This window comes from Empedobacter sp. UBA6305 (assembly GCF_002440405.1).
Classification (GTDB): Bacteria; Bacteroidota; Bacteroidia; order Flavobacteriales; family Weeksellaceae; genus Empedobacter; species Empedobacter falsenii_B.
Map to the genome: position 1 here is coordinate 1 of NZ_DJTP01000050.1, position 57,176 is coordinate 57,176.

Consider the following 57,176-nt stretch of genomic DNA (forward strand, 5'->3'; position numbering starts at 1 on the left):
TTTTAGGGAAGATTACACATTTAATTTTATATTTGGTAGATTATTAGAATCAGAATAATAAGAAATATATCCTAATCCATTATTTTTCATTTCAATAGCATTTATTCCATTTGATAAAGGGTAGGAGATATCAGTTACATTTGCTTCGTTAGCAGAATCTCTAACACGTAAATATACACTTTCACCAGAAGGAATACCACTTACAAACATAACGCTAGTTGTTTTTTCCGAAAAAACTATTCCTGTTGGATTTTCGTAAGCATTGTAATTTCCAATTTTGTATTCTTTATTGATAGAAGCTATTGTTTTATATGCTTTATGTTCGTTAACACGATCTATTTTTTTGTATTTATTATCTAATAAACATTGTGCTAAAGATTTAACAAAAGGAGATGTAGTAATTCCATCAATTGTTTGTTGATTTACGCCTGAATTTAATTCTGAGAATAAATCATCTTTAAAAATTGTTGAATACTTTTTCTGATCAAACTTGTTTGAATTTTTTTGATAAAATTCCATCTTGGCAACACTTGCAAAATTTCCTTTGCCATCTAAAATTTCTAATTTGATAGAAGAAGGTTTTATTTGTGATGGAAAAGATATATTTCTTACATCATTTGTTTGCGTAAAATCTTGTGTAGAAATTTCAATATAAGTAGGGTCAGCTATAGTATTGTAACTAACTTTTACTTTTCCTAATAAACCATTTACTCCACCATCATTTCTTGGATAATAGATCATATAATCTAATGGTGTGTTTCCATCAAAAGCATAAATTAATGAAATAGGGAAAATTTTTTCAGTAGAATTGTAGTTAGAATGATAAAGCGTATTGTAATCTCCATCAAATGATTGCTCTATGTTTTCCCCTGTTTGAAAACTTGATGCTGACGAACCTGTAACTAATGGAGAAACTTTCATATCCTTATAGTTTGAGAACTCATTTGTTTGTATTACACACTCCGAAGCTATTGGAGTAATTTGATCAGACGAGTAAAACTCAACTTCCGCAGCACTCGAGAAATTTCCTAGAGCAGCATTCACTTTTATTCTAATGACTGCTGGATTGATAATTTCTTTATCAAAATCAAATTTTTTAGATGTAGAATCTCCAGCCCATGTTATAGCACTCGTAGTCGCTGTTTTGAAATTTGTTGGATCACCTTTAGTTGAATATAAAATTTCAACATTTGTCCAAATTCCATTAGTACCTGTTTGCCTTGGAAAATAGGCAAGGGATTTTATAGATTTAACTTGACTGTTGAAACTAAAATCTAATTGATCTGGGATTCCATTTTGATTCCATTTAGAATGGTACATTGTCGTTAATATACCATCTGCGCTAAAAGTAGCTTCATTACCACTTTGTGCCTCTTGTTTAGAAGTAACACTAGAAACGGGCATTTTGTATTCCTGCGCAAAAGAATCTATACCAAGTAAAATCATACTTAGTAGGAAGTAATTTTTTTTCATAAATAATTTGTGTTAATTGATATTTTGTTGTTTAGACAAGTTAATTAATACATTTTATTTATAATCAGCTAGGAACCAATTTGAAAAAAAAATAAGGAAATGTTAAGAAATAAAGAATCCCTTTCTTTAATAATACAATTAAGAAAGAGATTCTAACTATTAAAGACATAATAAATGAAAAGATTTTTACTGCTTTTTGATAATTGTATTATTATTTCCCTCAATTATTTGAGGTAATTTACCATTTTTAGATAATGCTTTACGATAATATAATGTATTTCCTTCGCCAGCTAATTCAGCAGAAGTTAATCCATTAACAGATATTGTATTATTTGTTCCCATGATTTCAACTTTGGTACAATCTCCTTTCAAATTGATCACATGTCCACTTCCGCCAACTTCTACTTTTTGTCCCTTACAATCTAACGTTAGTTTTTTATTATTTCCATCAATTTCTATCTGCGCAAAAGAAAGGTGACTAATAAATAACATCGTAACAGCACATAATAATTTATTCATTTTCATTGTGATTTCTTTTTTGGTTACTTTTTAGAAATCAAGAATCGTGCACTTTCAATTAATAAAATCTAACTTTACAAAAATTTAACAAAATGACTTTAGTTGAGCTAAAACAATTGTTTTTAGATAAATTGCAATTACTATATGATAAAGAAGAAGCTTCTCATATTTTCATGATTTATGTAGAAGATAAGTTGAATCTTGATTTATCTAGCCGAGATGAAATTGAATTAACGACTGAAATTTTATCAGATTTAGAACAATTAAAAAAAGGTCAACCTATACAACATATTACTGGAAAAGCTTTTTTCTATAACGATTTCTTTTTTGTGAATGAACATACATTAATTCCTCGTCCAGAAACGGAAGAATTGGTTGAATTAATTAGAAATGATTATGCTCAAAATCAAGATATTTCTATGATTGATTTAGGAACAGGAACAGGATGTATTCCTATTTCGTTGGCAAAATTATTTCCAAATGCAAATGTTTCAGCATTAGATATTTCTGAAAATGCATTGAAAATAGCACAATCAAATGCTGAAAATTTAAAAGTTAATATAAATTTTTATCACAATAATTTACTGGAAGACATTCAATTAAACCATAAATTTGATGTAATTATTTCAAATCCACCTTATATCCGAAATCTTGAAAAAAAAGAAATGCATCAAAATGTTTTGAATTTTGAACCTCATTTGGCGCTTTTTGTTGAAAATGATGATGCTTTAATTTTTTATGAACGAGTAATAGATTTTGCTAAAAATCATTTGAAAGAGAATGGTAAAATTTATTGTGAAATCAATCAATATTTAGGAAAAGAGACAAAACAATTATTTCAAAAATTTTATCAAAATGTAATCATTCATAAAGATATTTCTGGAAATGATCGTATGCTAAGTGCTTCTAATCAATAATTATCTATAAGAATCTTGTTTTATTTTCTGAAAAGATTTAATTTTAATTCAATAATCGTTCGCAATTTGGTATTAAAATTGTTAGAACTGATTCTATTATTAAAACAATAAAAAAAAACAACTATGAAAAAATTATTTGTATTAGTGGCAGTTGCTTCATTATCATTTGCTACTTCTTGTAAACAAGAAACTTCAAAAACAACTGAAACTAATGTAACTGTAGATTCATTAGCGAATGATTCTACGACTGTTATCAAAGAAACGACAACTACAACAACTACATTATCAGAAACTGATGCAAAAGCGAAAGTAGACGAAGCAAAAAAAGCTTTAGATGAAGCAAAAGCGAAAGGTGATAAAGCTGCAACAGAAGCTGCACAAAAAGCTTATGACGATGCTAATAAAGCGTGGATTGATGCAAAAGCTGCTGTAAATAATGCTGCGCAAGATGTAAAAGATGGAGTGAATAATACTGTAGATAAAGTAGATGCAAAAGCTAATCAAGCAAAAGAAGATATTAAAACTGTTGCAAAAGATGCAAAAGCTGATATCAATGCAGCTGCAAAAGATGTGAAAGCAGAAGCGAAAGAAGCTGGAGAAAAAGCAAAAGAAGGATATAACAATACGTTAGATAAATTAAAAGCGAAATAATTTCAAAATAATTATTGCTAACTTAGCCTTGAGAAATCTCAAGGCTATTTTTTTATGTTAAATTTTAGAGAAGCAACAAAGACGGATGCGTTATCTATTGCAAAATTGATGATGTTAGCAATGAATAAAATCGTTTATGATTTTATCGGAAAAACAGATTATGAAGAAGGAGTTAACTTCTTGAAAAAATTAATTGAACAAGAAGAAAATCAATATAGTTATCAAAATACAGTTGTTGTAGAATATGATAAGCAATTTGCTGGAACAACAACTTTTTATGATGGAGGAAAATTAGAAGAACTTCGAAAACCTGTTTTAGAATTATTGAAAAATGATTATAACCAAATTATTCATCCACAAGATGAAACACAAGCAGGTGAAATATATATTGACACAATTGCAGTTTCTGAAGATTTTAGAGGAAAAGGAATAGGTTCTAAAATATTGGATTATTTGATTGATGAAATAGGAAATAAGCAAGGCAAAACATTAGGTTTATTGGTCGATTTTACAAACCCAAATGCAAAGAAATTGTACGAAAGAAAAGGTTTTGAAGTGGTTGGGGAAAAAATGTTGATGAGCGAAAATCATGAATATATGCAGTATAAACCAAAACAATAGATAATAAAAAAGAGCTTTCAGAAAAGCTCTTTTTTTATTTCATCACTCCTAATTGAGTTAAGATTTTTTCTTCGTAAGGATCGATTGTAAATTGTTCAAATTTCACAAAATTTTTTCCATCTTTTAAGTAACCTAATTGATAATTTTGACGAATAATAGCTTGATTTTCGAAACTTTCTAAAATTGGTAATTCAGAAATTGGACCTAAAATTTGTTCGTTTTTTGTTGAAATTAAACCAAAATGCATCAAATAATTCTCTTTTGATAAGAAATATGGAAAATAAGCTAATATATCTGGACGCTCAATTTTTAGTGAAGTAGCTTCTCCAAAAGTGGCAAAATTTTGATCAACTGGCGTTAAATATTCGTATTGATAATCTATAATTAACTGATTATTTTTATCAATCATTCCCCATTTTCTATCTTTTTCAACTCCAGCTAAACCAGCTCTAAAATCTGTACAACCATCATATTCGAACGGAATCACAACTTGATTTAATAAATCAATAAACCCCCATTTTCCATCTTTTTTTACAGCACAAATATTTTCAATAAAATCACTTGTTAAATCATATTCGAACGGAATCAAAATCTGGTTAGATTTTGTGATAATTCCCCACTTATTCTCCTTTTGCGCGCTATAGGCATTAACAGTTGTGAGCACAAGTTTTTGATATTGAAACGGAATAATTACATTTCCTTCTTTATCTATTAAACCAAATTGATTATCAATAGATATTGGTGCCAAATTATTGCGATCGAAAACAGTTAAATCTTCAAATGTTGTTGTTTCTTTGTGAACAAAATTGTCAAACTGGTCTGTATCTTTTGGTGATATTTTAGTCATAATTCTATAATTCGACGTAAAATTAATTAATCAAAAATTAATAGTTTGTATATAAATTTTAAAATATCCAATTTTAAACACTTTTTGTAAATTAAATTCTTTATTTTGTAGGAAAGGTTAAATATGACCTATGAATGTTTATATTAAATTATTTTTACTGAACTATTTTAAAGAGTAGTTTTCTTAAAGCTCAACAAGATGGTATAAACATTATTAATTTACCGACTACGATAAATAAAGACTATTCTTTTGAAGGAGTATGGAAAATTTCGAATGATGGAAATACATCTAACTATAAAATATCTGGAGGAAAATTGACAAATTATTTAAACAAAACAAGTCAGACTTTATTTCTTGATTTATATTTTGCTCCATCAAAAACATCTGTAGATTTATATAATTTACCGAATAAAATCAATACAAACGCACAATTAGGGCAGTTAGAAGGAAATGGAACAAGCTTCAATAACGTTACTATTACTTTTAAAGCTTCAGATCTTGAAACATTAGCACAAGGAGATTATACACCAGTTTTGTTATTGAAAGAAAAAGAATCAGGTTCTATTTTGAATTATAAAGTTTTGAGTAGTAAAATTTCTTTAGAATCTAATAATATTTTAATTGATAAAGTTGTAAAGAATGTAGAATTACCTCAGGTTACAGATGCTAATACTTTAGCTTCTACAAAGAATATAGACGCTACTTTATCTGATATATATACACCTGTAGAAAGTTCTTTGAACATAGCGAATGTAAATAAAAAACTAAAATTAGTTGGAGGTTGGAAATTAGAAATTGATTTCAATTCGTTGATGGTTACAATTGGTGGAGTTGATAATTCTATACAGAATTTAGATTATAAACCTACAAATGACTTAAAATTAATGGTATATTTTTCAAATCAAAATATAACAGGAATTAAAGAAATAGATGGATTTGAACTTCTAAATCTAGATGTTTCACCAATTTCTGCTTTTACTAAAATTGAAAAGCTAAATTTTACTACAAATATCACAAAATTGGTTCCCGCAGGTGAATATTATCCTATTTTAGTATTAACTGAAAAAAATGAGGAAGGAAAATATGTGATGAAATCAACGTTAAGTTTAGGTGAGAAATATATTTGGCAGTAAAATCTAAATAATATAAAAATAAAAAAGCAACGATTATTTCGTTGCTTTTTTTGTTAAATACTGTTCAAATTTCAATCCTTTTATGTTATAAGGATCAAATCCTTTGTATAAATCTTCTAATAATTGCATTACTTGAAAATAAGTAAATAATACTGAATATGAAGCTTGTTCTTGGTAAACAGGGATTTCTACTAAAAATAAAAATCGATCATATTTCGAAATCTGAACAGTATTCCCATCTTGATTCATCAAACCAATATAACTTCCGTCATAATCAGGTAGGTTATGAAAAATCTCAATAGCTTGTGATAAACTACCTTCTAAAGGTAATTCAGTTTCGACCTGTAAGTCGTCAGCGTAATTTTCAAAGAATATTTTCACAGTGCAAAAGTAAGAAATTTTAATCTATTTTAAGGAATTCCTTTTTTTTCGGGTTATAATTATTAAATTAGCATTCAAATTATGGAAAAAATGAGTTACGACATTATAGTTATTGGAAGTGGTCCTGGAGGATACGTTGCAGCAATTAGAGCAGCACAATTAGGTAAAAAAGTAGCAATCGTAGAAAAAGCTGAATTAGGTGGAATCTGCCTTAACTGGGGATGTATTCCTACAAAAGCTTTATTAAAATCTGCTCAAGTATTCAAATACTTAAATCATGCAGAAGATTTTGGAATTAACTTACCTTCAGATATTTCATTCGAATTTGGAAATGTTGTTTCTCGTAGTAGAGGAGTGGCGGATCGTATGAGTAAAGGTGTTCAATTCTTAATGAAGAAGAACAAAATTGAAGTAATTCAAGGTGAAGCAAAAGTTTTACCAGGAAAAAAAGTAAAAGTTACTGCAGCAGATGGTTCTGTTAGTGAATTATCTTCAGAAAATATAATTATTGCAACTGGTGCACGCTCTCGTGAATTACCTGCATTACCACAAGATGGTAAAAAAGTAATTGGTTACCGTGGTGCATTAGCAATGGAAAAGCAACCAAAATCAATGATTGTTGTAGGTTCTGGAGCGATTGGAGTTGAGTTTGCTCACTTCTACAATACATTAGGAACAAAAGTGACAATTGTAGAGTTTTTACCACGCATTGTAAATGTTGAAGATGAAGATATTTCGAAACAATTACAATTATCTCTTAAAAAATCTGGAATCAATATCTTAACAAATGCAGAAGTTACAGGAGTTGATACAACTGGAGATTTAGTAAAAGCAACAATTAAAACTGCAAAAGGAGAAGAAATTCTTGAAGCAGAAGTTGTTTTATCAGCAGCAGGAGTTGTTCCAAATACAGAAAATATTGGTCTTGAAGAAGTTGGTATTGCAACTGAAAGAGGTAAAATAGTTATCAATGATTTTTGTGAAACATCTGTAAAAGGATATTATGCAATTGGTGATGTTGTAAAAGGAGCAGATTTAGCTCACTTAGCATCTGCACAAGGTATTTTATGTGTTGAGCATATTGCTGGTGAAAAAGTAGAACCAATCGACTACGGAAACATCCCAGGTTGTACTTATTGTTCTCCAGAAATTGCATCTGTAGGATTAACAGAAGCAAAAGCTAAAGAAGCTGGATACGAAGTAAAAGTAGGAAAATTCCCATTCTCTGCAAACGGTAAAGCTGTTGCAAACGGAGCTGCTGATGGTTTTGTAAAAGTAGTTTTTGATGCGAAATATGGTGAATGGTTAGGATGTCACATGATTGGTGATGGAGTTACTGAAATGATTGCAGAAGCAGTTGTAGCCCGTAAATTAGAAACTACTGCACATGAAATTATGAAATCTGTTCACGCGCACCCTACAATGGCAGAAGCTATTATGGAAGCGGTAGAAGATGCATATGGACATGCAATTCATATCTAAGAAATAAATTTAAAATTTATAGTTGAAGCAGCCTTTTGGCTGCTTTTTTATTTTACCAAATCGTTAATTTTTTGCGTTATGTATATTGAATTTGTTTTTTAACTATCTTTATAATAATAATTTAAAAACAGATATAATATGAAAAAATTTTATTCTTTAGTAGTAATTACTGCATTATCTTCTTTATCATTTGGACAAGTTGTGATTAGTCAAGTTTATGGTGGAGGAGGAAATTCGGGCGCAAAATATACGCATGATTTTATTGAGTTGTTTAATAGAGGCTCTTAAGCTGTTACATTAAAAGGTCATTCACTTCAATATGCTTCTGCTACAGGTAATGTTAGTGCAGCTAATACACAAGTATTAGCAGATATTACAATTCAGCCAGGTAAATATTATTTAATTCAACAAGCTAAAGGTAATAGTGGAACAGATGCATTGCCAACTCCAGACCAAATTCCTGCTACAGCTCTTGCATTAGGAGCCATGAACGGTAAAGTAGCACTTGTATCTAATGTTGATCCAATAACTGATGTAACAGATAAAGATATCGTTGATTTTGTAGGTTTTGGAACGTCTAATGAATATGAAGGATCTGGTCCTACTGCGGCTTTATCTAATACTGATTCTGCTCAAAGAAAGTTAAAAGGATGTCAAGATACAAATGATAATAAGAATGATTTTGACGTAGCTGCTGCTGCTCCTAGAAATGGACAAACGGCTGCAAATGTTTGTACAAATTTGAGTACAGATAATTTAACATTAACTAAAGCAGTTTCTAATACATTATGGACAAATACAGCTTCTTTCAATGTAAAAGATAAAACAATTGTAGAAGTTTACAATATTAACGGACAATTGGTAAAATCTTTCGAAGTTAAAGGTGTTCAAAATGTAGATGTTTCTTCATTAGTTAAAGGGACGTATGTAGTTAAAACTACTTCTAACGGAAAATCTTCTACTCAAAAAGTAGTAAAAAAATAAGAAAGAATATATTGTTAATCTAACAAAAAAGCGATTCAGTTTACTGAATCGCTTTTATTTATTCTTCTAATTTCTGAATCTTAAAACCTGCATCTGTCACAGCTTCTACAACTTCTTCTTCATCTTCGGTTGTTGTCACAGTCAGTACTTTTCGTTCATCAGAAGTATCAACTTTCCAATTGTCTTTACCTACAGCTTCGTCCAAAAAAGGTTTTACAGATTTGATACAGCTGTCACAATTTATATTTGTTTTGAATTTCAATTCGCTCATAACTTTACAATTTAGACTCAAATTTATAAAGATTTCATAAGATTAAAAAAACGTTTAAGTAATATTTGATTTCGAAATTTAAATAAAAATCAATGAAGCGTAATCTTGATGTTGTTGTTATTTCGGATGTGCATTTAGGAACTTTTGGTTGCAAAGCACAAGAGCTGTTAGCTTATCTACAGTCAATCAATCCAAAAAAAATTATTCTCAATGGTGATATTGTGGATATTTGGAATTTTAAGAAAAGTTATTTCCCAGAAACGCATCTTCAAATTATTAGTTATTTGTTAAATCTTTCAGAACAAGGAATTCCAATCGTTTATATAACAGGAAATCATGACGAATTGTTACGTAAATTTACCACAATGCGTTTTGGAAATATTCTTTTAACGGATAAATATATGTTGAAACAAAATGATAAAGTCGCTTGGATTTTTCATGGAGATGTGTTTGATGCATCGATTCAACATTCGAAATGGATTGCGAAATTAGGTGGTTGGGGTTATGATAAATTAATTCAGTTGAATTATTTTATCAATAAATGTTTAGAGTTTTTTGGAAGAGAACGTTATTCGTTATCTCAAAAGATTAAAAATTCAGTGAAAAAAGCGGTGAAGCATATCAATGATTTTGAACAAACTGCTGCCGAATTAGCGATCGAAAATGAATATGATTATGTAGTTTGTGGACATATTCATCAACCACAATTGCGAAAAGTAAAAACGGATAAAGGAATTTGTGTTTATATGAATTCGGGGGATTGGATTGAGAATTTATCTGCTTTAGAATGTGTAGACGGAAATTGGTCAGTGTTTTATTTTGAAGAACATAAACATACTTTGATGCAAAATTTAGAAGAAATCGAGTTCAATTATTCGTTAGATGAACTGATTGTTTCAATTCTCAATAAAAAATAAATGAAAATTTTATACGCTTTGCAAGGAACAGGAAATGGACATTTGGCTCGTGCGCAAAAAATGTTACCAATCCTTGAAGAATATGGAGATTTGAATGTTTTTGTGAGTGGTTCTAATTCACAATTACAACTCGAAAATTATCAATTTAAACATCACAATGGCTTGTCGTTGTTTTATAATCAGCTTGGGAAAGTTTCGTATAAACGAATTTTTAAGGAGAATAGTTTTAAATCTTTTTGGAATGAAGTGAATCATTTTCCAATTGAAAAATATGATTTAATTATTAATGATTTTGAGCCAATTACGGCACATGCAGCTCGAAAGAAAAAGATAAATATTGTTGGTTTGAGTCATCAAGCTTCATTTTTATTTGATGAAACACCAACAGTGAAAAATAAAACGGGCGAAACGATTTTAAAATATTACGCACCAACTTCTAAGTATTACGGTTTTCATTTCGAAGAATATAATGATGCTATTTTTTTACCAATCATTCGAGATAAAATTAGAGCATTGCGTCCAAAACGAAAAGATTACTATTTGGTGTATTTACCAAGTTTTCATCCAACAGAAATTATGGAGAAATTATCACTGATTAAAGATTCAAAATGGAAAGTTTTTTCACCTTTTGTGAAAGATGTTACGCGTCAATTTAATGTTCAAATTTATCCAATTGATGAACGTCTTTTTACTAGAACTTTAGAAAATTGTAAAGGAGTTTTGTGCGGTGCTGGTTTCGAATTGCCTGCCGAAAGTATTTATCTTAAAAAGAAGCTTTTTGTGATTCCGATTAAAGGTCAATACGAACAATTATGTAATTGCGAAGCTTTAAAAATGATTGGCGTTGATTATTCATATGATTTGAATGTAGCACAATTGCAACGTTGGGTGGATTCGAATAAAATTATTGAGAAAGATTTCCCAGATCAAACCGAAGAAATCATTCAGAAAGTAATTTTAGAAGCATCCCATTAATTATTTTTCCAGAAAGCAGGCGTAAATAAAATTAAGATTGTATAAAGCTCTAATCGTCCCAAAACCATTAAAAAACAACATAATAATTTTGCACTATCCGTTAAAGAATTCATTGAAGTACCCGGACCAAATTCGCCAATTCCCGGACCTACGTTTCCTAAAGTGGAAGCAGTTAATGTTAAAGAGGCCAAAATATCTTGGAAACTCATTGTTATACCATAATTCAAAAGCGCAAACAAAATAGAACTCACAATCCATGTAAACATAAACATGACAAAGAATGCCATGACGTGGAAAACAATAGATTGGTTAAGCGAACGATTGTTATAACGAACAGGAATAATTGCGTTTGGGTGTAAAATACGCTTAAATTCGATCCAACTATTTTTTAATAAAATGACGTGTCTAATAACTGTAATTCCTCCAGATGTAGAACCTGCCGAACCTCCGATGAAGAACAAAGAGAAGAAAATAAGTGTGGTTACGGTTAACCAACTTGTGTAATCTTCCATTGCCAAAGCTGTTGTAGATGCGATAGATACAACGTGGAATAATGAACTTCTGAATGAATGTTCGAAATTAAACCACGAATAGGTTTCGACGGAATAACTAGGGTAAATATTGAAAAATAATACAACAAAAACGATAAATGTAACGACAGCAAGTAAACCAACCCACCAACGGAATTCTTCATTTTTCCATACTTTTTTGAATTGTCCTTTAATCAATAAATAAATCAATGCGAAGTTTGTTCCGCCCAAAAACATCATCACGATTAATACATATTGAATAAAAATATTGTTATTCCAATACATCAAACCTTCATTCTTAGTAGAAAAACCTGCCGTTGCAATCACACTCATCGAATGATTTGCAGCATCAAATAAATTCATTCCACCAAAATAAAGCAACATCGCAAAAAAAGCAGTTAAGCCTAAATAAACTAACCAAAGGTTTTTTGCTGTTTCTGTAATTCGAGGGTGAATTTTATCCGTATAAATTCCAGGCGCTTCTGCCATAAAAAGCTGTCGACCACCAATTCCAAGAAACGGTAAAATCGCAATCGTCAAAACGATAATCCCCATACCACCAATCCAATTGGTTGTACTTCGCCAAAATAATATACTTTTTGGGAGACTTTCTACATCATCATAAATTGATGTCCCAGTCGCTGTATAACCAGAAACGGTTTCGTAAATAATGTTGACAAAACTAAAATTTTCATTGATGATATGATCGTTTGGTAGAAATATTAACGAGGTAACATAGGGTAAACACCCCGAAAGAATCAAGAAAAGCCATCCGACACAAACCACGATATAACCTTCGCGTTTGTTGATGTGTTTTCTTCTGTCACGCGTAAAATACATCATTGCAGCTCCCGACAATCCCACTAAACTCCCCGAAACTAAAAAAGGGTAGAGTAGATGATCATTAAAATAAATGCTGACACATGTTGCAATAAACATAAAGAGCGCATTTAATAGTAATAAAACACCCGAAAGATTCAGGATTACTTTGATGTTAAGTGATTTCATTATTTAAAATATTTGGTCACTTTTGGAATTAAATTCGCTTGACTAAAAACAACGACGTGATCTTTTGGTTCGATAATGAAATCTTTTGTTGGAATAAATCCATCATTTCTGCGAACAATTCCAGCAATAATAGCACCTTCTTTAAACGGAAAATCGCTTACTTTTTTGAATGCGATTTCAGAATTTTCGTGAATACGGAATTCTAAAACTTCAGCATCTAAATCAGAAATTCCTGTTACATCCATCACAGAACCTTGTCGAATATAACGGAAAATACTATCTGCGGTTAAGAGTTTTTTATTGATAAAAGCGTTAATTCCAACTTCTTGACTAAGATGTATATAGTCGATATTTTCGACCAAAGCAATTGTTTTTTTAACGCCTTTTGATTTTGCCAAAAGACATGACATAATATTCGTTTCCGAACTTCCTGTCACAGCGATAAAAGCATCCGAATCAGAAATACCTTCTTCCAATAACAATTCTCCATCTCGACCATCACCATTGATAATCAAAATGTTATTTAAATCGTCAGCTAAATCAAAAGCTTTGTTTCGATTGATTTCTAATAACTTAACATTGTGCTTGTTATCTTTTAAAAGTTTGGCAACTTTGACACCAATACTTCCTCCTCCTAAAACAATTACATTTTTGAAATATTCTTGTTTCTTTCCAAGGATTTTATAAACTTCTAAAATTCCAGCTTTTTTGACAATAAAATAAACGTGATCATCTATTCTAAATTCAGTTTCGGCTTCGGGAATAATGGTTTGATATTCGCCACGTTCGTTGCTACGAATTATTGCAATTGGCATCAAAAGATTGTCTTCGCCACCTTTCGTCGTCAAATACATGTCTTTGTACTGCTTGTCCAAAATTTTACAATCCGCATCCAAAACAGTTCCAACCATAAAAAGTTGACCATTTGCAAAGGGATGCATCGCATTGAAAGCAGATTGTTGAACAAGAGAATAAATCTCATCAGCCGCTAATTTCTCAGGACTAATTAATGCATCAATTCCCATTCCTTGAACCCAAAATTGATTTTCTTTGTAAAGAAATTCAGGATTCGAAATTCGAGCTAATGTGCGTTTTGCCCCTAAATCTTTCGCAATCGAAGCACTTGTAAGGTTTGTGTTTTGAAGATGAGTGACCGATATAAAAATATCTGTATCATCAATTCCAACTTCTCGCAAAGCCTTGAAAGAAGTGATATCACCACGATAAGCCATTACATCTAACGAGTTTTCGATCATCAACAACTTGTCCTTGTCCATGTCCATGATGACGATGTCGTTCATTTCATTAGAAAGTAATTTAGCCAAATGAAAACCAACTTCTCCAGCACCTCCGATTAATATTTTCATGAAAGAAATTTAGGATAAAACTATTTTGACGTTTCTTTTTGTCCCATTAACATTAGGAACGATTTCAAGAATTCGTCTATATCACCGTTCATTACAGCATCCACATTACCTGTTTCAGTTCCTGTTCTGACGTCTTTTACCAATTTGTATGGATGCATCACATAATTACGAATTTGAGAACCCCATTCGATTTTCATCTTATTTGCCTCGATCTCATTACGTGCAGCCATTTTTTTCTCTAACTCAATCTTATACAATTCAGATTTTAACATCTCCATTGCACGTTCGCGATTGGCTAACTGAGAACGTTCAACCTGACAAACAACTACAATCCCAGTTGGTTTGTGCGTTAACTGAACTTTAGTTTCTACCTTATTTACATTTTGCCCTCCAGCTCCTCCAGAACGAGACGTTTGTAATTCGATATCAGCAGGATTGATTTCAATCTCGATTGTATCATCCACAATTGGGGAAACATAAACCGAAACGAAACTTGTGTGACGCTTTGCATTACTATCAAAAGGCGAAATACGCACCAAACGATGCACACCATTTTCTCCTTTTAGATAACCAAAAGCAAATTCGCCATCAACTTCTAATGTTACCGTTTTTACACCTGTAACATCACCCGCTTGATAGTTTAATTCTTTTACTTTATATCCATGTTTTTCGGCCCACATCAAATACATACGCAACAACATAGAAGCCCAATCACAAGATTCTGTACCTCCAGCTCCCGCAGTAATTTGAAGAATTGCACCAAGATTATCTCCTTCTTCTGAAAGCATATTCTTGAATTCTATATCTTCTAAAAGCTTAGCAACAACAGTATATTGTTCCATAACTTCTTCGTCACTTACCTCGCCTTCGCGGTTAAATTCTACTAAAACTTCGACATCATTTACTGCATTTGCAATCGTTTGGTATTCATCAATCCATTTCTTTTTACCACGTAAAACTTTCATAAAAGCTTCGGCTTCTTTCGGGTTGTTCCAAAATTCAGGTGAAGCAGCGTGTTCTTCTTCATTTTGAACTTCGATTTCTTTTTGTTCGATTTCCAAATATTCGTGCAAATCTTGTGTACGTTTTTGGATGTCTTTTAGTAATTCGTTGTTAAACATAATTGCAAATGTATAAAAATAGGGGATTTTATGAACACGAGGTTAAGCATTAATCACTTTATCATCTTTTCCGTTCCAAGAAAGAATTTTATAAGTAAAACCGTCTTCCGTTTTAATTTCTTGGTCTTTCAGCATCAAAAAAGTATCGTCCCAATCACCATCATCATAACTAATTACCCAGAATAATTGGTTGAACAACAAACCTTCCAAAATATACAAAAGTTCCTCAACAGAATCTACTTCGTAAGTTGTAAAAGGAAAAGAAGATTTGATCCAAATCTTATCATCATCCGAAGTCTGAATATAAAGATCACCAAAAGTCGATTTGTATTCATTCTCGATATGGAATTCTAATAATTCGGTATCTTTTTTGTGAAGCCCTGTAAAATCTGGAATTGCTTCAATGATTTGATTGTATATTTTGATTGAAAAATCGTTCATCTTTCTAAAATTAGCTTGCAAAAATAAACGATATTATCTAATTCTGACACGATATTTATGTTCAATAAATCGAAAAAAGTTAAATAATTTGTATTCAAAATCATAACCATAGTCAACAGAAGGATCTAAATCTATACTTACTGCATACAAATCTGGATTATATGTCATTGGTAGCATATGTCGTTGATTCCAAATCATCACATATTGGCGATTTTTTTGTTCGTAATATTCTTTTGAATAATATTCTTTGGGTAATGCAGTTGTTTTTAAATAAATATCATATTGAGGATCAAATACAACAATATCATAATCGCCATCTTCATTCGGCTCGAATTTTAATGAATTCTCATCTTTATTCGGCACTGAATTTTGTGTGGATTGATTGGTTGTACAAGCAAAAAATAGGAGAGAAACGCTGAAGAATAAAAATAGCTTTTTCATAATTTTTTAATTTGATTAAATATATTGAAAAATAACGATATTAAGTGTTTATATCTACATTTACACTTATATTCTAATAATTTAGAATTACATGAATAGTAGTTCTGAAATATAAATGTTTATTTCATATTATTTATATATATATCTAAGAGACATTGAAAAATTATCATCATGAAATTTATTAATTTAATATTTTATAAGATATAATTTTGGTATAAATATAAAGTTTAAGTTAAAAATGTAACTTTATAGCAATAGTTCTTAAAGTTATCCCGAGATTGTATCCGATAGCAGATTCTAACTCTGTTATCTAAAATATATATGACAAATCACTTTATAGGAATAGGAAAATATATTCCAACTGAAAAAATATCAAATCATTTTTTTGAAGAACATCAATTTTTTAATGAACAAGGAGAAATTTTAGATCAAAATAATGCTACAATTTCGCATAAATTAAAACAAATAACAGGAATAGAAGAACGTCGATATGCCAGAAAAGATCAAGTAACATCAGACTTAGGCTATATGGCAGCTGCTTCAGCCATCACAAATGCAAATATCGACGCAGAAACTATTGATTATATTATATTCGCTCATAATTTTGGAGATGTAAAACACGATACGATTCAGTCTGATATGGTGCCAAGTCTTGCTGCAAGAGTAAAAAATTTATTGAAAATTCAAAATCCTTATTGTGTTGCTTACGATGTTATTTTTGGTTGTCCAGGTTGGGTAGAAGGTGTTATACAAGCCAATGCATTTATAAAAGCTGGATTAGCAAAAAGATGTTTGGTAATTGGTGCTGAAACTCTTTCGAGAGTAGTAGATGAACACGACCGAGATACAATGATATATGCAGATGGCGCTGGTGCAGCAATATTAGAAGCTTCTACAAACAATAAAGGAATACAAGCCCATTTATCTGCCTCTTATGCAAACGAAGAAAAAGATTATCTGTTTTTTGGAAAATCGTATAATTCAGAAAAATGTCCGAATACCAAATACATCAAAATGTATGGTAGAAAAATCTATGAGTTTGCTTTATCCAAAGTACCTTTAGCAATGAAAAAATGTGTTGATGATAGCTCATATAATATTGACGATATCAGTAAAATAGTGATTCATCAAGCCAACGAAAAAATGGACGAAGCAATCGTAAAACGCTTTTATAGTTTATATGATCAAGATGTGCCAAAAAATATTATGCCAATGAATATTCATAAACTTGGCAATAGTAGTGTGGCAACAATTCCAATTCTTTTGAAAATGATTATGGATAATGATTTAGAAAATCACCAGATAAATGAAGGCGATGTGGTATTATTTGCATCTGTTGGCGCAGGCATGAATATAAACACGTTTATTTACCAATTTTAACGATATCAATCATGATAAGTTCTAATCACAATTAGATTAGAACTTTTTATCATATAGAATTCTCTAGAAATTAATACCATTTAATTCATTAAAACTTATTACCTTTGCAACGTACTTAAGAAGATATTTTGTCTTAATAGTTTACAATTGTATTCTTTATTTTACTTTTTTTAATTCACTAATTGACCTAGTCAATATAATTTTAACTTCTGTTTTCTAAAACGTATACTTGTAAGTTTTACTACATTATAATATAAATGTTGTCGGATAATTAATTTATGTTTTCTTAGGTTTTATCAGTATTAAAAACAAAAAATCTATACAAACATTTATGGCAGATTCTACATCTAAAAAAGAAAATAGCAAAAAGAAAGCTTTAAAAAAATTAGAAAAATTAAACAAAAGAGAGAATAGAAAAGAGAATAACAACAAAGGAAAATCATTAGAAGATATGATTGTCTATGTTGATGTACTTGGTAATTTTACAGATGTACCACCTCATTTACAAGACAAAGAAGCCGATTTGCTGAATAATAAAAGATTTGAATCTGATAACAGAGATGTTTTTATAGAAGGTATGGTTGATATCTACAACGATTCAAAAGGTTTTGGTTTTATTAAAGTACCAGCTTCTAACGATAAAATCTTCTTCCACTTCAAAGAATCAAAAGAATTACTTAAAGTAGGAGATCAAGTACAGTTCAAAAAAGAAATGTCTGAAAAAGGATTCAGAGCAATTCAAATATCAAAAAAATAAATTAATTAAATATACAACTATGCAAGAAGGAACAGTAAAATTCTTCAACGAATCAAAAGGGTTTGGTTTTATCTCAAACGCAAACGGAGGTGAAGATGTTTTTGTACATGTTTCTGGATTAATTGACAAAGTAAATGAAAATGATCAAGTTACTTTTGATATTGAAAAAGGAAAAAAAGGTCTTATGGCTGTTAATGTAAAAAGAAAATAAAAAAAGAATCCTTATATAAGGATTCTTTTTTTTGAACTATATTTAATTTCTAAAAGAGTATTTATGTACACAATATTACATAATTCGCGTTGCGGAAAAAGTAGAGATGCAGTAAAGGTTTTGGAAGAGTCTGGAAAAGATTTTGAAATAAGAGAATATTTGAAAGAGCCTTTGACGAAAGATGAATTGAGAACTATTTTAACAAGACTAAATCTAAAACCAATTGATATAGTAAGGACAAATGAAGAAGATTGGAAAATAAATTTTAAAGGAAATGAACTTTCTGATGATGAAATTTTGAATGCTTTGGTTGAATATCCAAAATTGATTCAACGTCCAATAGTGACAGATGGAAAAAGTGGAATAGTAGGTCGTCCAAAAGAATTGGTAGAAAATTTTATTAAATAAAAATGGTTTGATAATTGTAAGTATTTCTAAGACTAAACATAAAAAGCTATGAAAATTTTAGATGCATTAACAAAAAATCAAACGGAGAAAGGAACTAAAATAGGTTTATTAACAACAGCCGCTACAACGGGAGTAACGGTAGCTAAATTTTTGGGAAAACGTTCAATATATGGAATAATTGGTGGAGTAGCCGTAACATTGGCTGCAGAATATATCCGAAAAAAATATGAAAAGAAAGTTGAAGCTGAAAACGAAACTATTTTAGAGAATAAATAAAAAAAGAGTTTTGAAAAAAACTCTTTTTTGTATTATATATTTTTGTTTTGTTCTTCTGCATCACCAACCATATTTCGAACAATTCCTGGATTCGAATGTTTTTTCTTCATTTTCAAATTCAAGAATTCGACTAAAACAGAGAAGCCCATGGCAAAATAAATGTATCCTTTCGAAATGTGTTGATCAAACCCTTCTGCTAATAACGAAACGCCGATTAATAATAAGAATGATAAAGCCAACATTTTAACCGTTGGATGATCGTTCACAAATTTAGAAACCGCACTTGCTGAAAGCATCATAACTGCAACAGCAATAATTACAGCCGCAATCATAACCTCAATATGTTCTGCCATACCAACTGCTGTAATTACAGAATCTAATGAGAAAACAATATCTAAAATTAAGATTTGTACGATAGTTCCTGCAAAAGAATGGACTTTCACTTTTCCTCCGGTTTCTTCAACACCTTCTATTTTGTGGTGAATTTCTACAGTCGATTTATAAATCAAGAATAATCCTCCGATTAGTAAAATCAAATCTCGACCAGAGATTGCTAATTTTTCTAACCATTCGGTTGAAGTAATGCCAATCCATTCGCCAATATTGAATAGAGGAGTGGTAAGACTCATGACCCAACTTAGTGAGAATAAAAGGATAACACGTGTAAACATGGCTAAAAATAAACCAAGCTGTTGTGCTTTCTTTTGTTGATGTGCAGGCAATTTTCCTGACAAAATAGAAATAAAAACAATATTATCAATCCCTAAAACGATTTCTAACATTGTTAATGTAAATAATGCAACTAATGCATCTGGTTGTAAAAAAATACTAAAATCCATCGATTAATTTTGAAGTTTCGAAAATACAACGAAGAATAAGAATTAAAGTTTGAGTAATAATTATTTAATGTTAATTTAATATTAGAACTTATACAAAATTATTTACAGATTAAATCAATCAAATCGTTTTAGCAATATAGAATTAAACTTTACTTTTGCGAAAAAGACTTAGAATGATTTCAAAAGTTCAACTTCGGTTGCAGTTTCTCGTACTTCTTTGGGGATTTACAGGAGTTTTCGGAAAATTAGTTACAATGAGTGCGTTGTCAATGGTTTGGTATCGTGTTCTTATTGGGGCTATTGCTGTTTTTATTTATATGAAGTTCAGAAAAATGGATTTCAAGGTAACTAAAAACGAATTGTTGAAATTACTTGCTATCGGTGGAATTGTAGGAATACATTGGTTTACATTTTATTTGTCGATTAAACTTTCTAATATCTCAATTGCGTTGAGTACGTTGTCGATGGGCGCGCTTTTTAGTGCGATTTTAGAACCTATTTTTTTTAAACGAAAAATTAATCTGCTCGAAATAATTCTTGCTATAATCGTTTCCACTTGTGTAGCTGTTATTTTTAATGCATCACCAGAAGATTATAAATTGGGAATTATCATTGGTATTTTGTGTAGTTTTCTATCGGCATTATTTGCAGTTCTTAATTCGAGATTACCAAAGTCAATCAAACCAACTAAAGTTACTTTATACGAAATGATTGGTGGAGTTATCACACTTTCGGTGGTAATGATTCTTTTTCAGCCAGAAGCTATTTCTGAAGTTGTAAATATAAGTTGGTCAAACTTAGGATGGTTGACTTTGCTTGGCGTCATTTTTACAGCTTTTGCACAAATAGAATCAGTTGATTTGCTGAAACATGTTAGTGCTTTTACGTTGATGTTGAACGTAAATTTAGAACCAGTTTATGGCATCATTTTGGCAAGTCTTATTTTTGGAGATTCAGAACATATGAATCCTATATTTTATATTGCTACAGGGGTAATGGTACTTTCTATCATTATGAACGGAATATTAAAAACAAGATTTTCTAAATAATTTATTGTCAAAAAGACGCATTTGTTTTAAAGAATGCTTATCATTTAATATCTTTGCTTCAATTGAAAAGTAAACCATAATCACATGATACACTCTATTATTACAGGTGTTGGGCATTATGTTCCCGAAAGAGTTGTTACAAACTTTGATTTAGCTGAAGTGATGGATACCAATGACGAATGGATTCAGGAACGTACAGGGATTGTCGAAAGAAGACATATCGAGCCAGGTTCTAAGATTTCGTCTACAGATTTGGGAGTTATTGCGGCTAAAAATGCGTTAGAAGATGCAGGAATCACTGCTCAAGATATTGATTTTATATTATTTGCGACTTTATCTCCCGATTATTATTTTCCTGGAAATGGTGTATTGGTGCAAAAAGAGTTAGGTTGTCGTACAATTGGGGCAATGGATATTCGTAACCAGTGTTCTGGCTTTGTATATGCGTTATCAACGGCTGATGCTTTTATAAAAGCAGGAGTTTACAAAAATATTTTGGTGATTGGAGCAGAAGTGCACTCATTCGGATTGGATATGTCGGATGAAGGTCGTGGCGTTTCAGTAATTTTTGGAGATGGAGCAGGAGCAGTAATTGTTTCGGCAACGGAAGAAGAAGGACGTGGAATTTTATCGACTAATTTACATTCTGAAGGTGAATTTGCCGAAGAATTAGCAGTTACTTTCCCTGGAACAAAAACAGGTTGGTCAGACGAATTATTGAAAGAAGGTAATACGTTAACTAAAAAAGAGATTTATCCATATATGAATGGGAACTATGTTTTCAAGCATGCGGTAACTCGTTTTCCAGAATCAATTATCGAAGCTTTATCGACTGCGAATAAAAAGCCAGAAGATTTAGATTTATTTATTCCACATCAGGCGAATTTGCGTATTTCTCAATTTGTACAAAAACAATTGGGATTACCAGATGAGAAAGTTTATAACAATATTATGCGTTACGGAAATACTACGGCAGCATCTATTCCTATTGCATTGAGTGAAGCAAAACAAGAAGGTAAAATCAAAAAAGGTGACTTAGTAATGATGACTGCTTTTGGAGCAGGATTTACATGGGGCTCTGTTTTGATGAACTGGTAAGTAAGTTTGAATTTAGATTTACAAATTTAGAATATAAAAAAAACCTTCACTTTTTAGTGAGGGTTTTTTGGTTATATTTGATTGATTTAAAAAATTATTAATGAAATATTTATTGATTCTCATAATTGGTTTAATGAGTTGTTCGCAACATAAAATATCAAAAAATGTAAAGGATCAAGATTATATCTTTTTTCTCCATAATAAATATTTAGAAACGCATAACGATGGAGATTATGATACAGTCTATAAAACTAAAATTGAGTATTCTAAAGTTTTGAATTCATTCAAGAAAGACGGTTTTATTGTGATTAGTGAGAAAAGAAAGCCGAAAACAGACGGAATAAAATATGCAAAAAAGGTTGTTAAGCAAATTGATAGTTTGATTAATACAGGTGTTAAACCTAATCATATTACGGTTGTAGGAACTTCGAAAGGTGGTTACATTGCGCAATATGTATCAACTTTTAAAAATAATCCTCAAATCAACTATGTATTTATTGGTTCGTTTCAAGAAAGTGATTTAGAAGAAATGCCTGATATAAAATTTTCTGGAAATGTTTTAACCATTTACGAGAAGTCTGATGCATTTGGCGTTTCAGCTATAAAACGTAAAGAAAATTCAACCAATAAAATCAATCATTTCAAAGAAATTGAATTAAATAATGGCTTAAAGCATGGTTTTCTTTATAAAGCTCTTGATGAATGGATTGAACCAAGTAAAAAATGGGCGAGGAGAAATTATGATTTTAAATAAATGATTCATTTATAATTTTTCCTAAAAATCACTCGAACTGACAATTTTTATTCAATCTGTACAAGAAATATCTTATACAAAAAAAGGTTAGACTCTAAAAAAAATAGAATCTAACCCAAGTTTATTTTGTTACTTAAATACTATAAGAAATGGTGATATTAAGATTTCCTTACTTCAATTTTTTAGCAACATACATTTTTTCTGCTAATTGAACAGCTTTGTACGCATCAACAACACCGCCTGTTACAGAAATATCTGTTAAAGCAGGATTTTTGTTGACAGATTCTAACAATATTTGTTTGATATCTGTTGCAGTTAATTTAGGATAATGTGCCCAAACCAAAGCCGCAACTCCTGCTACAACTGGAGAAGCCATAGAAGTTCCGCTTTCATTTTTGTATTCCCCATCTTTATTAGGAACAGTAGAATATATTTCATTTCCTGGCGCAAAAACATCTACAGACTTTTTACCAAAATTAGAAAAACTTGCTCTTAAATTGTCATTATCCATTGTATTTGCTCCAACTGTAATTACGTTTTTAGAAACTTCTACACCTTTGTCGTCATAAACGGTAGGGAAGTGAATTTCGTCATCAATATTTACGTTTTCATTTCCTGCAGCTTTAATCAATAAAAGACCTTTTTTCTCAGCATATTTAAATGCATCCCAAACAATTTGTTTATCAGGAGAATAAGCTTTTCCAAAAGACATATTTAAGATTTTTGCTCCATTATCTGCTGCATAACGAATGGCATTCGCAACATCTTTATCACGTTCGTCTCCATTTGGAACTGTACGAACTGACATGATTTTTACATAACCATTTCCAGCGATTCCATCCATTCCAATTCCGTTACCAGATTTTGCTGCAATAATTCCAGAAACGTGTGTTCCGTGCATAGAATCAGGGCCATCTACATCATTATTTCCGTAAAAACGTTCTGATTTATCAGCATAATTATCACCAACAATTGGACGAGGATCTAATTCTGTATTCAAGTTAATTTCAACTTGTTCTTTGTAGTATTTTGTTCCTTCTGAAATTTCATTTCCAACTTCTGTTAAGAAATCTTTCATTGATTTTCCTTCCCAAGCTTCTTTCGGAACCATACCAAAAATAATCATCCCTTGTTGTGCTTCTTTAGAAACAGGTTTAAAAGACATCATATTTTTTTCATTCAACTCTTTTTCGCCCCATTCTTTAATCAAAGCAGGAAATGCAACTGAGAAAATATCATTCATCTGCACATATTGCGCTGCATTTTGTTTTGCTTCGGCTAATTTATTTTCGAACTCAGGTTTTATTTTTTGATATTCTTCCAATTCTTTTGGGAATTTTGTTTTGTTAGAAGCTGCATCTTTACTTTTTTCGAATAAATCGCGGTATTTTACAAAAAGACGTGTTAACTCTAATGTATCTCCATCAACATTTTTACCATCTTTTCCTCCAATAAAATTCCAACCATGAATATCATCAACATAACCATTCTTGTCATCATCAATTCCATTTCCAGCAATTTCTTTGGTGTTTGTCCAAATATTATCTTTTAAATCTGGGTGAGTAATCTCAACTCCAGAATCTAAAACACCAACAATTAACTGTGAAGGTTTACGTTTTTTTGATTCTAAAAATTGTAAAGCTTTTTGAGTATTTACACCATAAACACCACTTTCTTCTAAAGATTCGTGTTGCCAATATTTTTGATCAACTTTAGGCAATGGTAGAGCAGTTGTCGTTTCTTGTGCGAACGATGCCACACCAACAAACATGGCAACTGATATACTTAATAAGAATTTTTTCATAATTGATTTATCTATATGTCGAGAAACAACCGAAATTGTTACATCTAAAATTATCTCGAGTTTAAACGCAAAAAAGGCTCCAAAATTTGAAGCCTTTTTATAATGTTGTGTTAAATTTAAAATTATTTCAATTTACGTTGTTTGTAAATTTCTTCAGCTTTTTGTACAGCTTTGTAAGAATCTACAACACCTCCAGCAACAGAAATCTCTTTTAATTGCTCATTTTTATTAACTGTTTCCATTAAGATATTACGAATATCTTCTGCAGTTAATTTTGGATAATGTGACCAAACCAACGCTGCAACACCAGCAACAGCAGGTGAAGCCATAGAAGTTCCGTTTAAGAAACGATATTGATCAACCCCTGGATATGTTGCATAAATCTCTTGTCCTGGTCCAAAAACATCTACCGATTTTTTACCATAGTTAGAGAAACGAGCTTTTAAAGCATTTGGATCTTTAGTAGAAGCACCAACCGTAAGAACAGATTTAGAAACAACATTTCCATTTCTAAAATTAGTTGGATAATGTACATGAACATCAATATCTTCGTTGCTATTTCCAGCCGCTTTAACGATTAAAACACCTTTATCAGAAGCATATTTGAACGCATCCCAAACTAAATCTGCATCAGGAGAATAAGGTTTTCCGAAAGACATATTCAAGATTTTTGCTCCATTGTCAACTGCGTAGTAAATTGCATTTGCAACATCTTTATCGCGTTCGTCTCCATTTGGAACTGTACGAACCGACATAATTTTTACATTATTTCCTCCAGTCGTTCCTTCAGAACCGATATTATTTCCTCTTACAGCACCGATAATTCCAGCAACGTGAGTTCCGTGAGAAGATTCAGGTCCGTTAGAATCACTGTTTCCATAAAAACGCTCTTTTTTATCATTTGGATTGTCAACATCTTTACGATCAACCAAATCTAAATTTAAGTGAGAAGATAAAGCATCTCCCTTCGCAGCACGACGAGCAGCTCCTAAATAGGTATTCGAAACTTCTTTCATCGTTTTCCCAACCCATTGCTCTTCTTTCAATTCACCAAAAATCCATAAAGCTTCTAAGATTTGAGAATCTGTTGGTTGGTAATTTTTTAAAATATCTTTAGTTAATTTAGTATCTCCAAATTCAAGAACCATTTTATTTACACCACCTTCAACAGCATTCAATTTAGATTGAGCAACTTGTTGGTTATATTTTGCTTTTCCTACAGCGCTTAAATATTCTTTTTCAATTTTTTGAAATTCAGCATATTCAGTAGGATTTTTTACAATAGCTTCATGATTTTTCTTTTGATCGAAAGTTGCGTATTTAGATGATAAAGCTTTGTAAACACGTGTTAATTCAGTGGTATCATCATTGTAATTGATTCCTTTTGCTGTTCCTAAAAAAGACCATCCATGTACGTCATCAATGTAACCATTTTTGTCATCATCGATTCCGTTTCCTGGAATTTCTTTTGGATTTGACCACATATTTGCTTTCAAATCTTCGTGAAAATTTTCAACACCGCTGTCCAAAACTCCTACAATAATTGTATTTGCTTTTCTTTTGTTGTCTTTTAAGAATTGTAAAGCTTGATCAGTATTTACACCATAAACACCTGTTTGTTCTACACCTGCATGATACCATTTTTCTTTTGGTACTTCTGTTGTTTGTGCTTGAACAAACCCTAATGTAAAGGCAAATCCTAAAGCAATAAATAATTTTCTCATGTTGTTATTTTATTAAGTTTTTTAAATATACTGCGGCACTTGGTCCTTCGCTAAAAAGTAAATCTAAGATACTCAAACCTTCTATAAACTCAAATTTATCATCAAAAACTTGTGCATATTCTGGTAGGTTATACTGAGGTGCTTTTTTAGCAGAAAATTGATTTCTGAAATCATTTTCAGGATTCAGATCTTGATAGGTTTCAGTTTTAGAAATCTCCAAATCTAAGCTTAATTTCTTGTTGATGAAATCAATTGTTTTTAGATTAAAATCTAAAAGAAATTTCTCTTTTTGTTCTAAAATTGGAATAATTTCATCTTCATAATATTCAAAATATGGAGAACTTTGATAAGCTGACTTTAAAGATTTGATGTGTTCTTTTTGCCAATCATATTCATAAGAAGGTTGCAAATCTTTGAACAAACGTGTTCCGTTGTGTAAAATTGGAATATTCAACATTAATTTACCATTTGCACCCAAAATATACATGCGGTTACGGTAAGTTTGCTTTTGAAAATTTTCTTGAACTTCGATATCCAAAGTTTGGCTTTTTACCATTTCTGCATAGTAATCAATCGGTCCAAAATAAAAAGCTGCAAACGTATTTTTCATTCTATTATTTTATATGGAAATGTGCATTACAAGTAGCTTATAATGCACATTTATAGTGTTGTTAATTTTATAATTTAGAGGATTTTAATCGCTCTTTTTATTAATATTTGTTCTTCTTTTTCTCTTTACGAGCTTTTACAATATCATATCCAATCCAACCAATTAAGGCAATTAGAACATAAATTCCGTAAGAAGTTTTGTCAGGATTATCATTATTAATTGATGTAAAGAAACGATTCCAAATAAATTTCTTAGGAGCAGCAGGCTCGAACATTCCGTTCATATTTGCCCAAATCATAATAGGACGACCAATAATATGATCTTCTCCAACATAACCAAAGAAACGTGCATCTAATGATTGATTTCTGTTATCACCAACCATAAAATAGTAATTTTGTTTGATTTCGTATTTATCTGTTTTTTGATCATTGATAAATACATCAAACTTACCGTTTGTAGAATCAACTCTTAATGTATTGTTTTCATAGCGACGAATAATGTTAATATATTGCGCTAAAGTCTCTTTGTTAACATCAACTACATCACCTTTTTTCGGAATGTATAAAGGTCCGTATTGATCAGGATTCCAGTTTTTGTTTACTGGAAAAATAGTGTTTGTACTATCAATTTTTCCATTTACAATATGTTCCGTTTTTTCACCTACAGGTTGTAAAATAGGTTCAACAGAAACTACATTTGCATTAGATTTCATTGCTGTAACATGAGCATCAGTCAAAGCTGCAAATTGATAAATAAATGTTCCGTCGCTTTGTTTTGCAGCATTATAATCTGTACTTATGATTCCAAAATTATCGTATAATAATTTATCACTGAAAGGAGTTTTTACAACAACTGTATAAGCATGCTGAACTTGTGCATCTTTTTTCGGAATGAATTTTTTATCGTTTACATATAAAACTCCATTACGAATCTGTACAGTTTCTCCTGGTAAACCAACTAAACGTTTTACATAAGCATCTTTACGATCAATCGCATTGTAAATAGAATCTGTAGGATAGTTGAAGACAACAATGTCGTTCGATTTTAAATCTCTCCAACCTGGAATACGCATATAAGGTAGGCGAGCTTTGTCGATAAAACCATCTCGGTAAATAAATTCTGAGAATGGAATTCCGATTGGTGTCATAGGAACACGCGCTCCGTGACTTACTTTTTCTACAAATAAAGCATCACCAATTTTGATTGTATTTTCCATTGATCCTGTTGGAACAATCATTGGTTGAATAAACCAGTTATGAACCAAAGTTGCTAAAACAAGGGCAAAAATTAAGGAAGAAACAAATGTTGGTTTGCGTTTTTCTGGACCTAAATATTTTGGATTATCAGAATAATTAACCGCAAAAATGTATAAACCTAAAGTCAAAACCATAATGACTTTGTCTTTTGTTTCAATTTTTCCGTAAGAATCTCCTAAATCAACAAAGAATACTAACCAAAAAATAGGACCAACAATTGGCAAATAAAATAGAATAATCCACCATTTTGGACGATGGATAATTTCTAAACCTTTCCAGATATTTAGAAAAGGAATATAAGCTTGAATTGCTTGCTTTCCAGCATTTTTATATAATTTCCAAGTTGCAGCTCCAAAGATTATATTGGCAATAATAAAACCAATTAACCAGTAAATTAGTACATGCATAAGTTTTTGATATTTAGTATTTTAATTTAGTTCAGTTCAAGTACATCTTTCATTGTGAAAACACCTTGTTTATTCCAAATCCATTCCGTAGCAATCACGGCACCTAAGGCAAAACCTTTGCGAGAATGCGCCGTATGAGAAATCTCAATAGTATCTACATCAGAGTTATATTGTACGATATGTGTTCCGGGAACATCCTCGATTCTTTTTGCTTCAACTGGAATAATGTCTTTTGCTTTTTCGTCCATCGACCAAGAATTATATGTTGAATTGTCAATAATTCCTTCTGCAATTGTAATCGCTGTTCCAGAAGGTGCATCAAGCTTTTGTGTATGATGAATTTCTTCTAGATTAATTTGGTATTCGTTACGATATTTATTCATCATTCGAGCTAAAATAGAATTTAATTCGAAGAATAAATTAACGCCCAAACTAAAGTTAGAAGCATATAAAAAAGCGGTGTTATTTGAAATTGCTAAATGATTAATTTCTTCTTGTTTATTTAACCATCCTGTTGTTCCACAAATTGTTGCGACTTTATTTTCAAGTAATACTTTAAGGTTGTCGTAAGCAAATTCTGGTCTAGAAAATTCTATTGCAACTTCAACATCATTTAATTCTTCCGCAAGTGGAGTACGAGATATTTTAAGTACAACTTCGTGTCCGCGTTGAATTAAAATTTCTTCAATGGCTTTTCCCATTTTTCCGTATCCTATTAATGCAATTTTCATCTGTAATTTCTAAAATTTTAAGTTAAATGCCAATCCTAAAACTGGCTCTAATGTCATTTCATCTTGAATGACTGTTGGTTTGAATGACATTTCTGTGTCATTACGAACTGTGAATAAATGCGCATCAACAGTAGCATCTACAATATTTAATAAATAAGCTAATGCAGTTAAAGCGACACTATAATCACGTTTTCGTTTGTAATCATCTTGAATAACTGCCAATTGTTCTGCAGATAAAATTCCTGTGAATTCGTTTGGTGTTCCTTCTCTTACCGCAATATAAGCTTTTCGGTATTTTTTGTACAAATTATTGTAATAAATCGTGAAACCTGTTCCTGTACCTACTAAACCAAGCGCAATAGGTGCTTTTAACCATTTTTTGTTGTACAATTGTCCAGCACCAGGTAAAATAGCCGAATACAAAGATGCTCTAATTGGACTTTTTTCCATCAAAACTTCTTTAGTTACGCTCATTGTATCGTTTACAATAATATTATTTTCGACAACGACTAAAGAATCCGTTTTAACCTGACCAAAAGCAAACGTCGAAGAGATCGTTAATCCAAGTAAGAATGATTTAATTTTCATTTAAAAATTTTCTTAATCGTTCAAACTCATCATCTGAAGTAAAATTCAGAATGATTTTACCTTTTCCATTATTTGCACGTTTTATTTCAACTTTCGTATTCAATAAATTTGAAATAGAACTTAATGCTTCTTTGTACTGATAAGGCAATTCATTTGTTGCTTTTTTTTCAGGTTTGCCTTCTTTTATCGATTTGATTAAACGTTCTGTATCACGTACAGATAAATTGTTTTTGACAATTTTTTCGTAAATATCAAATTGTAAATCAGTATCATCAATAGCCATCAAAGCGCGACCGTGTCCCATTGAAATCATTCCGTCACGAATTCCTGTTTGGATAATTGGGTCTAATTTTAATAAACGCAAATAATTGGTAATAGACGTTCTGTCTTTCCCAACACGTTTACTTAATTCTTCTTGTGTTAACTTGATTTCATCAATCAATTGTTGGTAAGAAAGCGCAATTTCGATCGCATCTAAATCTTGACGCTGAATATTTTCGACCAATGCCATTTCCAGCATTTCTTGGTCATTTGCTAAACGCACATAAGCCGGAATTGTTTTTTTACCAGCTAATTGTGAGGCGCGAAAACGTCTTTCACCAGAAATCAATTCATATTCACCAGTTGGTTTTTTACGAATCGTAATCGGTTGAATAACGCCTAATGTTTGAATAGACGAAACCAATTCCTCTAAAGCTTTTTTATCGAAATTAGTTCGTGGTTGCCAAGGATTCGCGGTGATTTTTTCTAAATCTATTTCCAAAATGTTTCCAACCAATTTTTTAGCACCTTCATCTTGTGCTGTTTTTACAGTTGGTTCATCCTTTAATAGAGCAGATAATCCACGTCCCAAGCGATTATTTTTGTTTGGCTTTGCCATTTTATTTAAACTGTATCGTTGTTGTTAATTAAAAATTCACGCGCTAAATTTAAGTAATTTTCTGCACCTTTACTTGCTGCGTCGTACTGAATAATTGTTTCGCCAAAGCTTGGTGCTTCTGACAAACGTACATTTCGAGTAATAATTGTTTTGAAAACCATTTGCGGAAAATGATTGTTCACTTCGTCTAATACCTGATTAGAAAGGCGTAAGCGAGAATCATACATCGTCAACAATAAACCTTCGATATCCAGTTCCTTGTTGTGATGTTGTTGAATTCCTTTTATCGTATTTAATAATTTTCCTAAACCTTCTAACGCAAAATATTCGCACTGAATAGGAATAATCACAGAATCTGCAGCTGTAAGCGCATTTAATGTAATCAAACCAAGTGAAGGCGCGCAATCTATAATAATATAATCATATTGATCTTTGATTTCTGATAGCGCGTTTTTTAACATGTATTCGCGGTTCTCGTAATCTACAATCTCAATCTCGGCAGCAACTAAATCTAAATGAGCAGGCATCAAGTCTAAGTTTGGCGATTCTGATTGTAAAATAGCTTTGCTCGCAAGCACTTCATTTTCCAATACTTCATAGGTTCCAGCTTCGATTTCATCCAAATCAAAACCCAAACCAGATGTTGCATTTGCTTGCGGATCTGCATCAATTAATAAAACTTTTTTCTCTAAAACACCTAATGAAGCAGCAAGGTTTAACGAAGTTGTCGTCTTACCAACACCACCTTTTTGGTTAGCAATAGCAATAATTTTACCCATAATTTACGTTCAAAACGATTTCAAAAATACAATATTTAACCTTGCTAAACCTTAAAGAAAAAATAAATTTTTGAATAATTGTTGAATATTTGTTTTACATCATAAAACATCAGTTCTGTAAAGCTAAATTTTAATATTATTTTATCTTTTTAACAGAATTAAAAAACTTATATTTGCGACAAGTATTTTTATAATTTTTTTAATAAAAAAAGTTGATGAATTTTAACCTTTTATTCGAAAGCGTTGAGAATAGAAAGAGCTTTAACGCAGTAGTTTTAATGAATAGAAACGAATTTAAGAATTATTCTTTCCCCTTATTGCTTCGCAATGTATATTATGCGATACGTCTGTAATACCCTAATTTTTTTGCAAAATTTTTAGAATTATTAAACACACGTAACATTTATAAAGCATAATGAAAACTAAATACATAGATTTAATCACGCAATCATTTGACTTTCCACAAGATGAATTTGAATTAGATGGAGAGTACTTAAAATTTAATGGAATTGACCTAAAAGCTTTGGTCGAAGAACATGGAACACCATTAAAATTTACATATTTGCCTAAAATTTCGCAAAACATTCAGAAAGCGAAAGGTTGGTTCGAAAAAGCGCGTGAAGAGTTAAACTATGAGGGAACTTACAATTATTGTTATTGTACAAAAAGTTCTCACTTTCGTCACATTTTAGGTGAAGCATTAAAAAACGATATTCACATTGAGACATCTTCTGCATTTGACATTAATATTGTCGAAAATTTGATTGGAGAAGGTTTGATTACAGACGATCAATATGTTGTTTGTAACGGTTTCAAGCGTGAGGAATATGTAGAAAATATTGCTCGTTTGGTAAATAGCGGACATCGTAAAACGATTACAGTAATTGACAATTACGAGGAAGTTGATTTGTTTTCTGAGGCAATTGAAGGTGATTTTGAAATCGGAATTCGTATTGCATCGGAAGAAGAACCAAAATTTGAATTTTATACTTCTCGTTTAGGAATTGGTTACAAGGATATTGTTCCTTTTTATCAGACAATGGTAAAACCTAATGAACGCATTAAATTGAAAATGCTTCATTTCTTTATTAATACAGGAATTAAAGACAATTCGTATTATTGGAATGAGTTGACAAAATGTTTGAGAGTTTATGTAAACCTTAAAAAAGTTTGTCCAGAATTAGATAGTTTGAATATTGGTGGTGGATTCCCAATCAAAAATTCGTTGAATTTCGAATATGATTACGAATACATGGCGAAAGAAATCTTGTTGCAAATTAAAATGATTTGTGATGAAGAAGGAATTCCTGTTCCAAATATTTTTACAGAATTTGGTTCGTTTACAGTAGGAGAAAGTGGAGGAGTAGTCTACAAAATTCTTTATCAAAAGAAACAAAATGATAAAGAGTATTGGGATATGATCGATTCTTCTTTTATGACAACTTTGCCAGATGCTTGGGCAATTTCGAAACGATTTGTAATGTTGCCAATTAACCGTTGGTACGATAAGTATGAACGTGTATTATTAGGAGGTTTAACATGTGATTCTGACGATTATTACAATTCAGAACAGCATGTAAATGCCATTTATCTTCCGAAATATGATCAAGCAAAACCATTGTATATCGGTTTCTTTAATACAGGAGCATATCAAGATAATATTAGTGGTTTTGGTGGAATTAATCACTGTTTAATTCCTCAGCCCAAATATATTTTGATTGATGAAAATTATGAGGCAAAAGTATATTCTGAAGAACAAACGCATCAAGATGTGTTGAATACTTTGGGATACAAATAATTGAATTTTAAATAAATAAAATACAAATAAAATGAGTAAAGGACCAATCAGTCAGTTTATAGAACATAACTATAGACACTTTAATGCAGCTGCTTTAGTTGACGCTGCAAAAGGATATGAGCAACACTTGTTAGAAGGTGGTAAAATGTTAATTTCTTTGGGTGGAGCAATGTCTACTGCTGAATTAGGAATTTCATTAGCTGAAATGATTCGCCAAGATAAAGTGCACATCATTTCTTGTACAGGAGCAAATTTAGAAGAAGACGTAATGAATTTAGTTGCGCATTCACACTATAAAAGAATTCCAAATTACCGTGATTTAACGCCAGAGGAAGAGCGCGAATTGTTAGATACGCACTTCAATCGTGTTACAGATACTTGTATTCCAGAAGAGGAGGCTTTTCGTCGTTTACAAGAGCATTTAGAGAATGTTTGGCATGCTGCTGAAGAAAAAGGTGAGCGTTATTTACCACACGAATTTTTATATCAAGTTGTAAATTCTGGAGTTTTAGAGCAATACTACGAAATTGATTCGAAAGATTCTTGGATTGTTGCTGCAGCTGAGAAAAATTTACCTATCGTTTGTCCAGGTTGGGAAGACTCTACAACAGGAAACATTTTTGCGTCTAACGTAATCAAAGGTAATTTAAAAGCGTCTACAGTAAAATCTGGAATTGAATACATGATTTACTTAACAGAGTGGTATCGTGCTAATTCTGATGGTAAAGGTGTAGGTTTCTTCCAAATTGCTGGTGGTATCTCTGGAGATTTCCCAATTTGTGTTGTTCCAATGATGTACCAAGATTTAGAGTGGACAGATGTTCCTTTCTGGGCATATTTCTGTCAAATTTCTGATTCTACGACATCTTACGGATCTTATTCTGGAGCAGTTCCAAATGAGAAAATTACATGGGGTAAATTAGATGTTGATACACCAAAATATATGATAGAATCTGATGCGACTATTGTTGCTCCATTGATTTTCAACTATATTTTAGGAAACTAATCAATAGAATATATTAAGCATAAAAAAACCACTTCGATTGAAGTGGTTTTTTTGTTATATATCGTTCCGATAATTAATCTTTCATTGCTTCACCAGCTTTTCTATGCGTAAATTTTCCATAGATATGTCTTCTTGCAAAACGGCTTGGAGAATCAGAATTTACCATTTTGATGTACGTATTTTTAGGAACGCCAAAATACTCGTAATGATTTCCATCTAAATGTTCTACTTTCAAAATTTGTTCATCCATATAAAAATCATGAATGTTAGATTTTGCAGTTGTAATCGTATATTCTTCTTTGTTTTTTTCGTGCGTTTCAGGATTAATACTTACTAAAAAGTGGTATGCTTCGATCACAACTTTACTTTTTTCTTCAGCTTCTATTTTGCCTGCTTCGTCGTTGATAAATTTATCAGGATGCGCATCTTTCATCGTGTTTCTGTAAATTGTTTTCAACTCTTTTAGAGTTACATTTTTATCAACTCCAAGTAATTTTCTGTGTTCTACAACGCTTTTCATAATTATAATCCTTTTTTCGGAGTGCAAAAGTACGGATTATAAATCACGAAATACGTTTAATATCCATAAGTTTCGTTAAGGTTATGATAAATAATTTTCTTTTTGTTGAGAATTTGATATTCAATTCCAATACTATCCTTGTTTATAGAAATCAGTTTAGCTTGCTGAATAGGTTCGTTTTCGTATTCATATAGCTTTGGATCATCAGAATTAATATTTAATGTTTCAGAAACAATATCACTATAATCTGGTCTCGCGATATTGTTTGATTTTTCTAAAATAGGAAATTTAGATTCAGAATTATAGATATAAGCACGTTTCATTGCCATAACTTTTTTCGTAACTACTATTTTATATTCATCATTTACTTTAATGGTTTGAATTGTATTCATATTGAATAAAAAACTAACGATAGATAGAAACGGAATTGCCATTGGTAAAATGCTCAATCCAACTAAAGCAAAAAGTAAAAAACCATAAATTTTGATATAGATAATTTTCCAAAATTTAATAACGATGTAAAAGGTGAAAATAATCCAAGTCCAAGCAAGAATTTGATAGGTATATTCTCCTTTTAAATTCAACCCCATAAGGTTTAAACTCAATAAAAATAAAATGAGGAGAACTGAAGAAATGATGTAGATTTTGAGTGATTTTGGCATTTAGGTTATGATTTATTTTTTCGAATATACATTATTTATATGATTTAATCGTTTTGTGTAAAATGAATTATCTCGAATATTTTTGTAATTTTAAACAAGCTAACAACAAACAAAATAAGTATGAAATTGAAAGACGTTCCTGAATTGAAAAACTCTATCTTAGATCTTCCTTCAAAGGAAAAAGATAAACTTCTTTTGCGTCTTATCAATAAAGATGAAACTTTAGTAGAACATTTGCATTTTCAATTATTAGAGGGTGAAAATGATTTGCAAGATCGTGTAAAAAATATTTATGAAAAGATTGATTTGCAGTTTAAAAAGTCTCATCACTTAATTAATCAGATTAATATAAATAGAAGTCATCGTCAATTGTTGTTGACGTTAAAAACATTGAGTGGAATTGTGAATTATCATGTTCAAATTACGAAAGATAAAGTGTCAGAATTTGAATTGAGAAAATATATCATTCAAGAATCTTTTAGTCGTTATCCTTATCTTTTTGAAACTTATACAACAGGAGATTATGCAGAAAAATTATACAATTATCAACACGGGAGATTGAAATTGATTTTTTCTATTTTTGAAAAATTTCATGAAGATTTAAAATTCGATTATTTAAACGATGTTGATGAAATTAATAATTTTTTAACAAAAACTCCTATAAATTTTAAGTCTCAATAGTTCTTTTAAACAAAAGGTTGCTTATGTAATATTGTGTAAAATAATAATTAATTATGCTATAATAGCTTTATTTTTAATTTGTTTGGTCTATTTTTTGTTTGGATTTAAGATGTGAATTAACAAATTATTAATTTAATTAATTGTTAAATATCGAAAAAAGTATAGTTAGTTCTGTGTAAACCGAACTAACTATTTTATATTTGCATGGTTTTGTAGATTATACAATTATGAATATAAAAAATCAAGCATGTAATTTGGATCTTTTTTGCAGCTTTAGTGCTTTTTTGGAGAGAACTTATGGTTTTCCTCCACTGACGGCTAAGTTGCAAGCATACATGATTTTAGAATCAGATGAGGAGGGATTTACTTTCGAAGAACTTCTTGAGATTTTTAATGTTAGTAAAAGTTCCTTATCAAACTCTATTAACTACTTACTATCGATGAAACACATCGAATACATAAATAAAATTAATTCTAGAAAAAGATATTTTAGATTAAATTTTAATTATTTGACAGAGAAATTAGATTTTTTATTTGAAATGATTTCTCAAGATATAGGTTATACAAATCGAATAAAAGAACATAAACTAGCGAATAATACGCTTTCTAAAAATGTTGAAAATAGAGTAGTTGATATCTATTTGGAACATCTTAATCAAACAAAAGTGATATTAGACGAAACAATACAAAAAATAAATAAAATTCAACTAGAAAATAAGTAAAAGTAATATGAAAAACGTTAACGTTATAATGGTTGGTGCTTTGGCAATAGCTTTGAGTTCTTGTGGAAAGAAAGACAATGCTGCTGCTCAACAAGCACAAGGTCCAACGCCTTATCCGGTAGTTGATGTGCCTACGAAAGTGGTAACGAGTTATGATGAATACCCTGCAAATATTCAAGGTATTGTAAATAATGATGTTCGTGCAAAAATCCAAGGATATATTACAGAAGTTTATGTTGATGAAGGTCAATATGTACAAGCTGGTCAACCTTTGTTCAAATTAGAGACAAATGTTTTAACTCAAAATGCGGATGCTTTAAAATCAGGTGTTGGTGCAGCGCAAGCTAATGTAAAAGCGGCTCAGGCTAATGTAAGTGCAGCACAAGCGGCAGTACAAGCAGCTCAAGTAGAGGTAAACAAATTGACTCCGTTGGTACAGAAAAATATTATTAGTAATGTACAATTAGAAACTGCAAAAGCTAATCTAGCAAAAGCACAAGCGAGTTATAATCAAGCTGTAGCTGCTAAGTCTCAAGCGCAGGCTGGTGTTACTGAAGCTCAATCAAATTACAAAGGAGCTCAAGCAAATGTAGATTATTCTGTTGTTAGAGCACCTATTAGTGGAGTGGTTGGTTCTATTAATTCTCGTCAAGGTACATTAGTTGGTCCTACAGATCAAACTCCAATTACTACAGTTTCAAATACAAGTAGAGTATATGCTTATTTCTCTATGAATGAGAAAGAGTATTTAAACTTTATTTCTAAATCTGAAGGATCAACTTTAAAAGATAAATTAAACAAAATTCCAGCAGTTGAATTAGTATTAGCTAATGGAGATGTTTATCCTGAGAAAGGTAAAATACAAACTGTAACTGGTCAAATTAATCCAACAACAGGGACAATTGATTTCCGTGTTACGTTCAATAATGAGGCTAAGCTTTTGGCAAATGGTAACTCAGGGCGTATTCGTGTTCCAAAAACTTATGTTGATGTATTGGTTGTGCCAGAGGCTGCAACGTTTGAACAACAAGGTATGACTTATGTTTACAAAGTAACAAAAGATACAGCTTACGCAACGCCAATTACTGTAGTAGAAAGAGCGAATAATATGGCAGTTGTAAAAGACGGAGTGAAAAAAGGTGATAAAGTTGTTGCACAAGGTGTAGGAAAACTACGTGATAAAACAGCTGTTAAACCAACTCCAGCAAACTTTGATCAAATCGTAGAATCTACAAAAACGGTATTCTAAATTGTAAATAGATATGTTAAAAAAGTTTATTGAAAGACCCGTATTATCTACGGTAATTTCTATCCTTATATTGATATTGGGTATACTGGGGCTTATATCGCTTCCGGTAACACAATATCCAGATATTGCACCCTCTACTGTAAAAATTTCTGCTTCATATCCCGGAGCGAATGCAAAGACAGTAATGGAGTCTGTAATTATCCCGATAGAGGAACAGGTGAATGGGGTTGAAGGAATGGATTATATTTCTTCTACTGCCTCTAATAACGGTTCTGCTTCTATTGATGTTGTATTTAAACCAGGTGTAGATGGAGATATCGCACAGGTAAACGTACAAAACCGTGTGGCACGTGCTACACCATTATTACCTTCGGAGGTAACTCGTTCAGGGGTTGTGACACAAAAACAACAGACATCAGCATTGATGTTTGCTTCGTTTAGTTCAACAAACCCCAAATACGATGAGATTTATCTTCAAAATTATTTGAACATCAATATTATTCCAGCCTTAAAACGTGTAAACGGTGTAGGGGATGCAACTGTGTTTGGTGCGATGACTTATTCTATGCGTATTTGGTTAGATCCTTCTCGTATGGCAAGTTATGGTTTAGTTCCTTCTGAAGTTTCTGCAGCTTTATCTCAAGAATCTCTTGAAGCTGCTGCTGGTTCGTTAGGAGAAAACTCTGGACAGTCATTCCAATATACAATTACATATTCTGGACGATACAAGACAGAAGATCAATATCGTAATATTGTTATTAAATCTTTACCAAACGGACAGGTTCTAAGATTAAAAGATGTAGCAAATGTAGAATTTGGTGCTCAATCTTATGCAGGACGTTCTGCAATGGATGGGGATCCTTCTGCTGTATTTGCTGTTTATCAAACACCAGGATCTAATGCACAAGAAATTATTGTAAACTTGAGAGCTGAGTTAGAAAAAGCTTCTAAATTATTACCAGAAGGAGTTTCTTACACTATCTTAATGGATACAAATACATTCTTAGATGCGTCTATTTCTAAAGTTGTTCACACAATGATAGAAGCGTTTATCTTAGTATTTATTGTTGTATATATTTTCTTACAAGATTTCCGTTCTACATTAGTACCATTGATTGCGGTACCAGTGTCTATTATTGGTACATTCTTTTTCCTTAATTTGGCAGGATTCTCGTTAAACTTATTAACGTTATTTGCCTTAGTACTCGCCATTGGTATTGTGGTAGATGATGCCATTGTTGTGGTGGAAGCCGTGCATGCTCGAATGGAGTCTCATCACGAAGCTCCTATGGATGCAACAAAAAATGCGATGGATGAAATTTCTGGAGCAATCGTTTCGATTACATTAGTAATGTGTGCGGTGTTCGTACCAGTAACATTTATCTCAGGACCAACCGGAGTATTCTACAAACAATTTGGTATTACTTTAATTGTTGCCATTTTAATTTCGGCATTAAATGCCTTGACATTATCTCCAGCATTGTGTGCTTTATTCTTAAAACCACATCAAGAAGGAGAGCAAAAACGTAACTTTATTCAGCGATTCTTTGATGCTTTCAATGCTTCATTTGATCGTATGACACATAAATATGGTAATTCATTCAAATTTTTAATTAAACACAAATGGATTTCATTCTTATTGATTATTGTAAGTGGTTTAGGAATTTGGGGTGTTGGAAAGATGATGCCAACAGGTTTCGTACCAACTGAAGATAATGGGTTTATTATTGGTAATATCGAGTTACCAGCGGGTGCTTCTATGGACCGTGTATATGAAGTTGAAAAAGAATTCCAGAAAAAAATTGAAAAAATTCCTGGATTAGATAAAGCAACAATTATCTCGGGTAACTCTATTATTTCTGGAGCTGGTTCTAACTATGGTATGATGTTCATTAAATTGAAGCCATTCGAAGAACGTACAACAGATGCTTTATCAGTACAATCAATCATTGGACAATTATTTGGTGCTGCAGCTCAAATTCCTGATGCTCAAATGATTTTCTTCCAACCACCATCAATTCCAGGTTTTGGTATGTCTTCTGGTTTCGAGTTGAAATTATTAGATAAAACAGGTGGAGATATTGCTGATTTTGATAAAGTTGCAAAGGAATATATTGGTGCTTTAATGCAACGTCCAGAAATTATGTATGCTCAAACATCTTTAAACACAGGTTTTCCTCAATACGAAATCGATGTTAATATTGAAAGAGCAAAACAATCTGGTGTTTCAGTAAGTTCTATTTTCTCAACTTTACAAGGATATATTGGAGGATTATATGCAGCTGACTTTACACGTTTTGGTAAACAATACCGTGTGTACATTCAAGCTTCACCAGATGATCGTATCAATGAAACAAGCTTAAATAAAATGTTCGTGAAAACGGATGCAGGTTCAATGACACCAGTTTCACAATTTGTGACTTTAAAACGTGTGTATGGTCCTAACTCTGTTAACCGTTTCAACTTATTTACATCAGCTAATATTACAGGAGCAGTAAAACCAGGATTCTCTACAGGTGATGCGATTACAGCAATTAATCAAGTTTCTGAACAAACATTATCTACTTCTTATAGTACTGACTTTACAGGTCTTACTCGTGAGGAGATTAATTCAGGTTCTCAAACAGCAATGATTTTTGCTTTATGTATCGTATTCGTGTACTTTATCTTATCTGCACAATATGAATCTTATGTTTTACCATTCGCAGTATTATTATCTGTTCCTTGTGGTATGATGGGGGCGTATTTATCTCAATGGTTAGCTGGATTAGAAAATAATATCTATTTCCAAATTGCCTTAATCATGTTGGTTGGGTTACTCGCTAAAAATGCCATTTTGATTGTAGAGTTCGCTTTACAAAGACGTGTACACGGAATGTCAATTGTTCAGGCAGCTATAGATGGAGCTAAAGCTCGTTTACGTCCAATTTTGATGACATCTTTTGCCTTTATTTTAGGATTAATGCCATTAGTATTTGCAACAGGTGTATCATCTGCTGGTAACCGTTCTGTAGCTACTGGAGCAGCATTTGGTTTATTGGTAGGTACAATTTTAGGTTTATTTGTTATTCCAGTATTGTTTGTTGTTTTCCAAACATTACAAGAAAAAGTTAAACCAGTTAAATTTGATCGTCCACAAGAAGAAATTGAACATAATAATTCAATCTAAAAATGAAAAAGTACAGAATATTTAATATTACTTTAATCGCAGCTGGATTGTTTGCTGTTCAGTCTTGTTTCGTAGCAAAAGATTATCATCGTCCTGAAGCTGTTGTAAATGAAGCAAATTTCAGAACAGATGTTATTGCAAAAGACAGTGCAAGTGTTGCAACTGTTTCTTGGAAACAAATTTTTACAGACACTCAATTACAAGCTTTGATTAATCAAGGTTTACAAAATAATTTAGATATACGTTCAGCACTGCAAAATATTGCAGTTGCTGAGGCGTATGCTAAACAAGGTAAAGCAGGTTATTTACCAACTTTATCTGTAGGTCCGAAATATACGTTTACAGAAAACTCTCGTAATACTCAATTTGGTGCATTGATGTCAAAACGTGCACAAAGTCAATACGAAGTTTCAGGGAACTTAAGTTGGGAAGCAGATATTTGGGGTAAAATTAGAAGTAATCAACGTGCATCTGCAGCAACTTATTTGCAAACTGTAGAAGCACACAAAGCGGTAAAAACGCAAATTGTTGCATCTATTGCAAATGCATATTACAACTTATTGGCTTTAGATGAGCAAAAAAGAATTTTAGATAAAACTTTAATCAACCGCGAGCAAAGTTTAGAAACAACGAAAGCTTTGAAAGAAGCTGGGAATGTAACAGAAGTTGCAGTTAACCAAACAGAAGCGCAATTGTTCAATGTGAAATCATTATTGGTTGACGTTGAAAATGGAATTAAGATGAATGAAAATGTGATGAGTATTTTGTTAGGAACAAATCCTCAATCTATTAATCGTACAAACTTAGCTTCTCAAAAAATTGACGAAAAATTATCTGTTGGTGTTCCAGCTCAATTATTAGAAAATCGTCCTGATATCAAAGCTGCAGAGTTTGGATTGATGAACGCTTTTGAGAATGTTAACGTTGCGAATGCAAGTTTTTATCCTTCTCTTTCTATTACTGCAACAGGTGGTGTACAAGGAATTGATATTGATAAATTATTTAGTGCGCAATCTTTATTTGCAACGGTGATCGGTAGCTTAACTCAACCTTTGTTACAACAACGTAAATTGCGTACGCAAAAAGAAGTTGCTTTAGCAAATCAAGAAAATGCTTTGATTAATTATAAAAGCAAAATCTTAAATGCAAGTAAAGAGGTTTCTGATGCGTTATACACATACGATGCAGCAACGAAGAAAGCTGAATATAAACAAAAAGAATATCAATTATACAATCAAGCAATTACCTATTCTGAAGAATTGTTAAACTACGGTATGGCAAACTATTTAGAAGTAATTACAGCAAGAGACAATGGGTTGAATGCTGAATTGAATGTTGTTGATGCGAAATTATCATCTTTATCATCAATGGTCGAATTATATCGCGCTGTTGGAGGTGGATGGCAATAAGCAATTCTAATCTTAAGAAAAAAACCTCTCAAATATTTGAGAGGTTTTTTTATACTTCTATTTCTCTAAAACTTCGCAATGAATAATATTGTGAGAAGTTCCTACAAATTCTATTAACCAATTTTCAGTAGTTTCTTCAATTCGATTTTCATCTTTCCAAATTAGATAATCAAATGAAATTGGAATCGAAACAAATTTACTTTTTGGATGAGAAGCAAGTTCACTCAAATCTTCTTCAATTTTTTGTTCCATTTCAAATAAATCTTTTGGTTTTGATTTATGAAAACTATAATAATCAATCGCGATTAATTCTAATATAATTTTGTCGTTTGTAAATGTTTGCGTAAAATCGTAAATCGTTTGAAAAACATCGTTCAAGGTATGTTTGTGAAACAAATGATGCTGCTCAAAATATTGTCCTAATCCCATCAAATAATCGAAAATAGAATACTTTTGACTAATATATTTCAGCGTTTCTGGCGTTCTTGGTTTGTTCCAATAAATCTCCAGAGCATTTTCTAAAGCAGTAATATTTTCTAAATCATTTTCACTTAAAAAATCACTTTTTATAATTTGATAAGGCGGCATTGGATCAAAATGGTAACCATAGTTTTCATATTTTTGACGAACTGGAGTCCCTTTCAGAAATTTCAGAAAACCTAATTGCAATTCTGGTGGATATAGTTTAAAGGTTTCTTCGAAACTAAATTTCAAATCATCAATATATTCCAAAGGTAAACCAACAATTAAATCTAAATGCATCTCAATACGATCTTTCAATTGATTGATAACATTTGACGTTTTTTCAAAATTTTGCTTGCGCGAAACTTCTCGATTACTTTGTTGATTAACGGTTTGAATTCCGATTTCGAAACGGAAAAGATTTTTTGGAACATTTTCGTTGATGAATTTTATAATATCAGGATGAACAATATCTGCTGTAATCTCGAACTGAAAAACATTTCCTTCACGATAATGATCCAAAATAAATTGAAACAATTCGATCGTAAAATCACGTTTTATATTAAATGTTCGATCCAAAAACTTAATTGTTTTTCCATGCTTCATCAAATACAACAAATTTTCTTTAATGGTTTCCATCGGCAAATAGCGCATTTTATTGTCTAAACTTGCTAAACAAAACTCACATTTATAAGGACATCCACGAGAAGTTTCGATGTAACAAACCTTCTTTTCCAAATCCGCTGGATTATCGTATTGATAAGGATTTCGACCTTTTAATCGATTAATATCAAATTGAATATTTTGTGCATTGAAAACAACTTTGTTCTCTTTTTTGTAAACTAAATTCGGTACATTTTCTATTGCGGGATAATTTGCTGCAAATTCCTCGAACGGAATTTCTCCTTCACCTACAATGATATAGTCGATATAATCATTTGCAATCACATCATCATATTCGTAACTAACTTCTGGTCCACCCAACAAAATTTTAGTTTCAGGAGAAATTTGTTTGATTCGTTTACAAACTTCTAACGTCTGCGTAATATTCCAAATGTAGCAACTAAAACAGATAATATTGTATTTAACGCATTTTTCTGCAACTTCATCAAAGTCAGATTTAATCGTAAATTCTTTCCAAAAAATATTTCCATGATGATGATTTAAATCGTACAAAATACGAATTGCCAAATTGAGGTGAATATATTTTGCGTTTAAAGTCGTTAATAAAATTGATGATTGCATAATTTGTAATTGATTTGCAAAAATAATAATTAAAAACCTATCGCTGTACCGCCCAAAGAAACACTTGTTTTGTTATATTTTGTAGGCGTTTTTTTCTTTTTCACTTTGATTGAAAAAATAACAGGTTCTAATGGTAATTCGTTCTTTGTTTCAAATTCACTAATTTTCATGACTTTGTCTAAACCTTTTGTAATTTCTCCAAAAACTGTAAAATCATGATCTAAACGAGGCTGTCCGCCATTTTTTAAATATTCAGCGCGTTGTTCTGCTGTAAATTTGATTCCTTTTTTAGTTTCCAAATCATCTAATTCTTTCGCTGTAATTTTTTTTCCTACAACAAAATAAATTTGATTGTAATAAGAAGCTTTTTCTTTATTTCCATCTCGACCAGCACCTAAAGCTCCCATTTTATGAAAAGCTTTCGGATTAAATTCTGGCGCTAAACGAATCGGTTTTTGCTCTGGATGTTCGGCTTCTCGCGCCAAAATAGGATCATCTAATTCGCCTCCTTGAATGACGAAATCTTTCACAACTCTGTTAAATTGTGCATTTGTATAAGTTCCTTTATTAATCTCACTCAAAATCAAATCGCGATGTTTGGGAGTGAAATCATATAACATTACATCAAATTTTCCGTAATTAGTTTTGAATTTTAAAGTATAGGTTTGCGCAGAAACAAAACTCGAAATTGAAAATCCAATTCCGAGAGCAATATTTTTTAATAATCGATGATTCATTGTAAATTTTCTTGTTCTAAAGATAACAACAAATATAGAAATCTGAATGATTTTAAGCTAAATTCATAATCATAATTAAACTTCCAACACCAATAATTACCCATAAAATAATCGCCATTAATAACGGTTTGTAGCCGATATTTTTCATCATTTTGAATGATAAACTTGTGCCGATTAAGAATAATGTAAGCGTAAGAGCAGCTTTAGATAGATCGATAATAATTGGACTAAATTGATGGACAAAAGGTACATAGGTATTCACACAAATAGCGATTAAAAATAGACCAATAAACCACGGAATATTAATTTTTGATGTGTTGTTTTTGAAAAACAATAAGGTTAAAAACGATAATGGAATAATCCAAAGTGCGCGAGCTAATTTCACTGTTGTAGCGATTTGTAAAGCTTCTTCTCCGTATTTACTTGCTGCTCCAACGACAGAACTTGTGTCGTGAATTGCGATAGCGCACCATAAACCAAATTCGTGTTGAGATAAGTTGAATAAATGTCCAAGCGGTGGGAAAATCAATAATGCAATTGAGTTTAATGTGAAAACTACTGCTAAAGCAACCGAAATTTGATTGGGTTTTGCTTTTGTAATTGGCGCGATTGCAGCGATTGCACTTCCTCCGCAAATTGCTGTTCCAGCGGAAATTAGGTAGCCTGTAGCTTTTTCAATTTTGAAGAGTTTGGTAAATAAAAATCCTAAAATCATCAACGTAGAAATACTTACAACGGTGAATACAATTCCTTCTTTTCCTGCTTGTATAGCCGAAAAAATATTCATTCCGAATCCTAAACCTACCACAGCAACTTTCAGTAAAGTGTTTGATACTTTTCGTGATTGTACTTCGTATGGATTTCCAAATATTTGCGCAACAACAAATCCTAAAACTAATGCGATAGGAGAGCTTATAAAAGGCATTAAACATAGAAATGCACAAATTAAAAAGATAACTTTTTGTGTAGTGAATTGTTGAAATAAGCCTTTTTCTGAATGTATAATTTTCATGATTTGAATAATTTTATGGTACAAATTTCTTGTACTTATTATTCAAAAAGAAATGATAAAAAGTAATCTATTATTACTTTAAGTTATAACTATTGCAAAAATTAATAAACAAATTCACCAATTTAGATTGATCACCTTCTGGAATGATAAAATTGAAATTACGTTCTATCACAAGGTTTTTAATGTCAATAATAGTTAAAGTTTGATTTTTAAGTTCTTGTAAAATAGATTGAATTGATAAAAACGCTAAAGCATCAGAATGTAACACATACGATTTTATACTTTCTGTACTTCCCAATTGAATTTCGATATTGAGTTCATTTAGCTTTATATTTTTCGATTTTAAAGCTAAATCAATGGTTTCTAAAGTTCCAGAACCAGGTTCCCGAAAAACCAACGGAATGTTCTTTAAATCATCTAATTTGATATTATTTTTGGTAAAAATAGAATGATTTTGACGAGAAACTAACACAATTTCATCTTTCATAAACGGAAAATAATGAAACGTTCTATTTTTGATTTGAGCTTCAATTAAACCGACATCGATTTTATGATTTCCTAATAATTCTTCAATTCTTTCCGAATTTTGAATCACCAAACTCAATTGAATTTCAGGAAATCTTTTTCGAAATTCTGCCAAAATAGGAGGTAATACATATTGCGCAATTGTCGTACTTGCACCCAAACGTAAAATTCCTTTTTGTTTTTCTTGTAATTGCCCAATTTCAAATTCCATTTTTTGATAAACAGAAAAAATTTCTTCTGTATATTTTAATAGAATTTCACCAGCTTTGGTCAATTTTATTTTCGTCCCATTTCGTTCAAATAACTTAATGTTAAGATTTAATTCAATTTCTTTAATGTGTTTTGTAACAGCTGGTTGTGTTATGTTTAATTCGTTTGCTGCTTTCGTGAAATTCAATCGTTTAGCAACCGTATCAAAAACTTTTAATCTAAAATCGAACATAAGAAATTATTGAAATAAGCTTAAATTGTATTGCTTTACCAAATCCAAAATCATATGATATCCAGCTGCGGAATTCCCATGTTCGTCAAGTGCAGGACTGAAAACGCCGATACCAATTTTGTTTGGAACGGAAACGGTAATTCCGCCACCAACGCCAGATTTACTTGGTAAACCAACGGTGCGTGAATATTTGCCACTAAATTCATACATTCCAGCAGTCAACATTTGAGATTGAATTAACTGTGAGATTTCTGGATTTTTATACGTTGCATCACCATCAAAACGTGTGCATTGATGCGCAAAGAAATAACCAATTTTAGCTAAATCTTCGGCAGTTACTTCGATAGAACATTGTTTGAAATAGTTGTTCAACTTTTCTTCATCACCTTCAATCAAGCCATTATTTTTCATCAAATAAAACATTCCACGATTTTTGTGTCCCGTTTCTTTTTCAGAATTATAAACGGATTTGCTATAATCTATCGAATTATTTTTGGTGATGTAGCGAACCATTTCAAGGATTTTTTTGAAAGGAATTTCACCTTCACCATCAATCATAGAAGTTGTTAAAATCGCACCAGCATTCATCATTGGATTCAGAGGTTTTCCTGTCGTTTCAAGGTTTGCGTAATGATTAAATGGTTTATCTGTTCCGAAATAACCCATTTTAGAAAATACATTTTTCTCCCCTTTTTCTGTAACAGCAATCATCAACGCAATGATTTTAGAAATACTTTGAATTGTAAATTTTTGATTGATATCGCCAACATTTATCACTTTACCATTTTCATTAACTACAGAAAAAGCAATTTTATCCGCTTGCATTTTTCCTAATTCTGGAATATAATCGGCAACTTTTCCTTCTTTGTAAAAAGCTTTATTTCTCTCAAGAATATCGTTTAATGTTTTTTCATTAATCTGTAAACTTCTCGAACTATTTTTTGACATATTTTGTCCATAAACAGTTTGATTAATTGGATTAAAACATGTTAAAGTAAGACTTAGAAGTAATGTTGAGAATGTATATCGTTTCATTTTATTTGATGTAAAACACAAACTTAAAAAATATTTGGTTGATTCGCCGAGATAAAATAGTTTTATATAAAATGTAGAATCTAAAATTTATAAAAAAATGAAATATTTCGTCCTATTGTTATCGAGTTTGTCTTTTGCGCAAACCTATCAAGTGATTAATGAGGAAAATTCGTCTGTTAGTTACCGAGGTTTGGCTTTTCAGGATGCAAAAACGTTTATTGTTTCTGGCTCAAAAAATACAATTGGTAAAACGATAGATGGTGGTAAAACATTTAGTTGGATTAACCCGAAAGTTGTTGAAAATAGAGATTTTAGAGATGTAGAAGTTTTAGGAAAAGATAACTATTTAGCTTTAGGAATTGATTCTCCTGCTTATGTTTTGCAAACGAAAGATGGCGGAAAATCATGGAATAAAGTGTATGAAAATAATGAAAAAGGTATTTTTTTAGATGCAATTTATGTGGATAAAACTTCGAAAAAGATTATTGTCTTGGGCGATCCAATGTCGCCAGATAAACCATTTGTATTAACGTCTTCGATTACTGATCCGACAAAATGGGAAGTTGCAAAATCGCTTCATGGTCAACCTTTGCGTTTAAAAAATCCGAAAGAAGCTTTTTTTGCTTCAAGTGGAAGTAATTTGTATGTAGATGCAAAGCAAACCTTGATTGTGACAGGAGGAGAGCTATCGAATTTATACTATTATACGCCAAAAGGTGGTCAAATGTATGCGTTAGAGAAAACAAAAAGTTCTACTTCTGGAATTAATGGAATGGCTTATGACGCAACAAATAATGTAGGATATTTGGTTGGTGGAGATTTTACAAAACCAGAAGATTCGAGCTATAATTTCTATAAATTTAAGTTGACAAATGGTAAAATTGCTTTTCAAGATTCATGGAAATATCCAACAGGATATAAATCTGGCGTAACAATTATTTCAAAAGATAAAGTCTTGGTTTGTGGATATTCTGGAGTGGATTATTCAGCAGATGGAGGACATAATTGGACAACTATTACACAAGATAGTTACAATACGTGTACAGTTTCGCCAGATAAGAAATATGTGATTTTGGTTGGGAATAAAGGAAAGATAGGAAAAGTTACGTTATAAAGATTTTCTAAAATTAAAATTAGATTAGAAATTGATTTTCAATTTTATAAATATTAGTTTCTTAGTAAATTTGAATAACCTAATACAATTCATAGTAAAGGGTGGTTAGTAGTTTTTTTAGTAAAAGTTCAGATATTTTTTATCTGAACTTTTTTCGTTAAAATTATTCTTAAAGTTGAGAATTAATTCTTCTTATGATTTCATAATCTTTAACTTTAATAAAATTCAATCTAAAAAATATTCAAAATGAAAAGAAGTGCAAAAGCAGTTTGGAATGGTTCGGTTACAGAAGGATCAGGAACATTAACCACACAAAGTACAGTATTAGATAATACGCAATATTCGTTCAAAAGTCGATTTGAAGAAGGAGTAGGAACAAACCCAGAAGAACTTCTGGCAGCGGCTCATGCAGGTTGTTTTACAATGAAAACTTCTGCATTACTTGGAGACGCAGGTTATACAGCAGAAAAATTAGAAACCGATTGTAAAATTGTTTTTGAAGGAGGAAAAGTTGTTCGATCAGAATTAAGTTTAACAGCAAGTATTCCTTCGATTACAGATGAAGAATTTCAGAAAATAGCAAAAGAGGCAGAAGAAACCTGTCCGATTAGTGTTTCATTTAGTTTCGAAAAAGTGTTGATTTCTGCAGTTTTAGTTGAATAAATTGATAGAATCAAAATAGAAAATCCAACAAATTACTTGTTGGATTTTTTGTTATTTCAAAACTGGAATTTCGATGTAAGAATCGTGATAAATTCGTTGTGTTTGTTTCAAGAAATCTTTCGCGGTTGCTTCATAAACATTCATAAATTGTTGCGGATTGCGGTCTGCTAAAGGAAACCATGTATTTTGAACTTGAATCATAATACGATGTCCTTTCTTGAAAGTATGTCCAACATCTGGCATAGAATACGTTACATTTGTTTTCAGATTAGGAACCATTGCTTCGGGTTTTTCAAAACTATTGCGGTATTTTCCTCGCATAATTTCGGCACGAATCAAATTTTGATATCCAGCCATCAATTTCCCATTATATTTTGGTGTATCTTCAGGAAAAACATCAATCAATTTTACTACATAATCAGCATCTGTTCCTGTTGATGAAACAAATAAATGATTTATAATTGGACCTGTGATTGTCATATCTTCCGTTAAAATATCGGTTTGATAAACCATAACATCAGGACGAGTTGACGCAAATCGTTGATCATCGACCATATATTCTCGTGGACGACTTTCTAAAACACCACCTTGATATGGAACAGGATTATTTGGATCTGCTACATATTCATCAAAACTTGTATTATTAGTCTGTTGAAAAGATATTTTTCCGTTGGCTTGCAAATACATTTTCTGAGTTGTCACATTCTTTGGTGGCCAAGTATCAAACTGTTTCCATTCGTTAGAACCTGTGATAAAGATTTGCGCTTCTGTCGGTTTGAAATTTCCTTTATCTTTTAAATAATAATTGAAAAAAGGTAATTCAATTTGTTGCTGATAATATTCACCTGTTGGCGTTCCAAACTGCATATCGCCAAACGTATCGGCTTTAGAGCGAACCCAACCACCATGAAACCATGGTCCAGCGACCAAAATATTTGTCGCATTCGGATTTTGCTTTTCAATTGCTTTATAAGTTTCAAAAGCACCATAAACATCCTCTGCGTCAAAGAAACCACCAACCGTCATCACAGCAGGTTTCACATTGGTAAGATGTGGCAAAGGATTTCTATCTTGCCAAAATTGATCATAATCAGGATGTGCAAACAAATCATTGTAGAATTTGATATTATCTTGAAAATATTTATCCTTCAATTCCTTTACAGATCCACCTTCTAAATAAAAACGGTAATTATCTTTGATTGGATATTCTAATGATTTTGGACCTTTATCTGGCGTAATTGGTTGCGGACGTTTTACACCAAATGACGACATAAATTTGAAAGAATCATTCAGAAATAATACACCATTGTGATGAAAATCGTCGCCTAAAAACCAATTCGTAACTGGTGCTTGTGGCGAAACAGCTTTCAAGGTTGGATGCGAATTAACTAAACTCATTGTTGAATAAAAACCAGGATAAGAAATTCCATAGATTCCAGCTTTTTGGTTGTAATTTTTCATGTTTTTTGCCAACCATTCCAATGTGTCGTACGTATCTGTACTTTCGTCAATCGCTTTTTTATTTTTCGTTTTATTAACAGGTCGTACATCTTCAAATTCACCCTCGCTCATCCATTTTCCTCTCACATCTTGGTACACGAAAATAAAACCTTCGCGCATTTCTGCAGGGAAATTTCCAAGCGATTTTTTATACTCATTTGCTCCATAAGGCGCTACGGTATAAGGTGTTCGATTAAGTAAAACAGGATATTTTTTGGTTTGATCTTTTGGCGTATAAATAGCCGTGAACAATTTCGTTCCATCTCGCATCGGAATCAATTGTTCGGTCTTTTCATAATGCTCTCTAACATAGGCAGAATCTGCTTTTGCAACTTGCGCATAGCTAATTCCACTCATCAAAATAAGACTAAGTAGAGTTGCTTTTTGAGTAAATTTTTTCACGTGTTTATCAATTTTACAATACTATAAATGTAAAAAACTTTTAAATTTTACACTTATAAATCGAATTATTTTCTACAAATGATTTCAATATCGATAAAGTTTTAATTATTTTTTATGAATTTGAAAATTCGAACACTTTTTTTGACTAAATTAGTTAGCCAAAATCAATTGAAATGAAGTTAACTGCAAAAGCAACAATTCAAATTCAGAAACCTAAAAATGAAGTTTTTGATGCGATTGTTAATCCAAATAAGATGAATCAATATTTTATCGCTTCTTCTACGGGTGCTATCGAAACTGGAAAAATTGTTGAATGGAAATTCCCTGAGTTTGATGATATTTTTCCTGTAATGGGAGGCGATTTAAAACAAGATGAATACATTTCGTTTGATTGGAGTGGCGGTGTTGATGATATGTTGGTGGAAATTTTTCTTGAAAAAGGAGAAAATGATTCGACAATTGTCAAAGTCATTGAACATGAAATGAATGATGATGAAGCTGGAATTAAGCAATTGATGGGACAAACAGAAGGTTGGGCTAATTTCTTGGCTTGTTTGAAAGCTTATCTCGAATATGGAATTAATTTGCGCAAAGGTGCTTTTGATTTTATGAAACCTTAAAAATGAACAAAAGACATACGTATGATCACAATCGAAACAATAATAAATGCTCCAATAGATCAAGTTTGGAAAGCTTTTAATTCTCCTGAAGATATTGTAAAATGGAATCAAGCTTCTGATGATTGGCATTGTCCGAAAGCAGAAAATGATTTGCAAGTTGGTGGAAAATTAAAGAGTACGATGGCTGCGAAAGATGGCAGTTTTCAATTCGAATTTGAAGCTAAATATGATGAAATCATTCCAAATAAATTTATTCGTTATTACATCGCAGATGGTCGTAAGGTTGAAATTAATTTTCATGAAGAAAATAATTTAACCAAAATCACAGAAAAATTTGAACCAGAAAGTCAAAATCCTACTGAAATGCAACAACAAGGTTGGCAAGCTATTTTGAATAGTTTCAAAAATTATGTTGAATCAAATCGATAAAAATAGTAGAAGATGGAAGAAAATAAATCGAAAATTGGTCAAATGGTTTGGGCTGATTTAACTGTTGAAAATTCGACTGAATTAAAAGATTTTTACAAAGAAGTGATTGGTTGGGAAGTCAAAAATGTTGCGATGAAAGATGGCGAAGAAGAATACAATGATTATGCAATGATGTCTTCTCCAGAAAATGCGGCTGGTGGAGTTTGTACGAAACGTGGTATGAATAAAGGAATTCCTTCTCAATGGATTATGTACATTAGTGTAGAAAATGTTGCGGAAAGTTTACAAAAAGCGTTGGAAATGGGAGGGAAATCTATTCATGAGATTAAAAATAAAGAAGGAAATCTTCAATTTGCAATTGTAGAAGATCCTGCTGGAGCTGTTTTTGGATTAGCAAATGCTTAAAATATGAAAAAAGTATCGTTTACAGAAGTAATTTATGCGCAGCCTAAACATGTGCATAAAGTAATGATTGCGCCAGATTCGTATAAAATTTGGACGAAATCGTTTAGTGAAACTTCAGATTTTAAAGGAGATTGGTCCGAAGGTTCTCATGTTTATTTCACTTATGATACCGAGAAAGGTTCGGCAGCGATGATTGCTACAATAGATGAAAATATTATTGGAAAATCAATCAAAATGCGTCATATAGGAAAGCTGAATGAAGAAGGTCAAGAAATTTTTGATGGACCAGAAATTGATGCGTGGAAAAATACAGAAGAAACCTATAAAATGGAAGATGTAGAAGGTCACACACGATTAACCTGTTCGGTGGAGATAGATGATCAGGTTTTTCCAGAAACTCAAGTCAGAGAAATGTGGATAAATGCACTGCGCAAACTGAAAGAGATTTGCGAAGATTAATTATGATGACAGATAATTTCACAACTATTGATGAATATATTCTTGGGTTTGATCAAGCTAAACAGGAGATTTTAGAAAACGTAAGAAAAATTATTCATGAAGCTGTACCAAGAGCAATGGAAACGATTAATTATAAAATGCCAACATTTCGTTTGAATGGAAATGTGATTCATTTTGCGATGTTCAAAAATCATGTAGGGATTTATCCTGGAGCAGAAACAATCGAACATTTTAAAAATGATTTAACCGATTATAAAACATCAAAAGGTACAATACAACTTCCTTTGGATAAAGTTTTACCGAAGAAATTATTGAGAGAAATTGTGTTGTATAAAGTTAGTTTGATGAAAGATCAGAAAGCTGAAGAATGGACGAAATACAATGGTAATTGGGCAGAAGCGAATGAGAAAATTCAACAAGTTGTAAATGAAACGGAACTTGTAAAAGAGTTTAAATGGGGTGGAGATATTTATACGTTTAACAAGAAAAATGTGTTGGCATTTAGTGGTTTCAAAAATCATTTTGCGTTGTGGTTTCACAATGGCGTTTTCTTGAAAGATCAATATAAAGTTTTGGTGAATGCGAATGAAGAAAAAACGAAAGCTTTGCGTCAATGGAGATTTAATTCTGCCGATGAAATTGATGTCGAAAAAGTAAGAGAATATGTCTTAGAAGCGATTCAATTGGTGAAAGACGGAAAGGAAATAAAACCTCAAAAATCTGTACCAAAAGAAGTTGATGGGATTTTGAAAGAAACTCTAAATCAAAACAATAAATTATTTACTTCATTTAAAGCTTTAACTTCAGGAAGACAAAAAGAATACATCGAATATATTGATGAAGCAAAACAAGAGAAAACGAAAATTTCTCGCATCGAAAAAATAAAACCTATGATTTTAGAAGGAAAAGGTTTGAATGATAAATATCGAAAATAATGCAATATGAAGTCGCAAATTTAGAAGAATATTTAACGTCAATTCCAGTAGAAAGAAAAGAAGCTGTTGAGAAATTAATTAAAATTTTGGCAGATAAATTACCCACTGGTTTCGAGTTGCAGTTGAGCTATGGTCATCTTGGGTTTGTTGTACCGTTTTCACTTTATCCGAATGGTTATCATTGCGATCCGAAATCACCGTTGCCGTTTATCAATATTGCTTCTCAAAAGAATTTCATTGCGTTATATCACATGGGAATTTATATGGACAATAAATTGCTGAATTGGTTTGTTGATGAATATCCAAAATACTCAAAACGTAAATTAGATATGGGAAAAAGTTGTATTCGTTTCAAAAAAGTGGAGGATATTCCGTTCGAATTAATCGGAAAATTAGCGCAAAAAATTACGCCACAAGAATGGATAGAAAATTATGAAAAAGTTCTACTTAATCGAAAAAAATAAATCATGTCACAAATCGATAAATTTTTAAATAAATTACAAAAAAATAATAACCGCGAATGGTTTACAGAACATAAAGTTGAATTTGATACAGCGAAAGCTGAAGCAGATTCAATTTTCAATGTGATTTACCAAGAATTAAGTAAAAAGGAAGAATTAGAACCGCTTAAAATTTATAGAATTTACAGAGATGTTCGTTTTTCTCATGATAAAACTCCTTATAAAACTCATTTTTCTGCGCAAACAGGTCGCAAAAAACCGCTTAATAGAGGTGGGTATTATTTCCATATTCAACCGAATCATAATTTTATAGGTGTTGGTTTTTGGGGACCAGAGCGCGATGATTTGCTTCGTATCAGAAAAGATATTGAAGTTTCGGATGAATTAGCAAAGATTTTGCAATCAAAAACGATTCAGAAAGAATTTGGAGAAATGCAAGGAGATGAAGTGAAATCTGCGCCAAAAGGTTTCTCTAAAGATCATGAACGAATTGAATTATTACGTAAAAAGCAATATTTGTTTATTAAGAATTTTACAGATGAAGAAGTTTTAGCAAAAGATTTTCCGCAGAAAGTGGCGAAATCAATTCAAGTTCTTCAACCATTTTTAGATTATATGACCGAGGTTTTAACAACCGATGAAAATGGTCAACCATTATATTAAAAAAATAATCACAAAAAAACACTATATTATGGCTAAAGTACACGCTTACTTAAATTTTAACGGAGATTGCGAAAAGGCATTTCAGTTTTATGAAACTGTTTTTGAAACGCAAAATATTGGGATGTATAAAATGGTAGATATGCCGCCAAATCCAGAATTTCAGATTCCAGAAAGTGCAAAGGATAAAGTTTCGCATGTGGCATTGTTTATTAATGAAACAACAATGTTAATGGGTTCTGATATTATTGAAGAATTTGGACATCAATACAAAGCTGGAAATAATAATTACATTATGCTTGATGTTGATAATCCCGCAGAAGCGCATCAATTATATGATCGTCTTTCGGTAAATGCAAAATCGTTAGAAATGCCTTTGGCTGAGCAGTTTTTTGCTGAGCTTTATGCGTCTTTTATTGATCAATTTGGAACACCTTGGATGATTCATTTCGAAGGAAATAAAGCGCATTCGATGTAAAATATAGTTTAAGAATAAAACATAAAACCTCTCAACTTGAGAGGTTTTTGTTTACTATACATTTACGTTCGTTGCTTGTAACATAAGTTGATGAAGATCTGTATTTTTTACAAATGGCTTCAACAAATCACTTCCTGGTCCATACATAGCTAATTCTACATAATCGCCCGAGTGATCCATACTTATCCAACCTACATTGTTGTGTTTTTTCTGAATTTCAGAGAAAAATTTGAACGGAAGCTTTTTGAAATTATATAATCCTTCTTCTTTATCCAAACCTTTGTAAAAATCTAACATATGTTTTGCTTCATCATCAGTTAAACTAAAACCATTTGTTTCGACAATCCAATCTTTGATTTCTTGTATATTAAAATCTTCGTGAATTTCATTCAAAATATGTTCGTTGGTATATTTATAATTAACAATACTTTCAAATTTTTTGTTTACATCAGCTCCATAAATAGTTCCTGGATTTGCATTTCCGTGATCAGTTGTGATGATAACTAACGTATTTCCATCCTTTTCAGCAAAATCCATTACAGTTTTGATTGTTTCATCAAATGCAATTTGATCATTTATTAATCCTGCAACATCATTTGCATGTGCCGCCCAATCCACTTTTCCAGCTTCTACTTGCAATACAAAACCATTTTGATGATCTTTCAAATTATCAATCGCAACCTTAGTCATTTCGGCAAGTGTAGGAATAGATTTATTTTTTGAGAGATTTTTATGATCGATTGCGT

At 31.4% G+C, this 57,176-nt stretch carries 62 protein-coding genes (1 of these 62 running past the window's edge); 34 read left to right on the forward strand and 28 right to left on the reverse strand.

Annotation, left to right across the window (positions count from 1 at the left end; all coding sequences use genetic code 11):
- Positions 1-12 precede the first annotated feature (12 nt).
- Positions 13-1,473, reverse strand: coding sequence for a discoidin domain-containing protein (locus tag B3M86_RS12885; protein WP_291048603.1), 1,461 nt, complete (start codon positions 1,471-1,473; stop codon positions 13-15).
- A 186-nt stretch (positions 1,474-1,659) separates the two neighbouring features.
- The gene (locus B3M86_RS12890) at positions 1,660-1,992 is read right to left on the reverse strand and encodes a DUF3060 domain-containing protein (RefSeq protein WP_160279610.1); all 333 of its coding nucleotides are present in this window, start codon (positions 1,990-1,992) and stop codon (positions 1,660-1,662) included.
- 92 nt (positions 1,993-2,084) lie between these two features.
- On the opposite strand from B3M86_RS12890, the gene prmC reads away from it, so the two are divergent.
- From prmC to B3M86_RS12905, 3 genes are all read left to right on the forward strand, one after another.
- Positions 2,085-2,909, forward strand: coding sequence for a peptide chain release factor N(5)-glutamine methyltransferase (gene prmC / locus B3M86_RS12895; RefSeq protein WP_125350425.1), 825 nt, complete (start codon positions 2,085-2,087; stop codon positions 2,907-2,909).
- A 123-nt stretch (positions 2,910-3,032) separates the two neighbouring features.
- The gene (locus B3M86_RS12900) at positions 3,033-3,560 is read left to right on the forward strand and encodes a hypothetical protein (protein ID WP_286494928.1); all 528 of its coding nucleotides are present in this window, start codon (positions 3,033-3,035) and stop codon (positions 3,558-3,560) included.
- Between the two features lie 54 nt (positions 3,561-3,614).
- Positions 3,615-4,181, forward strand: a complete 567-nt coding sequence (locus tag B3M86_RS12905; RefSeq protein ID WP_291076071.1) for a GNAT family N-acetyltransferase — start codon at positions 3,615-3,617, stop codon at positions 4,179-4,181.
- Between the two features lie 34 nt (positions 4,182-4,215).
- Here the strand turns inward: B3M86_RS12905 and B3M86_RS12910 are convergent, their stop codons facing one another.
- Positions 4,216-5,028: a WG repeat-containing protein gene (locus B3M86_RS12910; protein WP_291076069.1), complete on the reverse strand. Its 813-nt coding sequence runs from the start codon at positions 5,026-5,028 to the stop codon at positions 4,216-4,218.
- A 314-nt stretch (positions 5,029-5,342) separates the two neighbouring features.
- On the opposite strand from B3M86_RS12910, the gene B3M86_RS12915 reads away from it, so the two are divergent.
- The gene (locus B3M86_RS12915; protein WP_291076067.1) at positions 5,343-6,161 is read left to right on the forward strand and encodes a hypothetical protein; all 819 of its coding nucleotides are present in this window, start codon (positions 5,343-5,345) and stop codon (positions 6,159-6,161) included.
- 33 nt (positions 6,162-6,194) lie between these two features.
- Here B3M86_RS12915 and B3M86_RS12920 read toward each other — a convergent pair whose 3' ends face one another.
- A complete protein-coding gene (locus tag B3M86_RS12920) occupies positions 6,195-6,542 on the reverse strand; it encodes a hypothetical protein (RefSeq protein ID WP_219033995.1) in 348 nt (115 codons plus the stop codon).
- A gap of 90 nt (positions 6,543-6,632) precedes the next feature.
- Between B3M86_RS12920 and lpdA the strand changes: the two genes are divergently transcribed.
- From lpdA to B3M86_RS12935, 3 genes are all read left to right on the forward strand, one after another.
- Positions 6,633-8,024, forward strand: a complete 1,392-nt coding sequence (gene lpdA / locus B3M86_RS12925) for a dihydrolipoyl dehydrogenase (RefSeq protein ID WP_286494926.1) — start codon at positions 6,633-6,635, stop codon at positions 8,022-8,024.
- A 138-nt stretch (positions 8,025-8,162) separates the two neighbouring features.
- On the forward strand, positions 8,163-8,312 hold the full coding sequence (locus tag B3M86_RS12930) for a hypothetical protein (RefSeq protein WP_280038151.1): 150 nt from the start codon (positions 8,163-8,165) through the stop codon (positions 8,310-8,312).
- A 150-nt stretch (positions 8,313-8,462) separates the two neighbouring features.
- A complete protein-coding gene (locus B3M86_RS12935; RefSeq protein WP_286494925.1) occupies positions 8,463-9,008 on the forward strand; it encodes a T9SS type A sorting domain-containing protein in 546 nt (181 codons plus the stop codon).
- A 58-nt stretch (positions 9,009-9,066) separates the two neighbouring features.
- On the opposite strand, the gene B3M86_RS12940 is transcribed toward B3M86_RS12935, so the two are convergent.
- Positions 9,067-9,279, reverse strand: a complete 213-nt coding sequence (locus B3M86_RS12940) for a hypothetical protein (protein WP_180906652.1) — start codon at positions 9,277-9,279, stop codon at positions 9,067-9,069.
- A 92-nt stretch (positions 9,280-9,371) separates the two neighbouring features.
- On the opposite strand from B3M86_RS12940, the gene B3M86_RS12945 reads away from it, so the two are divergent.
- Both B3M86_RS12945 and B3M86_RS12950 read left to right on the forward strand, forming a co-directional pair.
- The gene (locus tag B3M86_RS12945) at positions 9,372-10,196 is read left to right on the forward strand and encodes a UDP-2,3-diacylglucosamine diphosphatase (protein WP_038335849.1); all 825 of its coding nucleotides are present in this window, start codon (positions 9,372-9,374) and stop codon (positions 10,194-10,196) included.
- Entirely contained in the window at positions 10,197-11,171 is a 975-nt protein-coding gene (locus B3M86_RS12950; RefSeq protein WP_286494924.1) for a glycosyltransferase family protein, read from the forward strand.
- On the opposite strand, the gene B3M86_RS12955 is transcribed toward B3M86_RS12950, so the two are convergent.
- The 5 genes from B3M86_RS12955 to B3M86_RS12975 are packed head-to-tail and all read right to left on the reverse strand — an operon-like array spanning position 11,168 to position 16,079.
- Positions 11,168-12,709 (reverse strand): TrkH family potassium uptake protein, encoded by a 1,542-nt coding sequence (locus B3M86_RS12955; protein WP_180906655.1) that lies wholly within the window; start codon positions 12,707-12,709, stop codon positions 11,168-11,170. The two genes, B3M86_RS12950 and B3M86_RS12955, sit on opposite strands and share 4 nt — an antisense overlap.
- Positions 12,709-14,076: a Trk system potassium transporter TrkA gene (gene trkA / locus B3M86_RS12960; RefSeq protein WP_180906656.1), complete on the reverse strand. Its 1,368-nt coding sequence runs from the start codon at positions 14,074-14,076 to the stop codon at positions 12,709-12,711. The genes B3M86_RS12955 and trkA overlap by 1 nt, the downstream gene beginning before the upstream one ends.
- A 20-nt stretch (positions 14,077-14,096) precedes the next feature.
- On the reverse strand, positions 14,097-15,197 hold the full coding sequence (gene prfB / locus B3M86_RS12965) for a peptide chain release factor 2 (RefSeq protein WP_286494922.1): 1,101 nt from the start codon (positions 15,195-15,197) through the stop codon (positions 14,097-14,099).
- Positions 15,198-15,239: 42 nt separating this feature from the next.
- The gene (locus B3M86_RS12970; RefSeq protein ID WP_038335837.1) at positions 15,240-15,638 is read right to left on the reverse strand and encodes a hypothetical protein; all 399 of its coding nucleotides are present in this window, start codon (positions 15,636-15,638) and stop codon (positions 15,240-15,242) included.
- 33 nt (positions 15,639-15,671) lie between these two features.
- On the reverse strand, positions 15,672-16,079 hold the full coding sequence (locus tag B3M86_RS12975) for a DUF6146 family protein (protein WP_291076065.1): 408 nt from the start codon (positions 16,077-16,079) through the stop codon (positions 15,672-15,674).
- Between the two features lie 321 nt (positions 16,080-16,400).
- Here B3M86_RS12975 and B3M86_RS12980 point away from each other — a divergent pair, with 321 nt between their 5' ends.
- From B3M86_RS12980 to B3M86_RS13000, 5 genes are all read left to right on the forward strand, one after another.
- Positions 16,401-17,459, forward strand: coding sequence for a 3-oxoacyl-ACP synthase III family protein (locus B3M86_RS12980; protein WP_286494921.1), 1,059 nt, complete (start codon positions 16,401-16,403; stop codon positions 17,457-17,459).
- Between the two features lie 331 nt (positions 17,460-17,790).
- Positions 17,791-18,216 carry a cold shock domain-containing protein gene (locus B3M86_RS12985; protein WP_038335861.1) on the forward strand — a complete coding sequence of 142 codons (426 nt, stop codon included), beginning with the start codon at positions 17,791-17,793 and terminating at the stop codon, positions 18,214-18,216.
- 19 nt (positions 18,217-18,235) lie between these two features.
- Entirely contained in the window at positions 18,236-18,427 is a 192-nt protein-coding gene (locus tag B3M86_RS12990) for a cold-shock protein (protein WP_135837000.1), read from the forward strand.
- A 63-nt stretch (positions 18,428-18,490) separates the two neighbouring features.
- Positions 18,491-18,835 carry an arsenate reductase family protein gene (locus tag B3M86_RS12995; RefSeq protein ID WP_286494920.1) on the forward strand — a complete coding sequence of 115 codons (345 nt, stop codon included), beginning with the start codon at positions 18,491-18,493 and terminating at the stop codon, positions 18,833-18,835.
- Positions 18,836-18,883: 48 nt separating this feature from the next.
- On the forward strand, positions 18,884-19,111 hold the full coding sequence (locus tag B3M86_RS13000; protein ID WP_125350054.1) for a hypothetical protein: 228 nt from the start codon (positions 18,884-18,886) through the stop codon (positions 19,109-19,111).
- A gap of 32 nt (positions 19,112-19,143) precedes the next feature.
- Here B3M86_RS13000 and B3M86_RS13005 read toward each other — a convergent pair whose 3' ends face one another.
- Positions 19,144-19,950: a TerC family protein gene (locus B3M86_RS13005; RefSeq protein ID WP_125350055.1), complete on the reverse strand. Its 807-nt coding sequence runs from the start codon at positions 19,948-19,950 to the stop codon at positions 19,144-19,146.
- 173 nt (positions 19,951-20,123) lie between these two features.
- Here B3M86_RS13005 and B3M86_RS13010 point away from each other — a divergent pair, with 173 nt between their 5' ends.
- The 3 genes from B3M86_RS13010 (at position 20,124) to B3M86_RS13020 (ending at position 22,851) form a co-directional block, all read left to right on the forward strand.
- Complete coding sequence (locus tag B3M86_RS13010) at positions 20,124-20,999, forward strand: DMT family transporter (protein ID WP_286494919.1); 876 nt, start codon at positions 20,124-20,126, stop codon at positions 20,997-20,999.
- Positions 21,000-21,083: 84 nt separating this feature from the next.
- The gene (locus tag B3M86_RS13015) at positions 21,084-22,097 is read left to right on the forward strand and encodes a beta-ketoacyl-ACP synthase III (protein WP_286494918.1); all 1,014 of its coding nucleotides are present in this window, start codon (positions 21,084-21,086) and stop codon (positions 22,095-22,097) included.
- A gap of 100 nt (positions 22,098-22,197) precedes the next feature.
- Positions 22,198-22,851 (forward strand): dienelactone hydrolase family protein, encoded by a 654-nt coding sequence (locus tag B3M86_RS13020; protein WP_219033984.1) that lies wholly within the window; start codon positions 22,198-22,200, stop codon positions 22,849-22,851.
- 169 nt (positions 22,852-23,020) lie between these two features.
- Here B3M86_RS13020 and B3M86_RS13025 read toward each other — a convergent pair whose 3' ends face one another.
- The 8 genes from B3M86_RS13025 to B3M86_RS13060 form a co-directional block, all read right to left on the reverse strand.
- Positions 23,021-24,655 (reverse strand): S8 family peptidase, encoded by a 1,635-nt coding sequence (locus B3M86_RS13025; protein WP_219033983.1) that lies wholly within the window; start codon positions 24,653-24,655, stop codon positions 23,021-23,023.
- A 122-nt stretch (positions 24,656-24,777) separates the two neighbouring features.
- Positions 24,778-26,379, reverse strand: a complete 1,602-nt coding sequence (locus B3M86_RS13030) for a S8 family serine peptidase (RefSeq protein ID WP_286494915.1) — start codon at positions 26,377-26,379, stop codon at positions 24,778-24,780.
- A gap of 4 nt (positions 26,380-26,383) precedes the next feature.
- Entirely contained in the window at positions 26,384-26,989 is a 606-nt protein-coding gene (locus tag B3M86_RS13035) for a WbqC family protein (RefSeq protein WP_180904454.1), read from the reverse strand.
- 100 nt (positions 26,990-27,089) lie between these two features.
- On the reverse strand, positions 27,090-28,652 hold the full coding sequence (lepB, locus tag B3M86_RS13040; RefSeq protein ID WP_219033981.1) for a signal peptidase I: 1,563 nt from the start codon (positions 28,650-28,652) through the stop codon (positions 27,090-27,092).
- Positions 28,653-28,678: 26 nt separating this feature from the next.
- Positions 28,679-29,383: a 4-hydroxy-tetrahydrodipicolinate reductase gene (dapB, locus tag B3M86_RS13045; RefSeq protein ID WP_291061703.1), complete on the reverse strand. Its 705-nt coding sequence runs from the start codon at positions 29,381-29,383 to the stop codon at positions 28,679-28,681.
- A gap of 9 nt (positions 29,384-29,392) precedes the next feature.
- Entirely contained in the window at positions 29,393-29,971 is a 579-nt protein-coding gene (locus tag B3M86_RS13050; protein ID WP_291061701.1) for a DUF5683 domain-containing protein, read from the reverse strand.
- Positions 29,961-30,851, reverse strand: a complete 891-nt coding sequence (locus B3M86_RS13055; RefSeq protein ID WP_291069634.1) for a ParB/RepB/Spo0J family partition protein — start codon at positions 30,849-30,851, stop codon at positions 29,961-29,963. Before B3M86_RS13055 ends, B3M86_RS13050 begins: the two co-directional genes overlap by 11 nt.
- Before the next feature lie 5 nt (positions 30,852-30,856).
- On the reverse strand, positions 30,857-31,630 hold the full coding sequence (locus B3M86_RS13060) for a ParA family protein (RefSeq protein ID WP_038330582.1): 774 nt from the start codon (positions 31,628-31,630) through the stop codon (positions 30,857-30,859).
- Positions 31,631-32,045: 415 nt separating this feature from the next.
- Between B3M86_RS13060 and B3M86_RS13065 the strand changes: the two genes are divergently transcribed.
- Entirely contained in the window at positions 32,046-33,428 is a 1,383-nt protein-coding gene (locus B3M86_RS13065) for an arginine decarboxylase (protein ID WP_180904450.1), read from the forward strand.
- Positions 33,429-33,459: 31 nt separating this feature from the next.
- Positions 33,460-34,434, forward strand: a complete 975-nt coding sequence (locus B3M86_RS13070) for a deoxyhypusine synthase family protein (RefSeq protein ID WP_291076063.1) — start codon at positions 33,460-33,462, stop codon at positions 34,432-34,434.
- A gap of 73 nt (positions 34,435-34,507) precedes the next feature.
- On the opposite strand, the gene B3M86_RS13075 is transcribed toward B3M86_RS13070, so the two are convergent.
- Together B3M86_RS13075 and B3M86_RS13080 are read right to left on the reverse strand one after the other, a co-directional pair.
- Positions 34,508-34,954, reverse strand: coding sequence for a KTSC domain-containing protein (locus tag B3M86_RS13075; protein ID WP_038330588.1), 447 nt, complete (start codon positions 34,952-34,954; stop codon positions 34,508-34,510).
- Positions 34,955-35,010: 56 nt separating this feature from the next.
- On the reverse strand, positions 35,011-35,544 hold the full coding sequence (locus tag B3M86_RS13080) for a hypothetical protein (RefSeq protein WP_286494913.1): 534 nt from the start codon (positions 35,542-35,544) through the stop codon (positions 35,011-35,013).
- A 192-nt stretch (positions 35,545-35,736) separates the two neighbouring features.
- Between B3M86_RS13080 and B3M86_RS13085 the strand changes: the two genes are divergently transcribed.
- From B3M86_RS13085 to B3M86_RS13105, 5 genes are all read left to right on the forward strand, one after another.
- Positions 35,737-36,297 (forward strand): hypothetical protein, encoded by a 561-nt coding sequence (locus B3M86_RS13085; protein ID WP_291076061.1) that lies wholly within the window; start codon positions 35,737-35,739, stop codon positions 36,295-36,297.
- 227 nt (positions 36,298-36,524) lie between these two features.
- On the forward strand, positions 36,525-37,019 hold the full coding sequence (locus B3M86_RS13090) for a GbsR/MarR family transcriptional regulator (protein ID WP_291048556.1): 495 nt from the start codon (positions 36,525-36,527) through the stop codon (positions 37,017-37,019).
- A gap of 7 nt (positions 37,020-37,026) precedes the next feature.
- A complete protein-coding gene (locus B3M86_RS13095; RefSeq protein WP_291048553.1) occupies positions 37,027-38,268 on the forward strand; it encodes an efflux RND transporter periplasmic adaptor subunit in 1,242 nt (413 codons plus the stop codon).
- Positions 38,269-38,281: 13 nt separating this feature from the next.
- Complete coding sequence (locus B3M86_RS13100; RefSeq protein ID WP_291048550.1) at positions 38,282-41,437, forward strand: efflux RND transporter permease subunit; 3,156 nt, start codon at positions 38,282-38,284, stop codon at positions 41,435-41,437.
- Between the two features lie 2 nt (positions 41,438-41,439).
- Positions 41,440-42,846 (forward strand): efflux transporter outer membrane subunit, encoded by a 1,407-nt coding sequence (locus B3M86_RS13105; RefSeq protein WP_219033973.1) that lies wholly within the window; start codon positions 41,440-41,442, stop codon positions 42,844-42,846.
- A 57-nt stretch (positions 42,847-42,903) separates the two neighbouring features.
- On the opposite strand, the gene B3M86_RS13110 is transcribed toward B3M86_RS13105, so the two are convergent.
- The 5 genes from B3M86_RS13110 to glsA all read right to left on the reverse strand — a co-directional run bounded on the left by B3M86_RS13110 (position 42,904) and on the right by glsA (position 48,217).
- Positions 42,904-44,553 (reverse strand): B12-binding domain-containing radical SAM protein, encoded by a 1,650-nt coding sequence (locus tag B3M86_RS13110; protein WP_291076059.1) that lies wholly within the window; start codon positions 44,551-44,553, stop codon positions 42,904-42,906.
- A 29-nt stretch (positions 44,554-44,582) separates the two neighbouring features.
- The gene (locus B3M86_RS13115) at positions 44,583-45,290 is read right to left on the reverse strand and encodes a peptidylprolyl isomerase (protein ID WP_219033971.1); all 708 of its coding nucleotides are present in this window, start codon (positions 45,288-45,290) and stop codon (positions 44,583-44,585) included.
- A gap of 52 nt (positions 45,291-45,342) precedes the next feature.
- Complete coding sequence (locus B3M86_RS13120) at positions 45,343-46,302, reverse strand: YeiH family protein (protein WP_115000367.1); 960 nt, start codon at positions 46,300-46,302, stop codon at positions 45,343-45,345.
- Between the two features lie 73 nt (positions 46,303-46,375).
- On the reverse strand, positions 46,376-47,269 hold the full coding sequence (locus tag B3M86_RS13125) for a LysR family transcriptional regulator (protein ID WP_219033970.1): 894 nt from the start codon (positions 47,267-47,269) through the stop codon (positions 46,376-46,378).
- A 6-nt stretch (positions 47,270-47,275) separates the two neighbouring features.
- Entirely contained in the window at positions 47,276-48,217 is a 942-nt protein-coding gene (gene glsA / locus B3M86_RS13130; RefSeq protein ID WP_371875726.1) for a glutaminase A, read from the reverse strand.
- 184 nt (positions 48,218-48,401) lie between these two features.
- On the opposite strand from glsA, the gene B3M86_RS13135 reads away from it, so the two are divergent.
- Positions 48,402-49,418: a YCF48-related protein gene (locus tag B3M86_RS13135; RefSeq protein ID WP_219033968.1), complete on the forward strand. Its 1,017-nt coding sequence runs from the start codon at positions 48,402-48,404 to the stop codon at positions 49,416-49,418.
- 246 nt (positions 49,419-49,664) lie between these two features.
- Positions 49,665-50,081 carry an OsmC family peroxiredoxin gene (locus tag B3M86_RS13140; RefSeq protein ID WP_115000360.1) on the forward strand — a complete coding sequence of 139 codons (417 nt, stop codon included), beginning with the start codon at positions 49,665-49,667 and terminating at the stop codon, positions 50,079-50,081.
- Positions 50,082-50,132: 51 nt separating this feature from the next.
- Here the strand turns inward: B3M86_RS13140 and B3M86_RS13145 are convergent, their stop codons facing one another.
- Positions 50,133-51,938, reverse strand: a complete 1,806-nt coding sequence (locus B3M86_RS13145) for a CocE/NonD family hydrolase (protein ID WP_219034004.1) — start codon at positions 51,936-51,938, stop codon at positions 50,133-50,135.
- A 218-nt stretch (positions 51,939-52,156) separates the two neighbouring features.
- On the opposite strand from B3M86_RS13145, the gene B3M86_RS13150 reads away from it, so the two are divergent.
- From B3M86_RS13150 to B3M86_RS13185, 8 genes are read left to right on the forward strand one after another with little or no spacing between them, the layout of a single operon-like run.
- Positions 52,157-52,603 (forward strand): SRPBCC domain-containing protein, encoded by a 447-nt coding sequence (locus tag B3M86_RS13150; RefSeq protein WP_219033967.1) that lies wholly within the window; start codon positions 52,157-52,159, stop codon positions 52,601-52,603.
- A 21-nt stretch (positions 52,604-52,624) separates the two neighbouring features.
- On the forward strand, positions 52,625-53,032 hold the full coding sequence (locus tag B3M86_RS13155; RefSeq protein ID WP_125350071.1) for an SRPBCC family protein: 408 nt from the start codon (positions 52,625-52,627) through the stop codon (positions 53,030-53,032).
- A gap of 12 nt (positions 53,033-53,044) precedes the next feature.
- Positions 53,045-53,437 carry a VOC family protein gene (locus B3M86_RS13160; RefSeq protein WP_125350072.1) on the forward strand — a complete coding sequence of 131 codons (393 nt, stop codon included), beginning with the start codon at positions 53,045-53,047 and terminating at the stop codon, positions 53,435-53,437.
- Between the two features lie 3 nt (positions 53,438-53,440).
- Positions 53,441-53,896 carry an SRPBCC domain-containing protein gene (locus B3M86_RS13165; RefSeq protein ID WP_125350073.1) on the forward strand — a complete coding sequence of 152 codons (456 nt, stop codon included), beginning with the start codon at positions 53,441-53,443 and terminating at the stop codon, positions 53,894-53,896.
- A 5-nt stretch (positions 53,897-53,901) separates the two neighbouring features.
- Positions 53,902-54,831, forward strand: coding sequence for a DUF1801 domain-containing protein (locus B3M86_RS13170; protein WP_260509580.1), 930 nt, complete (start codon positions 53,902-53,904; stop codon positions 54,829-54,831).
- Positions 54,831-55,295 (forward strand): DUF1801 domain-containing protein, encoded by a 465-nt coding sequence (locus tag B3M86_RS13175; RefSeq protein ID WP_219033965.1) that lies wholly within the window; start codon positions 54,831-54,833, stop codon positions 55,293-55,295. The genes B3M86_RS13170 and B3M86_RS13175 overlap by 1 nt, the downstream gene beginning before the upstream one ends.
- Before the next feature lie 3 nt (positions 55,296-55,298).
- Positions 55,299-55,955 carry a DUF2461 domain-containing protein gene (locus tag B3M86_RS13180; RefSeq protein WP_291076055.1) on the forward strand — a complete coding sequence of 219 codons (657 nt, stop codon included), beginning with the start codon at positions 55,299-55,301 and terminating at the stop codon, positions 55,953-55,955.
- 28 nt (positions 55,956-55,983) lie between these two features.
- Positions 55,984-56,430 (forward strand): VOC family protein, encoded by a 447-nt coding sequence (locus B3M86_RS13185; RefSeq protein ID WP_280050962.1) that lies wholly within the window; start codon positions 55,984-55,986, stop codon positions 56,428-56,430.
- Positions 56,431-56,484: 54 nt separating this feature from the next.
- Here B3M86_RS13185 and B3M86_RS13190 read toward each other — a convergent pair whose 3' ends face one another.
- Positions 56,485-57,176, reverse strand: the final stretch of a protein-coding gene (locus B3M86_RS13190; protein ID WP_219033963.1) for an alkaline phosphatase. 709 nt of this gene lie beyond the right edge of the window; only the last 692 of its 1,401 coding nucleotides appear in the window; its start codon lies beyond the right edge, outside the window — the gene reads right to left on this strand; it ends in the stop codon at positions 56,485-56,487.

What these genes read in the sequence shown, in the direction of transcription:
- B3M86_RS12885 (WP_291048603.1), bottom strand. Translation starts at nt 1,473, where the DNA reads ATGAAAAAAAATTACTTCCTACTAAGTATGATTTTACTTGGTATAGAT.
- B3M86_RS12890 (WP_160279610.1), bottom strand. Translation starts at nt 1,992, where the DNA reads ATGAATAAATTATTATGTGCTGTTACGATGTTATTTATTAGTCACCTT.
- prmC (WP_125350425.1), top strand. Translation starts at nt 2,085, where the DNA reads ATGACTTTAGTTGAGCTAAAACAATTGTTTTTAGATAAATTGCAATTA.
- B3M86_RS12900 (WP_286494928.1), top strand. Translation starts at nt 3,033, where the DNA reads ATGAAAAAATTATTTGTATTAGTGGCAGTTGCTTCATTATCATTTGCT.
- B3M86_RS12905 (WP_291076071.1), top strand. Translation starts at nt 3,615, where the DNA reads ATGTTAAATTTTAGAGAAGCAACAAAGACGGATGCGTTATCTATTGCA.
- B3M86_RS12910 (WP_291076069.1), bottom strand. Translation starts at nt 5,028, where the DNA reads ATGACTAAAATATCACCAAAAGATACAGACCAGTTTGACAATTTTGTT.
- lpdA (WP_286494926.1), top strand. Translation starts at nt 6,633, where the DNA reads ATGAGTTACGACATTATAGTTATTGGAAGTGGTCCTGGAGGATACGTT.
- B3M86_RS12930 (WP_280038151.1), top strand. Translation starts at nt 8,163, where the DNA reads ATGAAAAAATTTTATTCTTTAGTAGTAATTACTGCATTATCTTCTTTA.
- B3M86_RS12940 (WP_180906652.1), bottom strand. Translation starts at nt 9,279, where the DNA reads ATGAGCGAATTGAAATTCAAAACAAATATAAATTGTGACAGCTGTATC.
- B3M86_RS12945 (WP_038335849.1), top strand. Translation starts at nt 9,372, where the DNA reads ATGAAGCGTAATCTTGATGTTGTTGTTATTTCGGATGTGCATTTAGGA.
- B3M86_RS12950 (WP_286494924.1), top strand. Translation starts at nt 10,197, where the DNA reads ATGAAAATTTTATACGCTTTGCAAGGAACAGGAAATGGACATTTGGCT.
- B3M86_RS12955 (WP_180906655.1), bottom strand. Translation starts at nt 12,709, where the DNA reads ATGAAATCACTTAACATCAAAGTAATCCTGAATCTTTCGGGTGTTTTA.
- trkA (WP_180906656.1), bottom strand. Translation starts at nt 14,076, where the DNA reads ATGAAAATATTAATCGGAGGTGCTGGAGAAGTTGGTTTTCATTTGGCT.
- prfB (WP_286494922.1), bottom strand. Translation starts at nt 15,197, where the DNA reads ATGTTTAACAACGAATTACTAAAAGACATCCAAAAACGTACACAAGAT.
- B3M86_RS12970 (WP_038335837.1), bottom strand. Translation starts at nt 15,638, where the DNA reads ATGAACGATTTTTCAATCAAAATATACAATCAAATCATTGAAGCAATT.
- B3M86_RS12975 (WP_291076065.1), bottom strand. Translation starts at nt 16,079, where the DNA reads ATGAAAAAGCTATTTTTATTCTTCAGCGTTTCTCTCCTATTTTTTGCT.
- B3M86_RS12980 (WP_286494921.1), top strand. Translation starts at nt 16,401, where the DNA reads ATGACAAATCACTTTATAGGAATAGGAAAATATATTCCAACTGAAAAA.
- B3M86_RS12985 (WP_038335861.1), top strand. Translation starts at nt 17,791, where the DNA reads ATGGCAGATTCTACATCTAAAAAAGAAAATAGCAAAAAGAAAGCTTTA.
- B3M86_RS12990 (WP_135837000.1), top strand. Translation starts at nt 18,236, where the DNA reads ATGCAAGAAGGAACAGTAAAATTCTTCAACGAATCAAAAGGGTTTGGT.
- B3M86_RS12995 (WP_286494920.1), top strand. Translation starts at nt 18,491, where the DNA reads ATGTACACAATATTACATAATTCGCGTTGCGGAAAAAGTAGAGATGCA.
- B3M86_RS13000 (WP_125350054.1), top strand. Translation starts at nt 18,884, where the DNA reads ATGAAAATTTTAGATGCATTAACAAAAAATCAAACGGAGAAAGGAACT.
- B3M86_RS13005 (WP_125350055.1), bottom strand. Translation starts at nt 19,950, where the DNA reads ATGGATTTTAGTATTTTTTTACAACCAGATGCATTAGTTGCATTATTT.
- B3M86_RS13010 (WP_286494919.1), top strand. Translation starts at nt 20,124, where the DNA reads ATGATTTCAAAAGTTCAACTTCGGTTGCAGTTTCTCGTACTTCTTTGG.
- B3M86_RS13015 (WP_286494918.1), top strand. Translation starts at nt 21,084, where the DNA reads ATGATACACTCTATTATTACAGGTGTTGGGCATTATGTTCCCGAAAGA.
- B3M86_RS13020 (WP_219033984.1), top strand. Translation starts at nt 22,198, where the DNA reads ATGAAATATTTATTGATTCTCATAATTGGTTTAATGAGTTGTTCGCAA.
- B3M86_RS13025 (WP_219033983.1), bottom strand. Translation starts at nt 24,655, where the DNA reads ATGAAAAAATTCTTATTAAGTATATCAGTTGCCATGTTTGTTGGTGTG.
- B3M86_RS13030 (WP_286494915.1), bottom strand. Translation starts at nt 26,379, where the DNA reads ATGAGAAAATTATTTATTGCTTTAGGATTTGCCTTTACATTAGGGTTT.
- B3M86_RS13035 (WP_180904454.1), bottom strand. Translation starts at nt 26,989, where the DNA reads ATGAAAAATACGTTTGCAGCTTTTTATTTTGGACCGATTGATTACTAT.
- lepB (WP_219033981.1), bottom strand. Translation starts at nt 28,652, where the DNA reads ATGCATGTACTAATTTACTGGTTAATTGGTTTTATTATTGCCAATATA.
- dapB (WP_291061703.1), bottom strand. Translation starts at nt 29,383, where the DNA reads ATGAAAATTGCATTAATAGGATACGGAAAAATGGGAAAAGCCATTGAA.
- B3M86_RS13050 (WP_291061701.1), bottom strand. Translation starts at nt 29,971, where the DNA reads ATGAAAATTAAATCATTCTTACTTGGATTAACGATCTCTTCGACGTTT.
- B3M86_RS13055 (WP_291069634.1), bottom strand. Translation starts at nt 30,851, where the DNA reads ATGGCAAAGCCAAACAAAAATAATCGCTTGGGACGTGGATTATCTGCT.
- B3M86_RS13060 (WP_038330582.1), bottom strand. Translation starts at nt 31,630, where the DNA reads ATGGGTAAAATTATTGCTATTGCTAACCAAAAAGGTGGTGTTGGTAAG.
- B3M86_RS13065 (WP_180904450.1), top strand. Translation starts at nt 32,046, where the DNA reads ATGAAAACTAAATACATAGATTTAATCACGCAATCATTTGACTTTCCA.
- B3M86_RS13070 (WP_291076063.1), top strand. Translation starts at nt 33,460, where the DNA reads ATGAGTAAAGGACCAATCAGTCAGTTTATAGAACATAACTATAGACAC.
- B3M86_RS13075 (WP_038330588.1), bottom strand. Translation starts at nt 34,954, where the DNA reads ATGAAAAGCGTTGTAGAACACAGAAAATTACTTGGAGTTGATAAAAAT.
- B3M86_RS13080 (WP_286494913.1), bottom strand. Translation starts at nt 35,544, where the DNA reads ATGGGGTTGAATTTAAAAGGAGAATATACCTATCAAATTCTTGCTTGG.
- B3M86_RS13085 (WP_291076061.1), top strand. Translation starts at nt 35,737, where the DNA reads ATGAAATTGAAAGACGTTCCTGAATTGAAAAACTCTATCTTAGATCTT.
- B3M86_RS13090 (WP_291048556.1), top strand. Translation starts at nt 36,525, where the DNA reads ATGAATATAAAAAATCAAGCATGTAATTTGGATCTTTTTTGCAGCTTT.
- B3M86_RS13095 (WP_291048553.1), top strand. Translation starts at nt 37,027, where the DNA reads ATGAAAAACGTTAACGTTATAATGGTTGGTGCTTTGGCAATAGCTTTG.
- B3M86_RS13100 (WP_291048550.1), top strand. Translation starts at nt 38,282, where the DNA reads ATGTTAAAAAAGTTTATTGAAAGACCCGTATTATCTACGGTAATTTCT.
- B3M86_RS13105 (WP_219033973.1), top strand. Translation starts at nt 41,440, where the DNA reads ATGAAAAAGTACAGAATATTTAATATTACTTTAATCGCAGCTGGATTG.
- B3M86_RS13110 (WP_291076059.1), bottom strand. Translation starts at nt 44,553, where the DNA reads ATGCAATCATCAATTTTATTAACGACTTTAAACGCAAAATATATTCAC.
- B3M86_RS13115 (WP_219033971.1), bottom strand. Translation starts at nt 45,290, where the DNA reads ATGAATCATCGATTATTAAAAAATATTGCTCTCGGAATTGGATTTTCA.
- B3M86_RS13120 (WP_115000367.1), bottom strand. Translation starts at nt 46,302, where the DNA reads ATGAAAATTATACATTCAGAAAAAGGCTTATTTCAACAATTCACTACA.
- B3M86_RS13125 (WP_219033970.1), bottom strand. Translation starts at nt 47,269, where the DNA reads ATGTTCGATTTTAGATTAAAAGTTTTTGATACGGTTGCTAAACGATTG.
- glsA (WP_371875726.1), bottom strand. Translation starts at nt 48,217, where the DNA reads ATGTCAAAAAATAGTTCGAGAAGTTTACAGATTAATGAAAAAACATTA.
- B3M86_RS13135 (WP_219033968.1), top strand. Translation starts at nt 48,402, where the DNA reads ATGAAATATTTCGTCCTATTGTTATCGAGTTTGTCTTTTGCGCAAACC.
- B3M86_RS13140 (WP_115000360.1), top strand. Translation starts at nt 49,665, where the DNA reads ATGAAAAGAAGTGCAAAAGCAGTTTGGAATGGTTCGGTTACAGAAGGA.
- B3M86_RS13145 (WP_219034004.1), bottom strand. Translation starts at nt 51,938, where the DNA reads ATGAGTGGAATTAGCTATGCGCAAGTTGCAAAAGCAGATTCTGCCTAT.
- B3M86_RS13150 (WP_219033967.1), top strand. Translation starts at nt 52,157, where the DNA reads ATGAAGTTAACTGCAAAAGCAACAATTCAAATTCAGAAACCTAAAAAT.
- B3M86_RS13155 (WP_125350071.1), top strand. Translation starts at nt 52,625, where the DNA reads ATGATCACAATCGAAACAATAATAAATGCTCCAATAGATCAAGTTTGG.
- B3M86_RS13160 (WP_125350072.1), top strand. Translation starts at nt 53,045, where the DNA reads ATGGAAGAAAATAAATCGAAAATTGGTCAAATGGTTTGGGCTGATTTA.
- B3M86_RS13165 (WP_125350073.1), top strand. Translation starts at nt 53,441, where the DNA reads ATGAAAAAAGTATCGTTTACAGAAGTAATTTATGCGCAGCCTAAACAT.
- B3M86_RS13170 (WP_260509580.1), top strand. Translation starts at nt 53,902, where the DNA reads ATGACAGATAATTTCACAACTATTGATGAATATATTCTTGGGTTTGAT.
- B3M86_RS13175 (WP_219033965.1), top strand. Translation starts at nt 54,831, where the DNA reads ATGCAATATGAAGTCGCAAATTTAGAAGAATATTTAACGTCAATTCCA.
- B3M86_RS13180 (WP_291076055.1), top strand. Translation starts at nt 55,299, where the DNA reads ATGTCACAAATCGATAAATTTTTAAATAAATTACAAAAAAATAATAAC.
- B3M86_RS13185 (WP_280050962.1), top strand. Translation starts at nt 55,984, where the DNA reads ATGGCTAAAGTACACGCTTACTTAAATTTTAACGGAGATTGCGAAAAG.